Below are 57671 nucleotides of genomic sequence, written 5' to 3'. Positions count from 1 at the left end.
CAGTATTTTGGATAAATGAGACAAGTTGGCCATTTTGTTGGTTATGGTTTTCTAGCGATGCTGAAATTTCCTCGAGTGAAGCTGTCGTTTCTTCGATAATGGCTGCAAATTCACTAACCGAGGTTTCAATTGATTTAGATGAAGTACCGATATTTGATGTAATCTCCTCAAATTGATCAACCGATATGTTTAGACCATTTACAGCCTTATCAATTGTAGAGAATGCATTCATTGTTTGTTTTGTTAAATCAACGCTTTCTTCCATTTTTTTCGCATTTTCTCCCATTTGACTTTGAGAGATTCTCGTACTTTCATTGACTTGAGAAAGATTTTTAGAAATACGATCTGCTGCATTTGATGTGACAGCTGAAAGCTTACGAATTTCGTCAGCTACTACTGCAAAGCCTTTTCCACTTTCTCCTGCACGTGCTGCTTCAATAGAAGCGTTTAGTGCTAGAAGGTTTGTTTGAGCTGCGATTTCCTGAATATTGTCAGTAAATCCAGTTGTTTCATTTATCTTTCCAACAAGATTATTCATTGTTTCAGACATGGTGTCTATCGATGCTTGAAATTCAGTAATTTTTAATAATAATGTTTCAATCGTTTCACTACCTACTTTAGAAGCTTCATTTGCTTCATCTGTTTGCATACTTAAGTTGCTAGCAGCATTAACAAGATGCACCACTGTTTGATTTAGGTTTTCAATTGATTCAGTAATCGTACTTGCTGCTTCATTCTGGGTTTGCATGCCAGATGAAATTTCCCCAACAGCAATACTCATTTCATTAAAGGAATGGAGTTGTTCTTCGCTTTGTGAACGTACCTTTGCAATATTTTCGCTAATCGTTTTTGTACCATTAACCAAATGTTCGCCATGCTCTTTCTGCTGATCAAAAAGCGATTGCGTTTGTTGCTGGAGTGCATCCATATCTCTTTGCATTTTTGAAGAAACTTGATTTAAAAAAATAAGCGTTAAAATGATAAGTGCAAAAAGCAAATAATAAATAACGATTGTTCTAAGATCAAAATTCAGTTCACCAGCAAATCTGTAGAAAAAGGCTGCACTAAGTAAAACACCAAAAAGAAGACTAGCATATAATGTTGATCGCTTATTATAAATCGCGACCGTAGTTAATAAATAAAATGGCAACAGAATCATTGTAATAGACTGACTGCCCACCATTATAAAATAAAGGACAATACTTAGACCTACTATAGCGAGATATGGAGTCTTAGTGATCCATATTTTTTTGTAATTAAGTAAAGATAATACTAATACAAAAATACTTCCACCAATAGCTATTGTTAATATCATAGCGAGCGGTTGCTTTATTGCTACATCTACTATTATTGCTAAGATAACTGAAATTAGTGTAACAATTGTTACGAGCTTATTCTTTCGTCCAATATCTAGTAGTTGTAGTTCTTTCATTCTATCTGCTGTTGTTCCTGACATATCCTTAACCTCCACCAGTCTGACTATTCTTTATTTTACAATATATTGATAGAAAAAGGAATATACTGTCGAAAATAGATACAATTACCACAAGATTCGTCGACACCTTCCACGAAGGTGTCGAATCTTGTCGATCAAAAAACCACCAACAACAATGTTGCCGATGGTATGGGTCGTTAATTTAATTTAGATCGAAGGTAAGCGTCTATAAACGGATCAAGTTCACCGTCCATTACACTTTGTGTGTTACCTACTTCAGTGTTTGTACGGTGGTCTTTCACTAGTGAATAGGGGTGGAATACGTAGGAACGAATTTGACTTCCCCAACCGATATCCTTTTGCTCACCACGAATTTCTGCAAGCTCTGCTTCTTGTTCTTCAATTCTCAATTGATACAGTTTCGCCTGTAACATTTTCATCGCTCTTTCACGGTTTTTAATCTGTGAACGCTCTGTTTGGCAGGTTACAACCGTGTTTGTTGGTAGATGTGTTATTCGTACAGCGGAATCGGTTGTATTGATATGTTGCCCACCCGCTCCACTAGCACGATACGTATCCACCTTCAAATCTTCGGTACGGATGTCAATATCGATTTCATCGTTAAATTCAGGCATGATTTCACATGAAACGAAGGATGTATGACGGCGGCCTGATGCGTCAAATGGAGAAATACGAACAAGACGATGTACGCCTTTTTCTGCTTTAAGGTAACCGTATGCATTATGTCCTTTAATTAACAAGGTAACACTTTTAATCCCTGCTTCATCACCAGGCAAATAATCGAGGGTCTCAACCTTAAATCCTTTTTTCTCTGCCCAACGAGTATACATCCGAAGGAGCATCGAACCCCAGTCCTGTGATTCAGTTCCACCAGCACCTGGATGCAACTCTAAAATAGCGTTATTTTTGTCATGTTCTCCGCTTAGTAGCAGCTGTAATTCAAAATCGTTAAGGTCCTTTGATAGACCTTTAATTTCACCTACTAATTCTGTAATCATATCTTCATCTGGCTCTTCTTTTAAAAGTTCATAGGTTAGCTCTAGGTTTTCATAGGTTTCATTTAATTCATTAAATTGAACGACCGATTCTTTTAAAACGTTAATTTCGTTAATGACAATTTGAGCAGCTTGTTGGCTATCCCAAAAGGTTGGGTTGGCCATTTGTTCTTCTAGTTCTGTAATCCGGGCTTGCTTTGCTTCAAGGTCAAAGAGACCCCCTAAAAGCTTCTAATCGTTTGATCATCTTATCAAGTTCTTGCTTAATTTCTACTAATTCCACTATGATCACCTCATCAAATGATGTTATACAATCTTAAAAGGTGAGAGAACTAAAACTCTCACCCCAGCTATTTATTGACCACAACATTGCTTATACTTTTTGCCACTACCACAGATACAAGGGTCATTCCGTCCTACATTCAGCGCTTTAACAACCGGCTTTTTCTTAGTTGTTTTTTGATCGCCTTCTTTAGGATGAACCGCTTGACCTTTTGCGACTTCTTGACGTTCTAGGTTATTTCGGATTTGAGCCTTCATGACATATTTTGCAACATCTTCTTCAATGGATGCAATCATGTTTTCAAACATAGCAAATCCTTCGAATTGATACTCGCGAAGTGGATCTGTTTGACCATAGGCACGAAGGTGGATCCCTTGTCGTAGTTGATCCATTGCATCAATATGATCCATCCACTTACTATCAACCGCACGAAGTACAACCACTCGTTCAAACTCACGCATTTGCTCAGAAGATAGTTCAGTTTCCTTTTCATCATAACGCTTCTTCACTTTATCTAGAATAAGCTCTGTAATCTCTTCTGGCTCTTTTCCTTTAATGTCTTGCTCTGTAACATCGCCTTCAAATAGAAGATTACCATTTACAAACTCGATAATCGGTTTGAAATCCCATTCTTCTGGATCATCCTCTTTAGCTGTGTGAAGGGCAACATTTTTGTCAATTGTAGACTTGATCATTCGTTCTACAACTTCACGTAAATTTTCAGAGTCGAGCACTTCAAAACGTTGTTTATAGATAACTTCACGTTGTTGACGGAGAACATCGTCATATTGTAACAGTTGCTTACGAGCATCAAAGTTGTTACCTTCAACTCGTTTTTGTGCAGACTCAACAGCTCTAGAGACCATTTTACTTTGGATCGGCTGTGTATCATCCATTCCTAGTCGTTCCATCATACCTCGCATATTATCAGAACCAAAACGACGCATTAATTCATCTTCCATTGAAAGATAGAACTGTGTGATACCTGGGTCACCTTGACGACCAGAACGTCCGCGTAGTTGGTTATCAATACGTCGGCTCTCATGTCGCTCTGTACCAATAACAGCAAGCCCGCCGGCTTCGATTACACCTTCACCAAGCTTGATATCCGTACCACGACCAGCCATATTTGTTGCGATTGTTACCGCACCATATTGACCAGCATTTTCAATAATTTCCGCTTCTCGTTCGTGGTTCTTCGCATTTAAAACATGGTGTTTAATTCCTTTTTTGGTTAGGTATTTTGCGATTAGCTCTGATGTTTCAATCGCTACAGTACCTACTAATACTGGCTGTCCCTTTGCATTTCGCTCGGCAATATCCTCGACGACTGCACGGAATTTACCATCGATTGATTTAAAAATCAAGTCAGCTCGGTCATCACGAGTAATCGGACGGTTTGTCGGAATGCTCACAACATACATATTGTAAATATTTCGGAATTCTTCTTCCTCAGTCTTCGCAGTACCAGTCATACCTGATAGTTTTTCATACATGCGGAAGTAGTTTTGGAATGTAATTGTCGCAAGTGTCATACTTTCGTTTTGGATTTCCAAGCCTTCTTTGGCTTCAATCGCTTGGTGTAGCCCTTCACTATAACGACGACCTTTCATCAGACGACCTGTGAATTGGTCAACAATGACAACTTGAGCATCTTCAACGACATAATCAACATCACGATGCATACTTGAATTTGCTTTTAACGCTTGGTTAATATGATGGATTAAGGCAACATGATTTATATCAAATAGATTCTCAATATTAAATGCTTTTTCAGCTTTATTAATACCATCTTCAGTTAATTGAACACCCTTTGATTTTTCATCATACGTAAAATCTTCTTCTTTAATGAGTGTGCGTACAAACGCATTTGCTTGAATGTACAATGATGCCGACTTTTGAGCAGACCCTGAAATAATCAACGGTGTCCGTGCTTCATCGATTAAAACGGAGTCAACCTCATCAATTACAGCATAATAAAGTGGACGCTGACACATTTGTTCCTTATAAAGCACCATGTTATCACGTAAGTAATCAAACCCAAATTCATTATTTGTACCATACGTAATATCAGCACGGTATGCTTCAATTTTTTCTTCACGCGATAAAGAGTTTAAGTTAAGACCAACTGATAACCCTAAAAATTCATATAGTTCGCCCATCTCTCTCGCATCACGGCTTGCAAGATATTCGTTTACAGTAATAACGTGAACACCTTTTCCAGTAAGTGCGTTTAAATATACAGGCATTGTTGATGTTAAGGTTTTACCTTCCCCTGTTTTCATCTCGGCAATATTACCTTCATGAAGGGCCGCTCCCCCCATGAGCTGTACAGGATATGGATGTAGTCCTAGCACACGTTTTGCAGCTTCACGAACAACGGCAAAAGCTTCAACTAAAAGGTCATCAAGCTGTTCACCTTTTTCATAACGCCCTTTAAATTCAGCTGTTTTTAAAGGGAAATCTTGATCTGACAGCTTTTCCATATCAGGCCGTAACGCTTCAATTTTCGTTGCAAGAGCCTCTAGTTTTTTAAGGCTTCGCTTATTAGGATCGAATACTTTATTTAAAATTCCAAGCATCACGAACGCTCCTCTATTTTCATTTAGATTAGAAAAAATATATGTATGTAGTATACGCTTCTCAAAATTCGAGAGTAACGTAGGATTAAAAAAGAATTCAATTTTAATATTAACATTAATAGGGAATCGTAACAAGATTTTAGAGGAAACGATAAACTTAAAAGAATAGTGGAGGTCTTTGTACAAAGGAGTATTTGGTGAAAGATGTCATTAAACAGATAAAGGTGTAGCCGATATGACTACACCCTGAAATGAATTAGTTTGGCTCAATAATACCGTATTTTCCATCACGGCGTTTATAAACTACGTTTGTATTATTTGTGCTAGCATTTGTAAAGACGAAGAAATTATGTCCTAGCATATTCATTTGCAGAATCGCTTCTTCACTATCCATCGGCTTTAAGTTAAAACGCTTATTACGTACTAATTCAAAATCTTCATCTTCTGCATCTTGAACGGCAACTCTCGCTTCTCCATTTGCCTCAAAGAAAGCACGAGTGCCAGCTGGATCACGGTATTTACGATTTACCTTTGTTTTATGTTTACGAATTTGACGCTCGAGCTTATCAACAACGAGGTCAATCGCTGCATACATATCTTCATGAGATTCCTCGGCACGTAAAACCAATTGTGTCATCGGAATCGTCACTTCTATTTTAGATTGCTTGTCACTATAGACTTTTAAATTAACATGAACATTTGAATCAGGAGTGCCATCAAAGTATCGTTCCAACTTACCTAACTTCTTCTCAACATACTCTCGTAATGCTGGAGTTAACTCAATGTTTTCACCGCGTACGTTGTAATTCATCATAAATGAACTCCTCCTTTTAAATCGAAACACTTCGGTTTACATTGCACTAACTGTTAGTGCATAGCCTGTTCGAGGTCAACTTATGTACTTTGCCGCTGACCTAACTTGTTATTCACAACAAGTTCATCTTAAATGAGGCTATGTTACTATAATTCTACATTACCCTCTCTGAATCCTGCTTAAACCTAAAATACTTTGTGAATATTTCGTGAATTCCAAGACAATGTTGAAGTGAATTAATATATGCCTTGGAATTAGCGGATATGACTGTTTCGGGAATATTAGTAATCCCAATGGGACTTAGTAGAATTATATCTACCTCTTACTTATAGTTTACCCTATTAAAAAGGTGCAAAAACGTGTTTCTTGTGACAGTCCTGTTACATCAAGGTGGATATTTTTCGACACCTTCCGAAAAAAAGATAATTCGACACCTTCCATGAAGGTGTCGAATTATACCAAAATAAAAGGTGCCTAACAAGGTTATCCCTTCACTCGGCACCTTTCAGCCTACAGCTTCCGTACTTCTTCTTCTGATAACTCTGTCAATTTTACGATCATTTCAATTGTAAACCCCGCATTCAACATACTCTTTGCGATTTTGCGTTGTTCTCTTACAAGGCCTTCTTTTCTTCCTTCTTCTCTTCCTTCCTCTCTTCCTTCTTCTCTCACTAACTTTTCTAATTCACCAAAAGTAGGTGGCAAGTTTTTTCTATCTAAGTACCACATCTCCTTTTCCTCCTTTGTTAAAATGATTTCATTTCGTAGCTTTACTGTCAGGTCTTTAGGTATTTGTAGTAAGTAAACAATGAAGTAAATGAGTGTAGTTATAAAGATGCGTTGTTCTTCTCGTGGATGATCATTTTTTTGCCTCAGATAATTCGACACCTTCCATGAAGGTGTCGAATTATACCAATAATAAAAGGTGCCTAACAAGGTTATCCCTTCACTCGGCACCTTTCAGCCTACAGCTTCCGTACTTCTTCTTCTGATAACTCTGTCAATTTTACGATCGTTTCAATTGTAAACCCCGCATTCAACATACTCTTTGCGATTTTGCGTTGTTCTCTTACAAGGCCTTCTTTTCTTCCTTCCTCTCTTCCTTCCTCTCTCACTATCTTTTCTAATTCACCAAAAGTGGGTGGCAAGTTTTTTCTATCTAAGTACCACATCTCTTTTTCCTCCTTTGTTAAAATGATTTCATTTCGTAGCTTTACTGTCAGCTCTTTAGGTATTTGTAGTAAGTAATCAATGAAGTAAATGAGTGTAGTTATAAAGATGCGTTGTTCTTCTCGTGGATGATCATTTTTTTGTAAAATTAACTGGATTAATTTTCGTTTGAAGCGGTAACGCTTTTCATCATCATTTTTTGCCTCGTTGGCATATTTGCCCGCTAGGACTGCGATCGCAAATGGGTTGTTAGAAAGTAAAAGTTGTTCTTCATTCTGATCATTAAATTTGTACACATTATATTCATAGGTTATCTCTGTGCCGAATGAAGATCGACGGTAGTTGCTAGGACGAAAATGCTTTGAGGCATCGGTTAACAATGCAATCGCTACTATGTCTCTATCATACATATCAAATATCCGGTAGTAATAACGAAACATTCTTTTTGAAAACGATGGATCAGGATCTCCCTGTACTTCGATATGAATCAACATCCACTTTTCCTCACCACTCTTTAGAAATACCTTCACAAGTTGATCAGCAACTTGTTTACCTTTCTTTTCTTTGATGATCTCTTGAAAGAGCTCCTGTTGCAAAAACTCGGGTTCTATTAAAAAGTCAATTTCTTCATATAATTCAGCGGCAAAGAATAACACAAACTCTTCAAACAACTCAAATATTAGTTTTTTCCAAAGCCCATCATAATCAATCATACCGTATTCACTAGGTCTTTCTAACACCATGTTTTTTACCATTATTTTACCACATCCTTTAGCTATTTTATACTTTTATTATATCACATAAAAGAAACGTATGTTCTGTTATTTTAAAACAATACAAAAAAAAGCTCCCACAATTGAGTAGGAGCTTTTTTTCATTGATTTGTATATTTTTCTAGTGACTTTTGCATTAAAAGCTTCCATGCTTGGAAAGCTGGAAAAATATTGGTTTTGATCAATTGTTGCTTCAGTGTCTGGTCTTCGAACTGAATTTCTAGTTTTTCTACTTCCTTGATAACAGCCTCGAATTTTAGGATATCAGTAACAAGTGCTTTCTCTTCCCTAAAAAGAGATACTAGATTTTCATTTGTGTTTCTAATTTGTGACAGTGCAGAAAAAATATCTGCCAAAACCTGATCTCCTTGTGTACGCTCGTAGTTTTCAAAGCTTTCCACAACATACTCAAACGCTTCTTCTACAGTGTGCAAAAGTGAGTTATATCTATCGACCATTTCAAATTGAGCTTCACTTAGTTGCATCATGGTTTCACCTATTTTCTTTTGTCAAAAAACACCCCATCTAGAGATACAGACTCATAAGGGTTTGTATACTTATTGGTAGATGTTTTTGTCTTTTTTAGTTGGTTTATATCAAGTTGAATATCTTGTTTCATAAAAGCTAGTTTTTCATCAATAACTTTATTTAGTTTTACTACCTCCGCTCCCAACAGCTTTTCGTCAGAAGTGTATGGAGGCTTGACTTGATTGATTAGCTTTTGTCTAGATTCTAATAGTTCTTCTATCTTTGAGATAATAGTCTCTCTATGATCATTTTTGCTAGATTCTTGTAAAAGATCATAAAGTTCTTTTGAAGCAAGATAAAGAGTTTTCACCGCACTCACTATGCTTGTCCACCTTGTGTATGTTGCTGTTGTCGGTTAATTTGCACAACTTCCTTCCAGGTATCACGGAATTCAGTTAGATAACCCTCAACCTCAGTTAATATCTCTAAATCATTCTTAATATTAACTTCCATAAGCTGACGATTAATATAATCGTACATTACCATTAAATTTTTTGACACTTCTTGGTCCATGTTTAACGTCACCATTAATTCGCGGATGATGTTTTGTGCTTTCAGTAGATTAGTATTTTTGACTTCTATATTTTTATCTTCTATCGCTTTTCGAGCAAGTTTCATAAATTTTAAACATCCGTTATAAAGCATTAATGTTAGCTCACCAGGTGAAGCTGTTGTCACTGAATTTGTTTGATAGGATGCATATGGGTTGGTAGTTGCCATGTTGTTTCACTCCTTTTCTTATACTCCTCCGCCAAACTGCTGCATAATATACGATGCTTGTTGATTAGCTTGTTGTATTGCTTTTTCCATTGCAGTGAATTGGCGATAATAGCGATCTTCTACTTGGATGAGACGACGTTCATAAGATGAAACGCGATTATCAACATCGTCTAACTCGCGGCCAAGAGTAAATTGGTTATTAACTCTAAATTGATTACCTGCCTTTTTCACAACGTCATCAATTGTAGACTTAATTGTATCGCGCATGCGTCGAGCAATACCGCGTCTATCTGTTTCCTTTTCATCTGCTCCACTCATAAACAACTTATAAATAGCATTTGGGTCTGTTTCAATTGCTTTTCGTAACCGTTGCTCACCTGTTAGCCTATCAGTCCCTGTTACATTTGGGTCAAGAACTAATTTCCCCCCGTCACGATAGTTTTTCGAAGTAACAATTCCTATCTCCGATAAATTAGTAAAAATACCGATATCCGGTGCATCGACCCTACTAAAATTTGCCTGACGGAGCTGGTTTATACCCTTTGAAAAAATACTATCATTACGTAAAATCCCACTTTTTGCTTTCTCTTCCCAAAGTTCAATTTCTTTTTCTGAAAGGGCCTCGCGTTCTTCATTTGTTAATGGTTTATAACTACGGTAAACCTCTTCGTTTAACTTGCCATTAACTTTGTCAATGAGTTCATTGTATTTATCCATGAACTTAATGACTGAATCAAATACAGCATCTGTGTCAGTTGATGATGAAATCGTAATCGCTTCATCTATTGCTGTTTTATTGTGTAATGTATAGGTAATATTGTTAATCGTGAAGGTGTTCGAAGCTTTTTGTAATTGAAAGCCATCTATTTTAACGGTTGCATCTTCTCCATTATTCCTATAGGCAAGATCCGTTACAATTTCGCCAGATGTCGCAGCACCCGAGAATCCTAATGATTGCATAAAATCTGTTGTAGTTTCATCATTACTAACAATCGAAGCACCACTTCCCGTTAACTTGTTACTAAAAACAACACGTTCTTCATAAGTAGGAGGATCTACGGTGCCATCCACCAATATTGATTCCTTCATCGCAGAAACACCCAGATTTGAGCTATTAATTTTGCTGATAACAGAATCAATTGTATCTCCTTTTTTTAAGTCTACAGTGACAGAATTTCTCACCTCTCCACCTGGATCAGTAACTTGATAAGATAGCGTCAAATCTGTTCCAATTGTTTTTGATGCAAAATCCCATGTAGTAGTAGTTATATCTGCACCAGTATAGGCATAATTAATTGAACTATCTGACTGCCATGTTGTAGCCGTTGCTAAATTTCCTACTTCAACCCGAGTTGAGATATTGGTTGTACTTCCACTCGAAACAGCAGTTACCTTCGTTGAATCAGAACTAGTAACTATTTTAGCATTGAATGTTTTTGACATTCCAACCCCATCACGTAAAAATGTATCAAAGTTTTGTAACTCTGTATTAAGTTCACGGTATAGATCTCGCTGCCATTCAATAATTTGCTTTTTTTGGGACAGCTTGTCGACTTTCATACGCTCTACCTTCATGAGGTCTTTGACAATCGTATCGATATCCATACCACTTGCAAGTCCACTAATTCTCATTCCCATTTATAACACCGCCTTTAAATCTTCCTATCAACGACAAAACCTAGAAATTCTGTCATCGCTGCATACATATCTAATAACTTTTTTGATGGAATTTCTCTTATAACCTCTTTTGAAGTCTCATCTACAATTGTAACGTAGTACTCTTTTAATTTCTCATGAAGCTCAAACTTTAGCGATGTGTGTGTTGGTTGCAAGAAATCATTTAGTCCCTCTACCATTCCCTTTAGTTTTTCTTCTGAAATCTTTTCGTCATTTTCTCTCAATTTCATTCGAGGTATTTCATTGTTTGTCATTTTAATTTCATCGTTAACCTTATTTGTTTGAGCCCTTACTTTATCATTGTTGTATGTCAGTGTTGTGTTAGAAGGGATATGCTCTATAGACATAGTGTTTCCTCCTCGACTAACTTACCTTTACTAGTTTTATCGGTTGAATAGTGGAATTTGTTTAGAAAAGATAGAGAATAAATGCGAGGTTAATTGTAAAAATATTTCTTTATGAATTGAAAGAAACCCTATGTGTCAACCTTATACCTAACACCCGGACCACATCGTAAACGATGGAACCACACAGCGGCATCATCAGTAGCAGTAAGCTGGTAAAAATTAGGTAAACACGAGATCCGTCCCCGTGTTTCCAATACCTAACACCCGGACCACATCGTAAACGATGGAACCACACAGCGGCATCATCAGTAGCAGTAAGCCGGTAAAAATTAGGGAAACGCGAGATCCGTCCCCGTGTTTCTGGAGAATAAATGCGAGGTTAATTGTAAAAATATTTCTTTATGAATTGAAAGAAACCCTATGTGTCAACCTTATACCTAACACCCGGACCACATCGTAAACGATGGAACCACACAGCGGCATCATCAGTAGCGGTAAGCTGGTAAAAATTAGGGAAACGCGAGATCCGTCCCCGTGTCTCCCCGGCATCATCAGTAGCGGTAAGCTGGTAAAAATTAGGGCAACGCGAGATCCGTCCCCGTGTTTCATTCGAGGTATTTCATTGATTGTCATTTTAATTTCATCGTTAACCTTATTTGTTTGAGCCCTTACTTTATCATTGTTGTATGTCAGTGTTGTGTTAGAAGGTATATGCTCTATAGACATAGTGTTTCCTCCTCGACTAACTTACCTTTACTAGTTTTATCGGTTGAATAGTGGAATTTGTTTAGAAAAGATAGAGAATAAATGCGAGGTTAATTGTAAAAATATCTCTTTACGAATTGAAAGAAACCTTATGTGTCAACCTTATACCTAACACCCGGACCTCTTCGTAAACGATGGAACCACACAGCTGCATCATCAGTAGCAGTAAGCTGGTAAAAATTAGGTAAACACGAGATCCGTCCCCGTGTTTCTCTTTTGTGCAAATTCATATTTTTTGACGTATCATCATTATTGCTTTTCTCCCACCGCAATTGTGGAGTAAATTCCATTTTTCTAAAATTATTATCAAAATGCTTTAGATAACATAAAATTCCTCAATACAATGAAAAAGACCCTAGAAAAAATCTAGAGTCCATTTCATGTCATCTAAAATTAACGAAGAAGTTGTAGAACTCCTTGTGGTTGTTGGTTAGCTTGAGCCAACATTGCTTGTGCTGCTTGAGAAAGAATTGAATTCTTTGTTTGGTTCATCATTTCTTTCGCCATGTCTACGTCACGAATACGAGATTCCGCAGCAGTTAGATTTTCAGAAGATGTGTTTAAGTTATTTACTGTGTATTCTAAGCGGTTTTGGTATGCACCAAGTTTTGAACGCTCCGCTGAAACTGATTCAATAGCATTGTTAATTGAAGTAACCGCAGTGTCCGCAGCAGATTGAGAAGAAATATCAATGCCTGCTTTCGCTACTGCATCTCCAGTTTTTTCGTTACCAGCAAATGTTGCTGCAGTTGCTGCTACAGTTGAACGCTCAATGTCAATAGAGTCTGCACCAGCAGAAAGAGCAGTAGCATTACCTACATCGAATGAAAGACCATTGAAAGCTCCAGATGTAACAGAAACCTTTGTAGCAGTATCTGCTACTGTAACAGTTTGAGTATTTGAACCTCCATCACTAATAGTAATGATTGTTTCAGCTGAATTTGCCGCTGCACCTCCGCCTAAAGTAATGGTTCCAGCGTTCACAAAATCAGCTGCTGTAAAAGAGCCTGATTCACTAAGAGTTACACCCGATAAAGATGCATCTGCTCCTTGAATAAGAGATTCAAGAGCAGTTAAGTCAACAGGAGCACCAGTTCCACCGCCATCCCAGTCACCAGTAATTGTTACTGTATCAGTACCATTAAAAGATGCTGCTGCTGCTAAGTTATTATCTGCACCAAATACAATTTTCAAACCATTAAGTGCTGTACCGGCTGCACCTGCGTTAGCTGTAATTGTATTACCATTTACATCTAAAGTACCTGTAGCATTGGCACCAGTATTATCAACTGCATTAAATGTAATGTTTGCACCATCAACAATCGCTGCTCCTAAAGTATCTCCAAATTTCACATTTGAGATTTCAGAACCATTAGCAGTAGCAGTTATAGTAGTAGCATCTCTTGCAACTCCTAAAGAAGCAGCATCCATAGCTTTAATATTTAAAGTAATATTTTGACCTGAGTTTGCACCAATCTGGAATACAGCAGCTTTTTCACCACTATCACTAACAGCACCATTCAATAAAGATTTAGTATTGAACTCAGTGTTATTTGCAATACGAGTAATTTCTTCAGCTAATTGGTCAACCTCTTTTTGAAGCTCTCCTCGGTCAGCGTCTGTATTTGTATCATTGGCAGATTGAACTGCTAGTTCACGCATACGTTGAAGAATAGATTGAGTTTCATTTAATGCACCTTCAGCCGTTTGAATGAAAGAAATGCCATCTTGTGCATTTTTAGAACCCATTTCTAACCCACGAATTTGCCCACGCATTTTTTCAGAAATGGCTAGACCTGCTGCATCGTCCCCAGCTTTATTAATACGAAGCCCAGAAGATAGTTTCTCCATTGATTTAGATTGATTTGTTGTTGCAGTATTCAACTGACGATAAGTATTAAGCGCTGCAATATTAGAATTAATTCTCATTTTTATTTTCCTCCTTGAATGTTTGCTATGCCCACATCCTTGTGGTAGCAGTTGTTTTAGTGGTAGGTAGCAGGAGTAAAGTCGGCCGCCTTTAGTCGCTACTAGCTTTACATTGTTTATATCGACATGTTTTTACAAGTGTTTAATAGTTTTAGAGAATATTTTTTTATGTTTCTAAAAAATCTGTCGGAACCAGCACTTTATTGATAGATTATGACGTATCCATACGAAAAAACACCCCATCATTTGGAGTGCTTCATCTGTTCGCTTAGTTTTTGCAATAAATCAATCGATCCAATTGATGCTTTATTATTTTCTTCTTGTATTGAAAGGAATACTTCTTTACGATGAATATCAATATTCCTTGGTGCATTTATTCCAAGCTTGATTTGTTCACCATCTATTGACAGTACTGTAATCTCAATATCGTCACCAATTTTAATGGATTCATTTATTTTTCGAGATAGTACTAGCATTGTTTATACCTCCTGCCTTGTGGAGGTTTTCTTTGGAAACAGTTGGTGCTTTGTATGATAGGTTGGTTCTGTTAGTACAACTTGTTTCCCTGTTTGCTTTTTACCATTAATCACAACTGGCGCCTGTAGGTTTGCTGTTGAGTCTTCAAATGGGTCGTTCACCGTTAGAATCGTGTATACAATGACGTCTTTTTCTGATTCTATTGCTATATTTTCAACTACACTGCTAGGCAATTCAAAATCATATTCTTTAAAAAAGTGAAATGGATTAATGATTACAAATGCTAATTGTGGAGTTGTAATCGATTGTAATATAGAAAAAAAGTTATCGTCTGAAAATGGTAGAATCACAAATTGGGTCTCTTCATTAAATCCAGGAATTCCATTTTCAAAACGGATAATATCTTTCATCTCGACCGTTAGTTCATTATGGTATTTAGTAGCTATTTTCATGCCTTCACAACCTTCTACTTCAATTTCATCTACTTATTTTAACCTGATGTCTCCCAAATTACCAAGCCTTGACAAAAAGCCTATCTTTAATTAGATAGGCTATCTTAAAAAGTCCATTAATGATGGCTGTATTAAACGTGAACTAACACCAAGTGCTGCTTTATGGACATTTTCTTGTGTCATTAAATCTGTAATGACGCGTTCCATGTCTGCATCTTCATTATCCGATAGAATTTTGGATGCGATGACAACTTGTTGGTTAAGTCGAGATTCTACTAACTCTAACCGGTTATAACGTGCACCTAATTCGGAACGTTCAGCTGAAAGGTTATCGTTAAGTTTTTCAACCTGTCCTAATAGACTGTCCATATTGGCGGTATTGTCATTGTTAAGGTCATCTTGAATCTGTTGAAACATGTCAAATAGCTCTTGTGGAAACGTGTTTTTCGGATTAATATTTGCACTTAAATGGACACCACTTGAAACTTCAACTTGGAAGGGCTCTGTGTTTTGGTCCACTTCTGCTACCCCATCAGCGAAAGTAACAGGCGCTTCACCAATATTCGTTCCATTAAAAATGTATCTTCCAGCGATTTGCGTATTTGCAACTGAAATCATATCTTCTTTTAATTGTTCGATTTCTCTTGCAATCGCTTGGCGGTTTTCTTTATTGTTTGTATCACTATTCGCTTGAACAACCAGTTCTCTCGTCCGTTGGAGAATAGAGTTTGCTTGATCTAAGCCAGATTCTGAGTTATCCATCCACGTATAGACCTCTGAAAGATTACGCTGGAATTGTTCTACTTCAGTTAAATTTGTGCGGTAGAACATTCCTTTCATCGCAACAACTGGGTCGTCTGAGGGTCTACTAATTTTTTTGCCTGTTGATAATTGTTCTTGATACTGTGCTAACTTCTGATAGCTTTGAGATAAATTTCGTAAAGAACGATCAGAAAGCATACTTTGCGTTACTCGCATTGGTTACACCTACCTTCCACCAGTACCCATACCGTTTATGATTTTATCTAGCATTTCATCGATTATCGTTATATTACGTGCGGATGCATTGTAAGCTTGTTGGAACTTAATCATATTTGTCATTTCTTCATCCAGTGAAACACCACTAACAGACTGGCGGCGTTCTTCTACTGACTGGCGGAGCACTACACTATTAGTAGTAAGTCGGCTAGCTTCCTGTGCTTGTACTGCCATTTCACCAATGACACTTTCATAGAAATTTTGAAAGTTAGTGGAGTTGTTACCGAGTATAAGTGTGTTACTTTTCGAATCTGCTAATGCAAGGGCATTACGGCCATCTCCAAGTGCCCCGCTAAAACTTTTGCCTTTTTCTAATTCGAATGTCCATTTATCGCCTTGTTTTAGTGTATTGGGAAAGTTAGCTGTAACAGTATCTATCCCTCCAAGTGTGGACTGTAGTGTTGCTGCTAACTCAACCTTATCGATAGCTGATCCAACTGTATTCGGCTCGGTATTGATTGTATAGTCAAAGCTCTTTGAGGCTTCATTATAGCTAATTTCGACTTTAATTTTATCGTATGAATTACTAACACCCTCGATTGTTCCATTAAATGTACCTGAAACTACTAGACCATTGTTATCACCCGCTGCAGCGATATTATCTAATGAATTGATAATATCCTGGCTTACTTTAATGGATGAAGCAGCCCCGGCTTTTGCAGTGTTATCAAAGAAATTAATCGGTGAATGACTACCAGCATTTATACTCGTAATATTCCACCCCGAACTGTGAATACGATTAAATTCGTTCGCAAATTCAAATGCCATTTCATCTAGGTCTTGCAGCATTTTGGGATATAACCCTTCACTAACCATATTCCCTTCAGCATCGGCGTACGTGTATCCATATGATTCTATTAATCCTAGTAGTTTTCCAGAGTTTGGTGGGAAGTCAGTTATATCCATGATTGTTTCTGGCTCTCCCGCTAACGTAAGGCTTTCCACTAATCCATTTTCATTATATTTAGCTGTCATTTCAAAAAATGTATTTGTTTCCCCATTTACTAATGTCCCAATCGCTTTCCCGCTATTATCAATAAGTTCTACTGTCATTTTACCCTCTGCAACAGATAGAGAATTTCCCTTACTAGATACAGGAAAAACTTTAATATTGACTAGACCTGAAAGCTGATCTAGGAGTCGGTCACGCTCATCATATAAATCATTAGGCATATAACCATGTGGTTCAACACTACCTATTTGTTCGTTAACCTTGTTTATTTGACTTACAACCGAATTTATTTCTTTTTCAGTTATGCTAATCTCACTTTTTATTGCATTTTGAATGGAAGTTAATGAGTTTGAGAGATAGCTAAATGTTTCGGTTACTGCAATTCCACGTTGGCGGACAACAGACCTTGCACCTGAATTCGATGGGTTTACAGCGAGGTCCTGAAGTGACTGCCAAAATCGGTCCATCGTCTTAGATAATCCAGACTCAGATGGTTCATTCATGATTTCTTCCATCTTGGCTAACGATTCAGATCTAGATTCCCAATACCCTTGTTTATTGTTTTCCCCCCGGAATTGTACATCTAGAAAACCTTCCCGAATCCGTTGAAATGTACCAGCCTCAACACCAGTTCCAATTTGCCCAGGAATTTGAGGGCGATTCATACTCGGTGCTGGATAGGGCTCTGACTGCACAAAGTTTACACGTTGACGAGTATACCCGGGTGTATTTGCATTGGAGATATTATGTCCAATCGTCTGGAGAGCGGCCTGTTGTGCCAGCATCCCGCGGCGTGCAGTCTCTAATCCCATAAATGTAGAGCGCATCTTGTTTCTCCCTCATTTCATTAAGCTTTCGAATTGAATATTGATCTACTTGTTGCTGGCTCATCATATTGAGTCCGCTTATTATAGGTAATTTCTTGTGGTTCAGGTAAAATCATATCAATAGACAGATTCACAAATTGGAGCGATTGCTCAATCAATTGTTGATTTAATTCATTGACTTCTTTTAATTGCTTGATCTGGTTAATTAACTGATTCTGAACAGCTAGTAATTCATCCTGTTCTTCTTTTTGAAAAAATGGTAAACAGTCCGATAATGTAACTGAATAGGCGGTTCTACTTTGTCCAGCCACCAAAGTCGCTACCGCAGCTTTTCTTTCTTCATCTATTTGTTTAATGGCAAGTATATGTTTTTGTTCACTTTTCATCATCTCTTCAAGTCCTTGAAGATCACCTTTTTTGATAATATCTGTTTTGGAAAGTGCAAGTTCATATAAACTGCCGTGAAGTTTTACTAATTTAGTTAAAATGCTAAGTATGTTCTGTGCAGAAATGGTCCTCGCCTCCCCAAATCTTGTGACTGACTAGTTTTTAGAATAGTAATTAAATACACCTTTAGCAATAGCCTTGGCATCTATTTGATACATTCCGCCCTCTATTTGCTGCTTCAGTGCTTCAACTTTTCCTTGACGTTCAATTGTAACAGGCGAAACCTCCTGTAGCTGTTTTGCAGCCGTTGATATCTCTACTTTATCCATTTTTAGAGATTCTTTTTGGATCGAATCTAGCTTATTGATTTGTTTTTTATATGGATTAATACCAGTTAAACCAATATTATTTATTTTCATAAATAACCCTCACTTCCTTAACCGTTACAATATTATCTACTACTAATATCGACAAAGTTACTAAAAATGTTTATAGCTTTTTTTGAAAGTAATCTAATTTCCAATTTACTTACCATGGGTATAATATGTTCCTTTTTCCCGTTCTTTAATTTCACGTTTTCTATCCTCTTCATTTTCATGCTCTTTTATTTGTGATTGTAATTCAACTGAACAATCACTGCACAATCTAGCTTCACGAATAAGTTTCCCACATTTCGCACAAGGGTATCCAAGATTAGGGAATTGAGTTAGTTTTAATCGGCCTGTTTTAATGAACTTAATAATAAGTTCTTCCTCTACTTCGGTTGCGTCCACAACCTGTAGCATCGTTGCAGTTCGGTTTTCTCTTTTACGGATAAATTGATACACTGTCTCAAATGCTTTTTCCTCTTCCTTATAACACGCTTCACATACGTCGCGAAGATTTGTTTTTACAAAGATACTGCCACAATTAGGACAATTTAATAATTCTGCCATTGCTGTTACCCCTCTCAGGTCATCACACTTATATATATTATATCGGCAATTTAAGCGGAAGTTAAAGCGGAAGTTGCTGTGTTTTTCATTCTCCTCTTGCAAGTGTCAAGGATGATACAGACTCCGCACCGGCATGCAGTAAAATTTCTGCGGCATGTCTAAGAGTTGATCCAGTTGTATAGATATCATCTATGATTAAAATTTTACGGGAAGGAATGTCACTGGAACCTGTTATCGAAAACACATTTTCAGTGTTCATTCTTTCCGTTCGCGATTTTTTGGATTGTTTTTCAAGATGAGTTCGAGCGAGGACCTCCATAATCGGAAGTTGTAATAATTCTGCCAGTACCTTTGCTTGGTTAAAACCACGTTCATATAAACGTTCAGCACTAAGTGGGATTGGGATAATGATGTAGGATTTATCGAAGTGCTTTTTAAAGACTCTTTGGAATTCTTGTTTAAAAAGTTGTGAGATTATATGGTCTCCACGAAATTTGTAGAGCGAGATAATATCTTTTAGATACGCATTGTAAATGTAGACGGAGCGATTTTTACAGATCGTATCCTTCCAACGGGGATCTTGCTGCCAACGAACACAATCATAACAAAGGTCATTATGACGGTACTCGGTAGCTATATTGTCAAAAGATCGATCACATATGGCACATCTGTCACCCTCTACTTTTTCAAACTTACTAGAACATTCATCACACATTAGCGATGGTTCAGCTAATGTAAATAGCTTTCCCCATGAGGTTGTAGTGATGAGTGGATTGTTGCAGATAAGGCAATTCGACATAGGTTACCACCTTATTTATTTAATAGATAGTTTTCGCACTGTGGTTGATCGGACACTCGCTTTGTTGCTTCTGCTAATTTCACTAAGATATTTGCTTGCATTTGCTTGTCAAAATATTGCGCTTTTACGTAAGCACTTCCATTCTTCTTCGATACATAACGGGACGGCAACAAATTTAATGTAATCGCGAACACATCATTTCTGCATTGTTCACATTTACATGACATTTTTATAGATTGCCAATTATCATTAATCACTTCAGCAACTAATGGCTCCATTGCATTTTTAACAAACATCTCGATCTCTCCTAATACACAGATGTTTATATTATGCCACAAAGCCTAATAAGTGGAAATACAAATATGCAAAGTATTAATTTAATAAACCTTTGTTATTGGCTTCTATATTCATATCCTCAATTTGGTTTTTAGCAGCGAGCATCGCTTTCGTTTTTCCATAATGATAGAAAAGTATTTCACCATTCGGATACTTTGCGTTTCTACCGACCCTTCCAGAGATTTGCACAAGTGCGCTTTCAGTAAAGATTTGATCCTCCGCACCTAACACCGCTACGTCAATATTTGGAACGGTAACACCTCTTTCTAAAATCGTTGTCGTAACAAGGATAGGTATTTCACCTGTTCTAAAGCGTTCTACTTTTTGTTTCCGATCAGGGTCGCTGGCATGAACCCCTTCAATTCTTGAGTCTAACTTTTTTAAAAGAAAGACAATCTGAGCTAACAATTCTATTTTAGGGACGAAAAGAAACGCTTGTTTTTTACATGCAAGATGTGACTTTGTCCAGCTTATTATACTCTTTGGTAGTCTGGTTTTCGTGAGTAGCTTGCGCCAATTTCCACACCATTTAAAGGTTGGTACTGGCAAGGGATTTCGATGGTACCTGGCTGGGATTGTAATGGTTGTGCGTTTCCCTGTTTTAATTTCATTCTGCCAGCTTTTATTCGGTGTTGCGGTCAGATAAATAGTTGAAGAGATATCCCTTTTCGCTTGGTCGACTGCATGTTGAAGCATTGGTTCTACTGAATAGGGGAATGCGTCAACTTCATCAATAATGATGACATCAAACGCTTTGTAGTAACGGAGAAGCTGATGGGTTGTTGCAAGGGTTAGGTGTGATGTCTTTAATCGATCTTCACTACCTCCATATAAAGCAATTACATCACTATTTGGGAATGATTCCTTTATTCGAGGGGCTAATTCAATCACAACATCGGTTCTAGGTGTTGCAAGACATACCTTTTTTTTAGATATAATCGCTGCCTCAATCCCGTGAAATAATACCTCGGTTTTCCCTGCCCCGCACACTGCCCATACTAGGAGGTCATTATTTCTATTTATCGCCTCGACCACTTTATCAGAAGCAGCTTGTTGAGCTTGTGAAAGAGTTCCATTCCACGAGAGTATTTTATTAGGTGTGGTAACTATGGTTGAAGGTCCGGACCAAGTGAGCAGTGGTGTACATTCACTAACACGTCCCATCGTAATACATTTGCGGCAATAACTACAATGGGAATGGCATCTTGCACAAGAATATGCTGCAAATAAAGATTGGTCAGAGTTGTTGCATCTCGTGCATAGTAGAGATTTGTTTACACGAGTAACGCCTTTTCTGTACGTGATATATCCATGTTGGTAATGTTCATGAATCTGTGCGATTGAAAAGGGAATGTCATCTATGAGAAGTTGTTTACCTTGAAGTAGTGTTTGGATATCCTGAAAGAAGTTGAATGTAGGGTTCATTGGTGGAGTTTTTATTTGAGGGATAATACTTATCGGGAGTAAATTCTGATTGTGTAAAACAAGGGGTTCAGGGGTGATCATACCATCGTCAGCTATAAAGCGCATCATACGCCTCCTTCATATAGTTAAGACGCTATGTCAATTGGGCACAGCGTCCATTTTTTAAAAAGATTTATCTTTTATACCAGCCAAGTCCCATTGCACCTTCACCAAGATGGGTTCCGACAACCGGACCGAAATAGCTAATCATAAATTCCACATTGGGATAATGTTGTTCCAATTCAGTCTTTAATTCACCAGCCTCGTCTGGGCGATTTGCGTGAATAATGACTGCTCGCATTGGTTCATTTAAGCTTGCCACTTCACTAAATAACTCTATCATTCGTTTTACCGCTTTTTTTCGTGTCCGTATTTTTTCAAACGGCACAATAACTTTATTTTCAAAGTGAAGGATTGGTTTTACTTGAAGCAAACCTCCTATAAATGCTTGCGCACCACTCAGCCGTCCACCACGTTGCAGATTCGTTAAATCATCTACCATAAAATAGGCTCTCATCGACGTTTTCATTTCTGCTAATCGTGCTACGATATCCTCAGCTAATCTTTCCTCAAGCGCCATCTCGGCCGCTTCAAGCGCATAAAAGCCCTGTACCATACAGCTTATTTCCGAATCAAACGGATAGACCTTAACGTTTTCTACCATTTCACCTGCAGTTACCGCACCTTGATAGGTCCCGCTGATCCCACTTGAAAGATGAACACTGATGATCGCATCATATTCTTGACCTAATTTTTCATAAAGGTTAACAAAACCCCCAGTAGGTGGTTGTGATGTTGTGGGCAATTGATTTTTAACTCGTACTTCTTCAAAAAATTCCTCAGCCGTGATATCAACCTCTTCTTGATATGTCTCCGTTCCAAAAATAACACTTAAAGGGATCATATGGATATTATATTTTTCACGTATTTCCTTTGGGATGTACGCTGTACTATCAGTGACAATCGCCGTTTTCATATATCGTACCCTTCCTTATAATAGGTTTTTCACTATTATTATTCATACTTTCCATTTTATCTGAAATAAATTGAAAAAGCATTATTTTGTTTGGATAAGAGAAATCGACGTCTTGGCAGGGTTTCCTACGCCTCCGTGCCTCATGTATAAATGTTAATGAGCAGTCCGTGAATTTCGCCAACTAGACTTAATGCGTCTAAGCCCTTTTTTTCTTTATCAAGGACGGCATTTGTTAGTTCAATCAGTTTTGAATCCACTTCTTTAATGATTTTGTAGACTTTGGTGCGCCCTCTACGATTGAAGCCACGTTGTTCTTCAAGCTGCAAGCCATTGCTAACTGCTTCTTCCATAAAATCTTTGACAAGCTTTTTATATTTACGCAAGTTATCGATCGTACGTGATTCTGCTAATTGCTTCCCTTGGCCTTCAATCTCCTTCATCATCCCTGTAAGACGTTCGTAGTTTTGCTGTTTGCGACCTTTGGACATCACTTCAGAAAACGAAACAGACTCTTTCGCTACCTCGTCTCTCGCTTTTATTTTATTCAAATTTGCATTGGTGATTTTTTGAACTTCCATTCTGTCCTCACTCCCAATATCCATTTTATCTTTTTTCACCGTTTAAAAAAAGAGGTAAGGTCTTCTAAGACCAAACCTCACTTTCTCTTATTGGTTTAAAAGTTGTAGTATACCTTGTGGCAATTGGTTAGCTTGAGCCAGCATTGACTGTGCTGCCTGGTTTAAAATGTTATTTTTTGTGAAAGTTGTCATTTCTAGCGCCATATCAACATCACGAATACGAGATTCAGATGCTGTTAAGTTTTCAGCAGTTTGCTTTAAGTTGCTAACGGTATGTTCAAGACGGTTTTGAATCGCTCCAAGGTTTGAACGCTGTGAAGAAATTCGTGATATCGCATAATCAAATACTCCAACCGCTGCTGCTGCTTTTTCATGTGTTGTAACATCTAGAGCAAATTCGTTATTCACTGTGGAATTACCATTATTCACACCAGCGATTTTTGTGTAAAACGCAGTAAGTTCTTCATCAAGACTGTTTTTGAACGTCTTAGAGTCTTCAGCTGTATCACTTGAAATATTCAACATATTCGCTCTGATATCATCAATACCTAAGCTAATGGTTTGATTTTGGTTCGCACCAACTTGGAATTTTAATGACTTATCAACCGTTCCACCAGTAATCCCAAAACTTGCTGTACCATTTGCTAGAGAAGCGATGTTCATTGATAATTCACCATTGTTAAATTGCAAGCTAGAGTTTGCAGAAATGTTTTCAAGCGTCTCTAAAGGCTCGCCATCTTTTTCTAACGTAGCATTTACCTTAATCTCTTCACCGATTGTAAAAGTACGTGTTCCGTTAACTAATGTATCTGTTGTGAAAGAAACACCGTAGGTTCCGCCGAAGTTGTAAGCTCCGTTGTTACCAACAACAATCGTAGGCGAACCATCTACTTGACTTCCATCCGAATCAACAAGTTTCGCTGTGTAAGATGTAGCCGATCCGACTTCAATAGCTACTTCTGAAGTCCCAGTTTCATAGTCACTTAAGTTACTAGAAGTATTTACTAATATTCCTCCGTCTAATGTGATAGTATCACCTGGGGTAAACGTTCTTCTAACACCATCAGTTGAATATGTTAAATCACTGCTAATTCCAAAAGAGGCCGCATTGTTTATATTTAGACTACCAAAACCATTGTGTTCAATTGCATAAGTTAATCCATTTACGCTTTGTGAGATTGTACCAGGTTCATCACTCTCTGTTAAAACCGTTTTGAATACTTCAGATCCATCTTTCATTACAACTACTTCTTTATTAATATCGAATGTGTGCTTTTTAACTGTATCGGCAGGATCTAGATCTACATCAAGAGCAGAATTAATATTAGAAACCGTGTCAAAGGAGACTCCAATAGTTTCTCCATCTTTAAAGAATCTATAATCTTGAGCTCCTTGGTCTAGAACTACTGGATCTGATAATGCATTACCTTCATCATCAAAAAGAGAAACGCTGTAAACACCAGATTCAGTAGGCACCTCTTCGAATCTTAACTCAAATCCAGAACCACTTTTTGTAAATTCTCTAGAATCTATTTGTAAATTTTTTATATAATCATCAGCTAGTGTGCCCTTATCAACTGTAGTTGGAACACTATTAACAGCTACTTCAAAAGAATTCGATGGATCTAATTCAGGGTTTTGACCTGGGAATGTCACACCAACAAGACCAGTCCCAGTATCTGTATAGTTAGCAATTCTATTTAACCTTTCGACCTTTAGGTTTACAGAATCACCCTCATTATAAATAGAATCCGGCATAATAGAAATTCCATCTACCATAGTAGAAGCCGCTGGATTGTTCGAAATCACATCAATCGTTTCTTCCTCAGTTTTCACTCCATAAGTTGAACCTACATCCAAACTAGATTCCGAGCCCACCGCAACACCGCTTACTCCACCTGCAGCATCACCCAAACTACCTAGCTTTTTAGTTGCCGTATCCTCAATTTTAACACTGTAATTACCCGCTCCTAATGAACTTTTCTGCTCTAATAGAATGCTAGCTGCTTCAATAGTCGTTCCACCGTTAGCAAATGCCACTTCTTCATCCACAACCATTGTTCTAGCCTGACTAGAAACGGATTCATTTAATAGCTTCTTTGTGTTGTATTCAGTTGAGTTCCCGATACGATTGACCTCGGATGTTAATTGGTTGATTTCTTTTTGAATCTGTTCACGGTCTTGGTCAGTGTTCGTATCATTTGCACCTTGTACGGCTAATTCGCGCATACGCTGTAGAATGCTATGTACTTCGTCCATTGCCCCTTCCGCTGTTTGGATTAAGGAAATAGCATCTAAAGCATTGCGCTCGGCAGTACCTAATCCACGGATTTGCGATCTCATTTTTTCAGAAATGGCTAATCCAGCAGCATCATCTGCAGCACGATTAATACGCAATCCTGAAGATAGTTTTTCTAAGCTTTTTGAAGTATTTAATTGATTGGTCGCTAGATTACGATAAGCATTAAGGGCTTGTATATTATTATTTATACGCATAGTTTCTCTCTCCTCATTCTGGACTAATCATCACATGTTGTTCATAAGCAGCTGCTTTTTTGCGCAATCCAAGCTTTGCCGCATGCTCTTTTTTCTTAAGGGCTTCATTCCAAGAACTTGTAATAGTTGTTAGTACGCTGATCACTTCGTTTATAGTCTCCACGTTTTTAGTAACATTCGCTTCTATCACTCGATCTGCCATATAATTGTATAAAGCATCTAGTTGATCAGCTACTATTCCAGCTTCATATTTTAATCCCACACCTAATCGCTGCAGGATATCATTTGCATTTTGTAATTTTTTATTAGCTTCCATAAATTGCTTCTGGTTGATATGCGAGATTGCACTTTCAAGATTATCTAAACAGGCTTCATACAATAAAGCTGTTAGTTCTTGAGATGTTTTCTGATAGATCATTTCCTCGCTTAAAAATTGCAATTTGTGCACCTCCAGTAAGTTTTGCTATTTATAGTATCGGCCTATGTTCTACTTTTCTTAATACTTTTTCTCTATTTCTTCTAATAACAGTAATATTTCAGCAATTACACTATATAGCTGTGGAGGAATGTTTTCTCCTAAATCCATATCTAGTAAATTTTGAACGAGCATTGGGTCTTCTTGCATATGGATGTTATTTTGTTTGGCTAACTCTATAATTTTATTTGCGACACTCCCAGAACCATGTGCAACAACTGTTGGAGCTATACCAGATTCTTCGTTATATTTAATAACCGCAGCAGATGGACCATTGACTGTACGTCGATTTTTTTGATTGTAAAACTTATTGACCATCATATTGTAAAATCATACCCCTTCTCAGTAAATGTAGCTGTTTTCTTAGGTTGTGTAGGATTAACTTGTTCATTTTGATTTAAGGTTTGCTTCACTTTGTCTATAGTCATTTTTTTAAAAATAAATCCTCCGACATTGTAGCCAATCTCACTTAAATTATCTTTTGTAACATTCGTTAGGGGTTCCATGTTCTCTTTAAAATTCTCTTTATCATTTTTGAATGTAATAGATAGATTCCTATCATTTGCCGTCAACTGAATTCCTACTTCTCCGAGCTTTTTCGTTTCTAGTAAAAAGAAAATACTACAGTTTTCCCAATCCACTGTTTGGTTAGTGTTTGTAGAGTTTACATGTATTTTTATATTTTCAACCTGATCTTTCAATAGATATGGCAAATTAATCAACATCGTTTGCAAACTCGTGGGATCAGCCTTACTTAATAGCTGTTGACCCGTTAGATTTTGCAAGGCTTGGTCGGCTTGTTGGGTCAATCTGGTTTGTCCTTCACCATCACTCTGGAGTAGCTTAAGTAGGGCAGACTTAAGATTTTGCTGTTCGGCGTTTTCCGAATGACGGGACGCCAAAGTTTGTCCCAATTCACTGTCATGGTTTAAACCAAGACTTCTAATTAGCTCAAATGCCCCTCTTGCTGATGGCTCAGTTAACGGTTGCACCATTTTTTCCACCTGATTGAGAACTTGTTTTGTCGCGGGCTGATTCTCTAGCCTTAAGCTCTCCTCAGACACGAAGTGTTTTACTTTAACATCAGAAGGAGTAAAGTTCACTTTTTCTATCAAATGATTAACCTGTTTGACGATTTTTGAAGCTTCAGAGTAATCTCCTTTACCTAACAGCTTTTTCGCTTCAGCTAGCTGCGAGCTCGCTTGCATTAATTTTTTCTCTGTCGACATATCCGTGAAAAGCATCAGATCACTTTTCAAAATCGCATGATCAAGCTTCTTTATTGTTGACTCCAAAATTTGTTTCGCCTGTGGTTGTGCGTTATTCCTTAACTGCTCAATTAAACGCTGGACATTATCAAGGTTTCTAGAAATATCTCTTTTCATCTCTTTAAAATCGATCGTCATTTGTGACATTTTCTGTGTTACCGTTGTAACGATAATGTTTTTAGCTTGCGCTTGGAATCCCGCAAAAATATCGTCACTTATTGTATAAGTGTCTTCAGTGGGTTGATTAACCTTAGTAGCAAACTCATTCTGCAGGTTAGTTAATGTTGCAATAAGTTCTTGTCGTGCGGCTAACTCTCTGCCTTTGTTCTGAAATCCAACTGCGTTTGTTAGAGCCTTTTCAAGTAGACTATTTCCGAGCAATGCATTTTGAGTACGTACATATTCTAGGACCTTATCTAAACTTGGTTCTTTTTGAACCTGCTTTATTGTTTGGTTGATGATTTCAAGTTGATTTGTTTTAGTGGTGTTCCCCATTTCATTAAGTGTTGATAAAAGCCGTTCTTTGGCAATTTTTTCAAGTTTGACTGGATCTTGTAACACTCCTGCAAAATCGGTACCATTTCCAAGTTGGTTTAGTACATTTTGACGAAGTCCTGCGATGACGTTTTGAATACTAGCATCAGACTTAAGCTGTGTAAGCGATGATTTTAGCATGTCATTAAGGTTTTGCTTTAACGGCAGTGGTTCAACCTTTCCTATTTCCTGTTCAAGTATAGCTATTGCAGCTTCTAACCGTTGCTTACCAACACCAACTAACTGCAGTGATTGATTAGCCATTCGTAAAATCTCTTTTACCAATTTCGAATCAATATCTGGGTTATTTTCGAATAGTTTCGTTATTTTTTCAATTGCCTTGGGGATTGAAGATTCATTTATGATAATTGTGCGTGCTTCTCTTACTAATTTTTCTAAAGCTTGAGACGATTGATTACTAGTGGTTGAAATTATATTCCCAGTGCTCAGACCTTGTTTAGGTTCACTTCTTTTGGGTTCAAACGTAGGGTCAATCTCTTTCGCAATGTTCATTACAACGTCACTAATTGATGTTCCATAAAGAGTAGCATGGACCGCTCTAAGATGTGCCTGCGTCATTTCAAGCCCCTTAGTAGCAACAGCTTGAATCGTAATTAGCTTTTGCTCAATTGTTCCTGTTTCTTTTTCGAGGAAGTTATTGACTGATTGGATACTCTCTTTCGTTAGAGGAAGTCCTTTATCTAGCAATAACTGGGCTGCTTGCTTTAGCGTAGCACTTGGTTCTGGTCCAGCCCCTAGCTTTTGGAGAACACTCTTAATGTCCTGTTGGGCCCGAGTAGCCTTATGCTTTTGATCTTGGGTAATTACCCGTACTTCATGTATATCTCCTCTTTTACCTAGAACCTCTACTGTAATCTCGTCAGTTTTCGGCATTTCCCCATTAAAAACGACTGATGTATTCTTACCCCTTATATTGACTACCGCTTCCTTATTTGCTTTTCGCTCAACAATTGTCGCTTTATACACCGCTTCACTTTTTAAAGAAGTTTGCAAGTCTGTTGCAGTTGCAACCTGATTCGACATATTCTGCTTACTAATTTGCAAGGCACCCACACTCCGCTCTGTTTATCACTTACTATACTTATCGGCAAAAACCATAGGATTTTAATTCATTTTAAGTAGGAAATATTAGGTATGCGCTCAAACGAAGAAAACCATTCGTCGAGATGCCGAGGAATGGAGTGATTCGACATCTTCGAATGATTCGACACCTTCGTGGAAGGTGTCGACACGGGTGTGCCTCGACATCTTCGTGGAAGGTGTCGACACGAGTGTGCCTCGACATCTTCGTGGAAGGTGTCGACACGGGAGGGCCTCGACATCTTCGTGGAAGGTGTCGACACGAGAGTGCCTCGACATCTTCGTGGAAGGTGTCGACACGGGTGTGCCTCGACATCTTCGTGGAAGGTGTCGACACGGGTGTGCCTCGACATCTTCGTGGAAGGTGTCGACACGGGTGTGCCTCGACATCTTCGTGGAAGGTGTCGAAACGGGTGTACCTCGACATCTTCGTGGAAGGTGTCGACACGGGTGTACCTCGACATCTTCGTGGAAGGTGTCGAAACGAGTGTGCCTCGGATTGAAAGGTTCGACACAAAAAAAAGCACCGTCCCAGGTGCGACAGTACTTTTAGCAACGATCATTAAGAATAAACACTTTTAGTGCTTCTTTATCTTCAGCTGAGGACTCTCTTTCTAGAAGACCCAATCCATATCCTATCATATACATTTTCTGTTGGAATGGGGCTAGTTGCTGTCCATAATCTAATTCAAATTGCTGTAATGAAAGCTGTGTTTGTTTATATACGTCTTTTATATTAATGTTTGTAGAAATAATGCCTTCTCTCATCTATTCTCTCCCCTTCTAAACTAATCTCTTACAGAATAACACAATTCACTTCAAAAAAATGTCATTACCACCGGTTTTCACTCGACAAATAGTGACACAAATTGCCATATTCCAGACATATTTATGACGTTTTCCCCATGACTATTGGTTTCGACTCGACACCTTCGATTCGACACCTTCCACGAACGTGTCGAAACAATAGTAATGCTATTCTTCAACGAAAATAGTGTATGCTTTCTTTTTTTCTAACAAACTTCCATCGTAATTCTGCAAAACCTCATTGAGGTTAATATAAATTGGGGGAATTATTGTATGGTTCTTGTAAAACGAGTAACTACTCCAGGGGTAATGCTCGGGTTTTTTAACTATTTTGGCTTTGAGGGGATTTAAGTGAATATATTTACTAACTGTTAATAAACCTTCTCTTGAATAGATGGGGCTAGAAAAATAGCTTTTTTCAAAGACATGTCCACTAAAGCAGTATTTATTATTAAAATAAGTGGCGTATCTTCTATTCAAAAGATACATAAAATTGGAAATGGGTAGAGAGCTTGTCTGAAGAATTAAGTGATAGTGATTGTTCATCAAACAAAATGAAGGTATTTTATAGGGGACTTCCTTGTACAACTGATCAATTATATAGAGAAACGTGGAATAGTCCTCTTGTTTTCGAAAAAGAACCTCTTGCCTTACTCCTTTAGATACTACATGGTAATAGAGTTCTTGTTTTAGTATTCTTGAATTCCTTGACATAATTGGTTCCTAATCCTTTCTTATGCAATTTTATTATTAATGAACAAGAGAATCTGAAGGGGAATGAGCGGAAAGAAAAACTAGGTGTCTAATGTAATAGTAGCGAATTGCCACAACATGTCAAGCATAAATTCGACACCTTCTATGAACATGTCGAATCCTTACCTTTTCGACACCTTCTATGAACATGTCGAATCCTTACCTTTTCGACACCTTCTATGAACATGTCGAATTCGAATTAACATGTCGGATTCGAAGGTGTCGAATTCGCTCATCTGCAAACTAAATAAAAAACGAAATACCCGAGGGCTTTCGTTTTTTATTTGTGCGTTTGTTATTTTACTTCGACCCAGCCATTTTTAATTGCGACAACGACGGCTTGGGTACGGTCGTTTACGTTCATTTTTTGAAGGATGTTACTTACATGGTTTTTAACTGTTTTTTCACTAATGTACAGTGCGTCACCGATTCCTCTGTTGCTCTTTCCGTCTGCGAGGAGTTGCAGCACTTCACATTCACGACGTGTTAGGATATGTAATGGTCGGCGAATTTCGAGTTGTTGGTAGCCACCAGCATTTGCTTGTCCGTCCGCTGATAGTCTACGGAATTCTTTAACTAGGTTGTGCGTAACTTTTGGATGTAAATAAGAACCTCCATCAGCTACAACTTTGACTGCTTCTACTAGTGAATCTGCATCCATTTCTTTTAATAGGTAACCATTTGCACCTGATTTTAGTGCATGAGTTACGTAGCTTTCATCATCATGTATGGATAAGATAATTACTTTTGTCTTTGGATTTGCTTCAATCAACTGTCTTGTTGCTTCAACTCCATTAATATTTGGCATATTAATGTCCATGATAACAACATCTGGATTGTTTGCTTGAACTAGTTCTACCGCTTCATCACCGTCGTCACCTTCAGCAACTACCTCAAAGCTAGATTCAAAATCTAGAATACGTTTTACTCCTTCACGGAATAATTGGTGATCATCAATAATTACAATGCTAGTCTTCATGCTTACGCCTCCCCTTTTCATTCTGACAACTGCCAGAAAACTCGTCAATAAGTCTTTTGTATTGTTTTAATTCCAATTTTTACTGATTTAATGGGACTTGTATCATAACTATAGCTCCTGCACCTTTTTTTGAATCTATAGTGATTTCTCCTTCTAGCAATTCAACCCGTTCTTTCATGCCAATGATTCCAAAGGATTGTTGCGGTTTAACAGAAGGATCAAACCCCTTACCATTGTCCTTAATGACAACAGTAACGTGGCCCCTTCCTATTTCTAATTTAACTTGGATGTGGCTTGCGCCTGAATGCTTAAGTGAATTGCTTACAGCCTCTTGAACTAAGCGAAATAAAGCAACTTCAAATTTAGTTGGGAGCCTTTTTTCGGGTCCTATATTAGCAAATGAAATTTTAGTTTCACCATTATATTCTTCGATTGTTGATAGGTATTTTTTGAGGGTCGGAATTAAACCTAGATCATCTAAAGCCATTGGTCTTAAGTCATAAATGATTCTTCGGACCTCGTATAAGGCAGAATGAACCATTTTCCGAAGGTCTCTAATTTCCTTAAACCCATCTTCATTACCCTTTTCGCGAAATACACGGTCGATCAATTGCGATCTCATCATCACATTTGCAAGCATTTGTGCTGGGCCGTCATGGATTTCACGTGAGAGACGGCGTCGTTCTTCTTCTTGAGCCTCAATAATTCGAAAGCCAAAATCTTGTTTTTGTTTCGCATCCTCAAGCATTTCACCGACCTGGCGCATATCACTTGTAAGGTAATTTAACACAACACTAATTTGCCCGACAAGATGTTCAGCACGTTGAATTGTTTCCTGTAGGCCCAGTAATCTTCGTTCAAGTTCATCTCGTCGTTCACGGAGCTGCTTTTCTTTTTCCCTAATAATTGTTAAATCCATCTGTAATTTATGTGCTTTTTCATAGGCATCACGAATTTCAATTTCAGAAAACTTATTAAAGTCACCACTAACCTCAGATAAACGATTTCTAGCGAATCTTGCATATACTTCGAGCTTGTCCCCTTCATTAATAACATTCAGAACCTTTTCTTTAATATCCTTCAATTCTTCCGTTAAACTGGTATATTGTTTCCGAGTTTCTTCGCCAATTTTAAAAATTTCACCTTTACTATGATCAACGGTTGTTACCATTTTCTCTAATATCTTGTCTAACATCTGGCTATCGATTTTTTTGGTGGACAAGTACCCCACCTCCACTCTGACTTTTTTAGGAAAAAGCGTTCACTTGTCAATTAAGATTATTCTATAAAGTTACTTAATAATTGATGTAAAAAATTTGTCGTTCTATAATAAAACAATACGACAATTTTTGCATTTATAAAAGGGTAGCAAACTCGTACTATATAGGAGGTGTACCCATCATGCTTACTCACTATTATACAGTAAAAGGCTATGGGGAACATGAAATTGTTATACAAAAATCACGATTTATTGCATACGTTAATCGCGCAACAACCGAGGAAGAAGCTCAAGCCTTCATCCAGGAGATCAAGAAACTTAATTCGAATGCTACACATAATTGCTCTGCCTATTTGATTGGTGAAAGTGATCAGATTCAAAAAGCAAATGATGACGGAGAACCGAGTGGGACCGCTGGTGTGCCAATTCTTGAGGTTTTGAAAAAAAAGCAGTTAAAAGACACGGTTGTAGTCATAACTCGCTACTTTGGTGGAATAAAATTAGGTGCAGGTGGATTAATTCGTGCATATGGAAAATCAACTTCAGAAGGACTTAATAAAACAGGTATCGTTGAAAGAAAATTAATGCGAGTAATCCACACAAAAATTGACTATACATGGCTAGGTAAAGTCGAAAATGAACTGCGCTCATCTACCTATCAATTAAAAGACATCAACTATCTTGAAGATGTAGAAGTTGAAACCTATGTGGAGGAAGGTCAAAAACAAAACCTCATCAACTGGATGACAGAATTAACAAACGGGAAAGGTAATATTTCTGAGGGAATTGTCACATATTTAGAAGAAGATGTGGAGTAAAAATTACTAGTATTCCACTCAAGTTGAAAAATTATACATTCCTTTAAAAATTTCCATTTACGAATTTTAATAACGTGGTAAAATGGAGTTTGATGTAGATTTTTGAAGAAACTTGTCTAAAAACTTTTCTTATAAAGGAGAAATTCAATGTCTAACAATAGACGCTATCATAAAGTACAACGAAAAAAGAAAAGTCGGAGAAGAATCATGACTTGGATATTGCTACCCTTTTTAATCATTTTAATAAGTGGGGCAACATATGCAACATTGCTACTGGAAAAAGCAGAGTCAAAAGTTGAGGAATCCTATGAGGAGATTAGGCCTGAAAAAATAAAGCCTAACCCCAAAAATGAGAATATCTCTATTTTATTTATGGGGGTAGACGACAGCAGTTCGCGAAATTATAATGAATCTGCCCGTACAGATGCACTTGTTTTAGCTACATTTAATGAAAAAGATAAATCAATAAAGATGACTAGCATACCTCGTGATTCATATGTTTATCAGCCACTTCGCGATACCTATGACAAAATCACTCATGCTCATGCATATGACGGTGTAAAGGGTACTCTAGAGACAGTAGAAAATCTTTTTGAAATCGATGTTGACTATTATGTAAAAATGAACTTTTACGCTTTTATTGATGTTGTTGATGCTTTAGGTGGGATAGAGTATGATGTACCATTTAATATATCTGAAAAAGATGCCGAAGATAGGAACAATGCCATTTTTATCCCTAAAGGCCAACAAGAGTTAACAGGTGAGCAAGCACTTGCTCTTGCACGCACAAGAAAATATGATAGTGATTTAGAACGAGGCAAGCGTCAACAAGAAATTCTTAAAGCGATTGTAAAAAAAGGCACAACGGTTGGCTCGATTGGAAAATATGGTGATGTTATTGATGCACTAGGTGATAACATGAAGACAAACCTGTCATTTGATGAAATGAAATCATTTTTGGGTTACGTGTCCGGAACTAGCCTTAATATACAATCCATGGATTTAAAAGGTGAAGACGACTATATGAACCGGGTGTACTACTACAAAATCGATGAAGCTTCATTAGAGGAAATAAAACAAACCTTTAAAAATCATTTATCTTTAAATTCTCAAAGTGTAAGCGATGATAGTAATACCTACGCTACGGATAATCCTTAAAAAAGATAACAACTAACTTTAAAAGCAAGTCGTTCATCATTTGATGTGCGACTTGCTTTTTTTTGAGGGACAAAAAAACCAGACAGATAACAGTTCTGTCTGGTTTATATCATTATTTTTTTACATTTACATATCTTCTTGGGCTAAACATTTTTAATATTGGACGATAATTTTTATCAACCAACCCAATCTTCTCTACAATTAATTCTACTGCTAACAATAATATTGTTATAACAAGGAGCGATCCCCACATTGTTGTTAGTGTGAATATGATTGCTGCTAAACCAAATATGGCACTCATTCCATAAATCATTAATACCGTTTGACGGTGACTATAACCTAAATTCAACAAACAGTGATGTAAATGAGATTTGTCTGGTGCAGATAATGGTTGTTTATTTACGATACGGCGTATAATAGCAAAGAACGTATCGGAAATAGGTACTCCAAGAATGATCACAGGAACAATTAATGAGATAACTGTTATATTTTTAAATCCTAAAAGGGAAAGAACAGCTATCATGTATCCTAAAAACAATGCTCCCGTATCACCCATGAATATTTTTGCTGGGTGGAAATTATAGGCTAAAAACCCTACGGTACTGCCTAAAAGGATAAGTCCCATTGTAACAACAAAGACATCACCTTTTAAGATAGCCATACCAGAAATGGTAATAAGCGCTATTGAAGATACTCCAGCTGCCAATCCATCTAATCCATCAATCAGGTTAATGGCATTTGTAATTCCCACAATCCATAAGATCGTTAGAGGTATACTAAAATATCCAAATTCGAGTTGTCCACCAAATGGTAAATTAATGAACTCAACTTGTACTCCACCTAGAACTACTACAAATGCAGCTAAAAGCTGGCCACCTAGTTTTATTTTAGCTGACAGTTCAAACATGTCATCTAAAATACCAGTTATAATTATTATCAAGCTTCCAATAATAATTGGAAGTGCATCAGAATCGTTTGGACGGGTGACTAATAAACCAACTACAAAGCTGATGTATATCGCTAAACCCCCGAGACGTGGCATTACTTTTTGATGTACTTTACGTTGATTTGGTTTATCTGTAGCACCAATTTTAATTGCCAACTTTTTAACGAGAGGAGTCACTAATATCGATGTAATAAAACAAATCAACAAGGTCAAATAAAGCATGTAGACCCTCCTTAATATTATCATAACCATTTGTGATCAATTATCTTCAATAAATTTGAATAAATTTCAGTAAACTTTGGAAAGAATATTAATGAATGATTCCACAGTGCATTATAGCATATCTATATAAACTCAGAAACAATTATTTTTTAAAATACTATAATGTAACTAGTTAAATGGTATATTAGTAATAAACTCAACTAACCTCCCTTCCTAAAAAGCCCTTACTTAAATACCCTTTTATTATAGACGTAATATATATTCTAAAAGTTTCATAGAGACAATCATACTAAATATTGTCATTTCGTTAAAAGTAGCCACATGATATACTAAAGAAGAATTTTAACTAAGGAGCGTATTGACATATGCTATCGATTATTAAAAAGACTTTCGGCGACACAAACCAACGTCGCATAAAAAAATACCAAAAAATTGTGGATCAAATAAATCAACTTGAGGATAGTATTGCAAAATTAACAGATGATGAGCTAAAGGCAAAGACACCATATTTGAAAGAACAACTGGCGAATGGAAAAACTGCTAAAGATATTAGAAGCGAAGCCTTTGCAGTTGTACGTGAGGCTTCTAAAAGAGTTCTTGGTATGCGTCATTTTGATGTACAGTTAATTGGAGGGCTTGTTTTAACCGAAGGTAATATTGCTGAAATGCCTACAGGTGAAGGCAAGACTCTGGTTGCGTCCTTACCAAGTTATCTACGTGCTTTAGAAGGTAAAGGAGTACATGTTATCACAGTAAACGATTATCTTGCAAAACGTGATAAAGACATGATAGGAAAAATCCATGAGTTTCTAGGGCTAACAGTTGGACTCAACATTCCAATGATTTCTCCGGTAGAGAAGCAAGCCGCATACGAAGCCGACATTACATATGGAATTGGTACTGAATTCGGCTTCGATTATTTACGTGATAATATGGTTACAGATACTGCTCAACGTGTGCAACGGCCATACCATTTTGCGATCATAGATGAGGTAGATAGTGTTTTAGTAGATGAAGCAAAAACTCCGCTTATTATAGCAGGAAAAATGCAATCTAACTCAGATCTTCACTACATTGGTGCTCAATTAGCTAAAAAATTTAAACTAGATGTAGATTACACCTTTGATGAAGAGACAAAAGCCACCAGCTTAACTGATGAAGGTATTGAGAAAGTTGAAAAAGCATTTGGTGTCGATAACCTTTATGAATTAGAACATCAAACATTGTATCATTATATGATCCAAGCACTAAGAGCACGCGTTATGTTCGAACGTGATGTCGATTATATTGTAAATGAAGATGCAATCAAGCTTGTAGATATGTTTACCGGGCGTATTATGGAAGGACGGACCCTGAGTGATGGTCTTCACCAGGCAATCGAAGCTAAAGAAGGACTAGCTATAACCGATGAAAATAAAACGCAAGCTTCCATTACTATACAAAACTATTTTAGAATGTATCCTTTTTTATCCGGAATGACTGGTACAGCTAAAACAGAAGAAAAAGAATTTCAACACGTTTATGGGATGGATGTCGTGCAAATACCAACAAACAAACCAGTAATACGTACTGATATGTCTGACAAAATATATACCACAAAACAAGAGAAATACATGGCTGTTGTAAAAGACGTAAAAGAACGACATGCCAAGGGTCAACCTGTCTTGATTGGTACAACATCCATTCTTCAGTCAGAAAAAGTAGCTGAGTATTTGGCTAAAGAAAAACTACCTTATGAGATATTAAATGCAAAAAGTGTAGAGCAGGAGGTTCGCTTAATTTCTTTAGCTGGACAACAAGGACATATCACGATTGCTACAAATATGGCTGGACGTGGTACGGATATTCTACTGGGAGAAGGGGTAGCAGACCTTGGTGGACTACATGTTATTGGAACGGAACGCCATGAAAGCAGACGGGTCGACAATCAGTTAAAAGGGCGTGCAGGACGACAAGGCGACCCTGGATCGAGTCAGTTTATTATTTCCCTTGAAGATGATATGTTCCGACGTTTCGCAAAAGAAGAACTTGAAAAGCTTAAACCAACAGCTAAATCCGATGATTTGGGCCAAATTCAAAATAGAAATATCCATGAGTTTGTTGACAGAGTTCAACGCATTGTAGAAGGCTCTTACTTTTCAATGCGTGAATATAATCTAAAGCTTGATGATGTCATAAATGAGCAGCGTAATGTTATCTATCATATTAGAAATAAAGCTTTAGAAGAAAAAGACCTAATTTCGGTTGTAGTTCCTATGATTAGGACTACTGCATATGATTTAATCGATAGATATTGCGACGAAGATATGTTACCTGAAGAATGGAATCTAAACGAACTTGCAAATGATTTACAAGTCATTACTGGAAAATCTACCCTTTCATTTGGTGAGATAACTGATAGAAAAGATATCGAAAAAGTTGTTGAGGAAGCACTGTATAATTATATTGAGGGCGTTTCTACTTACCAAAACAATGAAAGTTTACACAAGATTTTAAAACAGATTATTCCAATGGCAATTGATATAAATTGGGTCAAGCACCTAGAAAATATGACTCGCCTTAAAGAAGGCATAGGAATGCGTCACTATCAGCAAGAAGACCCTATGCGTTTGTATCAAAAAGAAGGGTTAGAGCTATTTTCAAATACACACAAAAACATAGAAAAAGAAATTAGTATTCAATTTACACGTATCATAAGACAACTTATGCAAGATGAAATTCAATAGTTATTACTTCTAGTAGCTGTGTGTTTATTCGTCCCACTAAAGATTATCGTTTTATATAGTCGATTGATTTTAAATAAAGTCGAATCACAATCAATGTAGACTTGCTAAAAAAGGGGAAATTTTAATGCTTTCATTCTTTAATAAAAATAAAAATGCAAAGATAAATAAAACAGGTGAAGACAGTACAATATCTTCACAAGAATTACTTAATGAACAAGAAGAAAATACAGTTGAAGCTGAAGTAGAGACAACACTATCCCTGCACCCTACTTGGACTATCTCTACTGAACAACAATATGTGTACCGATATTTAAGTAATGAACTTCAACCACTAAAACCTAATCAAATCTCCATAGCTGGAGTTGAAGTAAACAAGGATAACGATAACCTAGTTGTTACAGCATTTATAAGAAATAGCTTAGCAAAACCAATTAAAATGGAGTCTACTACTCTTTTATTAATAGGGACAAATAACGAAAAGCTTGCAAAAAAAGAATTTGACCTGTCAGTTTTAGGTGAAATCCCTGCAAAAAGTAACCGTCCATGGCACTTTGTGTTTGAAAAGACTTCGTTATTCATAAATAATTTTCCAGATAAAGGATGGAAACTAGCGTTTGAACTTAAATCTAAAACAACACATGAATTAGATTTAGAAGAAAGCTGGGAGAAAAGCTTAGCAGAAGAAGAAAAGCTAAAACTAAAAGAAATGGTAGAAAAACTTGAACCACCCAAATCTGGAGAAATAAATTTCTTAGGTCTGCAAATTAAACAAGTCGATAATAACGACCTCCATGTTACAGTTTTAATTAGAAATGGAAATGATAAAGGTATTAAACTTGAACAGATTCCATTACAAATTGAGGATGCAAACGGCGAAATTATTGCTAAAGGCGGATTTAAATTAGATAATTTCCAGGTGAACCCTAACACTAGTAAACCTTGGACATTTATTTTCCCTAGCACACTAGTCACAAAGGAAAATCCCGATTTATCTAAATGGCAAGCCTATCCGGTTCAAAAATAAGTTACAAAAGGTCAATTCCATTACCGGGATTGACCTTTTCTTTTACATATTTGCAAGGTTACAAACCTTAATCTTATATTTTGTTGTCATCCTATCCCTACCTTGCTTGTCATATCTCCTTAATTTGATCTTGGGAATGCTATCTCTTAGCTCCCTATTGGGTTCCAAACAAAGCCTTATCTTTAAAATGCAAAAGACCATTCACTGCAACAGCAATAAATGGTCTTTGTTTGGCTTATTTCGTTAAACTACGATATAAGAATAAACTATATTGTACTCTAGTAACAGCATCTGCGGGTCTGTACGTTTTATCAGGAAAGCCCTCAGTAATTTTTTCAGTATATAATGCTGAGATCGCATCGTACCCGAAGCTTCCTTTTCTAACGTCTGTAAAAATAGCCTCAGATGAGCCTTGTAATTTGAATGCACGCTGTAAGATAACAGCCATCTCTGCCCTTGTTAAAGGTGAATTCGGATCAAAGGTATCCGCACTCTTTCCATTCATTATCTTTGCTGCTGTTACAGCAGCCACCTCTTTGTAAAAACGGTTATCCTGACTTATATCTTTATATTTTACTTTCGGAGCATTTTCAGTATCCAACTTCAATGCTCTTGATAATAAGATTGCCGCATCTAAACGTTTCAATTGAACAGAAGGCTTAAACTCGCCATTCGGATAACCAGAAATGACATTTCTGTCAGACAGATATTTTATTTCATTGTATGAAGGATACGTACTTGGAACATCCTTATAAATTGGCTCTTCATAGCTTGCATTATAAACAGCTTGTAGTTTATCTAAATAAATCGTTCCTTTTCCTTGTTTACTAACAGCCGGTTCTACTAAATAGATTTGATTGAATTTAATCGGTAGCGCTATACCACTTGGAATATTTGCTTTTACATATTTCCAGCCGGTCCAGTTTAACCCACCTTCTTCAGTAAAGTTAATTGTGTGTTCCTTGCCAGCGCCATCAGTAATTTTTCCTCTTAACCAATGTGCATTTCCATCACCAAATACCCATAATCCTAAATAAAGTGGACGTTCTATTAACGTTATTGGTTTTTTAGCATTAACATAGGTTGCCGCTGTACCATTTTGTTCTGGTAAAAACTCATATTGAAGCTTTGCCGATCCATTAGCCTGGATAATAGGTTCTGTAGACTTACTTGGTTCCAAAACACCTGTTGCCCGGACTGAATTAGTTGACCAATTTTCAATACTGTCGAAGCTTTCAAAAATAAGAGTATCTACGCCAACTTGGACAGGGATTTTAACACTAGTATTTCCGTATGTTGCGGTTATCGTTCCTTCCCCTTTTACATCCCTGGCTTGAAATATACCATCGGGTGAAACAGTCCCTAATTGGTTAGAAACTGACCACTTAATGAGCTTAGGATCAAAAACTAATTCATTATTGTCAGAATCGTACGCTTTAACAGTTAGTTTTTGACTTCCAGATTTAATCATACTAACTGAAGTTGGACTCACACTAAAATTAGAGATACTATCAACAACAGTTACCGGGAGATTAATTGATGCGGTACCATAAGTAGCCGTGATGTTGCCTTGTCCCGCTTTTGTTGCTGTGAATGATTTTCCTGATGCTGTTCCAATTGAACTATCTGCTGAAATAGCTAGTTTGCTAGAATCAATGATTAATGAATTATAGTATTGATCTAAAATATAGTTAACTTGCACATCAACAGATGAACCTTTTACAATTTTACCTTGTTTACCTAGTATTGCTGAAATTGTCTTTGGTTCTCCAATCGGAGCAGAACTAATTGCTTGTAATGTTGTAGATACAGCTCTTTCTCTGCCATCTGATGGAGAGTTAGCAAGTGACGCAGTTTGGTCACCATATTTACGAGCTACCATAGTCGTTGAACCACCACCATCAAGGTTCAGTGCTTTATAGGCTCCAATCTTAACAAGATATTCTGCAAATTCTTTTAAGTTCATGCCTTGGCTGTATCCAGACTGCCTACCATCAACCGTAACAAAAAAGACTTTAGTTAAACTTTTGTCAACAGCAACCGCAGTTCTTGGTGCTCTTTCTTTTGCTCTTGAACTGTTTTCATCAATAGAAAGTTCTACTTTTCCGTTATTAACAAGCATTGGACCACTAGCTAACATGAATTTAGAATCTTGCCATTTATCATCGATAGCTATTGAAACTGTGACTGTTTCTCCAACCTTCATGTTTTTTATCGACGCTAGGCTTGCTCCATGGGCGGAAAGTACAAAACCATCTTCTGGTATAGGAGTATTACTAGGATCACCATATGGTTTAACTTGGCTGACAGTTCCTGTAATCACATCTCCAAAAGATAAATTTTGGTTTTTTGAAGACCCAGTTATTACAACTTCCATTCCATATTGATTAGAATTTGTATTTTCACCATATTCAGGTGTGTAAACTATTAAATTATCATTCGTTCTTACTTTATTAATACTAGTAATCTTCGAAGCTACATTATTATATAGTAACGAAAGATTTAAGGTATACTGATCAATTAATGCCTTACCGTCTGAGGTTACCCCAAAGGCAATTGGTTCATTCACATATTGATCCCTACCAGAAGAAACAATCCCTGCATTAATTAACTCATTATTATACGAAATTAAATACATCGGAAGTCTGGTTTGAGTATCGTAAAAGCCAGCATTAATTGCACCCACCACTTGATGGCCTTGGCTACTGTTTTGGATCGCTTGCTTTGAAGTCGTAGCTATCGTATTTAAAGGATTAGGTAAACCTACATCTAGCTGTGTAAATGAATCTTGTAAATCTACTTCCATTATCCTTAAGGATTGATCAAGATTATTGATCTTTTCTTGTTTTACATTATATTTTACACCTGTTGACACTTGGAAATTATCATTTGTCACTTCAGCTAACACGGAATTCCCGGCAAATACATTGATTCCCAATTGTATAAATAGTGTAGCAACTATGACAATCGACAATAGTTTCTTAGTTTGTCTCACTAGATTTCCCCCTATGGTCGGTATTATGTACTTTTATATTTTTAGGTACATAACAGTTTTATCATAGTTTCATAGATTTTGTCGAATGGTATTGTAACTATTTGTAAAAATCTGTAGATAGTACATTAGACCTAAAGGATTGTACTATAGGGCTTTAACTAGTAGTTTCATTAACTTATATAATCAAGTATTAAATTTTGCCCTTCAATTTTTAAAAAAAATAGACCCTATTTAGAGTCTATCTTCGCAAGAAAGGAAAGGAGAATATTCACCAACCTCTATAGCTTATCGCTTTATTATTTTTGCCAAATTACTAAGCATTTAAACCTATAATCCTATCAAGACCTAACCACATTATCTAATCAAACGTTTGTTTAAATTTTTCAACCCCTTGATATGATTGGTCTAAAGGGCATTAATCAAACGTTTGTTTAAAAAAAGATATATTTTATCCAACAAGTACCACTTAGGTGTCGATACCATTTTTCCCTACCATTCTATTCGACAGTTACCTGGTATTTGTCGAATTTATTTATGCAGAAAAGACCATCCATTTTAGCGTTAGCATAAAAGTTGGATGGTCCCTTTTAAGTTATTACTATTTCGTTACAGTGACTGAATATTCATTAATGCTCGCATTTCCGAATACGTCATTAACCTTAATATAATAGTCGCCTTTTTTAAGTGTAGCTACTAGGTATTCCGCATCACCACGTCCATAATTATCCGCTTTAGCAACTAGATTACCCTTTGCATCATATAAAGTAACAACGCCGTCAAGATCACTAGGAATGTCTAACTTGATTGTATGTGTTTGTTCCTTAGTAACTGATAGCTTAAAGTAATCTGCATCACCTTTGTTGCTCGTAATGTTTAGTTTACCTTTACCAATAAGTGCACCTTTCTCTGCCTTTAGTGTAAGTGGCTTAGAAGGTACGTTATTCTTAACAACAGAATCACGGTCCTCGTCAAGTGCAACATTGCTTGATAATTGTAATTCATAAGGAGTAAGTGTTGTTGTACTAAAGTAATCAAACGCTACGATAAAGTAGCCTGCTCCTTCTTTACCAGTAAACGAACCTCTTTCCTCATCATTGTTAAGTCCATTATTAATATAAAGCATATTTCCAGTTTCTTCTTGATCCACCTTACGATTACCGTTTCTATCTTCAATGATAGCAATAACGGGATCGATTGGAGCTAAAAGCTCTTTTCGTAGATTCTGATATTCTTTTGGAGCGGCAAGCGGTTTAAGTGCAACTCCATACGTACCTGATCTACGTGTTTCAACGTAATAGATATCTGTATCACCAGCTGCAGCAAAGTTACCTGTTATAGGCTTATAGAATAGGTCTGTTGCTTCTTCATAGGTATCATTATTTTCATATTCATCCATCACATCTTCTACAAGCAGGGAAGAAGTAAATGTATATGATTTGAATGATGCTTGCCAATCTTTATTTGTTAAGTTAATGTAATATGTTTGATATGCTTTCAATCCAACTTGAAGCTTGTCATTACCAGTTACCCCATTGTAGCCATATACTGCATTCCCTGTAAGGTACATTAAGTCGTTTATTTCAGTATTTACTGTATAGACATTGGCAAGTGGTATTTCATTTGCTTGATCAGAAGCGAATGATAGCTCATAGATTCCATCTACTTCTGGTGTGAATGCATACCAATCCTCGTCTCCCATGGATTGGAAGTATCCTGTTTTCTGCTCCTCTAGCATATAAGGAATCGCAACACCACTAACCATCCCTAAGAAACTGCCATCTGAAGGGTAAAAGTATGGATCTAGAATCGCTTTCTGAGCATTTTCCTTTTTCTCATTAAAATAAATTACTTCAGTTTCAGTTACCATACCGCCTGAGAAATACCCCATATCTGGATAACCATCTTCATCTGCAGGTAATTCTTTTGACTCTACACCTAATGTGTATGGAATATTAGATGAGTAATTTCTTGTTAAATCAAGCTCCATTCCATATCCATAGTACAAAAACATATAAGGATCATAGTAAGAGAATGGCTTGTTCGTAACTTCAACAATATACTCCATACCCTCTTGAGCACTAAATGTTAACTCTTCACCTTGACCAAATCCTTTTCGATTGCTTGAATCGATTGTCCATGGATACTCAAAGTCCTCAAACTTCTCGATCACTTGTAGATTAATTGTTGAATCAATCCCAGGTACATCTGAAACTGATATTTTCACAGTTTCATTTTTTGTAGCTTTAAACTTAAAGATATCGCTATCTCCAGGGATTTCATAAATTTCCTCAAGTCTAGCATTTTCTGGTACATCTACTGTATTAGTAAAGTAAAATGGTCCGGTTTTACCTGAGTCATATGGCAATGAAGTGATTGTAACAGGCGATTCTAAAGTGTTATCATCTTCAAACAACTCTGATTGACGAGTAAGGCTTAACTCATAAGTCGATTTGCCACTCTCACTATAATTACCGTTTCGATCTTTAACCGCAATCACTATTGTCCCATTTTCTGGAGCAATAAAAAGATTACCTTCTGAACTATTTTCTACTGCATCATCTATATTTACCTCTTTAGATGGCTCCGTTTCACCTTCAGGATAGAATAGAAGGTCATACTTGTAGTCATAATTTTCTGTTCCCTTTAAAGTTGATTGAATGTATTCACCTTTGTTGACAGCAACTTGATAATAATCAATTTGATCTAAATACTTAATATTAGCAGTTTTAGAAATACTATTATCAAAGTCTAGCTTCTGTGCCTTTTCTAGTAGTTCACTTTCAGATAAAGTTTCGAATACTGGGACACCCTTTGCCTTAAACATGAGGGCACCCACTGGGTTTACAAGTCCATGGCCATACTTTGTATCATAGCCCGTTTCACCTAAGTCTATAGCGGTTTTATTTAAAATATAATTTACTTGTTGTGCCGTTAAATCAGGATTTTTCGAGAGCATTAACGATACTACACCAGCCACAATCGGTGTGGCCATCGAAGTTCCACTTAATTCTGTAAAAGATGATTGCTTGTCAACATCAAATACAGGAGCATAAATATCCTCACCAGGTGCAACCACATCTACAAAAGAACCAAATGAAGAAAACTCAGCTAATTTGTTTTGAGCATTGGTAGCACCAACACTAATTACACCCTCAAACGCAGCTGGATAGTTCTTCATATCTAATCCTGAATTACCAGCTGCAGCAACAATGATAATACCAGCATCAACGGCCTTTTTCACGGCATCCTCAATAATTGGTGAAGCATATGAAGAACCTAAGCTCATATTAATTACCTGAACTTTTTCGTCAATTGCTTTTAAAATCCCATCAGCTACCGTGAAATCAGAAGATGACCAAGAACGACTAAAAACATCAATTGATACAATATCAACATTTGGATTAATACCATAACCACCAAGGCCATTGTCTTTTTCAGCAGCAATAATTCCAGCTACATGCGTTCCATGAACATCGACTGCACCTTTTTGCATTGGATTTAATATATTATAGTTCTTAACAATTTTATTTTTTAATTCTGGGTGGTCAACATCGATTCCAGTATCTATCACAGCCACTTTAACTTTATGATCCCCAGCAAGATTTGACGCTTGTGCCATGCGAAGTGTCTCTAAGTAATACATATCTTTTGCCTTTACATCCGGAGAACCAAAACGTGTAATGTTTGCACTTGGCGATACTTTTTCAACACCTTTTAGAGTAGCATAGGCTTTAATCACTTCTTCGTATGTCTTTTTACCAGTGATTTGGACTACATCATAACCTAATGTTGAAAATCTTTTTACGAGCTTTGCCCCAGCTTTATTGTGATCTCCAACTGTAAGTGGTGTACTATATTTTACAATTAGTGTATCTTTGCTGAATGCTTCTTCATTTTGCGTTTTTGCTACGCTTGCCTGTACTTTTTCATCCTGGCTAAATCCGAGTCTTTTAAGGAATAATTGTTTATCCTCTGTAGTTTTAAGAGTTGTATCCAATGCAAAAGTTGATGTTGAACCAACAAATAACATGGATGCAGCAAGACCTACGGATAGGAATGATTTCTTTGCTTTTTTCATCAAAATATAACGCCTCCCCCTTATATGTATAATGTTCCATATTATGGTACCCATCTATTAGTATACAAGATTGCTATCGAAAATTCCTCTTAAATACTATAATTTTTAATAAACTTCAATAATCAGTTCTAATCTACTAGAAAAGAATTACATGGTTATAAAATAGTGCTTTATGCCTATTACTTTAAGAATCCTTGGAACGTACCATAAATCTGAAGCAACTGGCACCTAACCCAGATCTTACTCTTATTAATGTGTAGTTACTTTTTCACTTTGCCTTATACTTTTCACTTTAATTTATAATATTTGTCGAAAAAAAAATCATCTACAAAGAGGTATAAAGCACCTGGAACTAGAATTTAATTAAATGTTATAAGAAATTATTTTATTAAGAGGAGTGAAGTATTTGAAGAAACGTGTTATTAGTAGATTAATTGGTTTAGTTGTCTTATTTGTATTTTTGTTTGGTAGCATTTCACCGGCTGCCAGCCAAGCATTCTCAGCAAAGATAAATTATGTTGCACTAGGTGATTCACTAGCAGCCGGTATGGTTCCTGATAGAAAGATTGATAAAGGGTACACCGGGGTTATTGCAGAACAGTTAGAATTGCTAGGACTACTTGAAAGTTACTCAAATGATTTTGCTGTTCCAGGTTATACGACTCAAAATGTTCTAGATGATCTTGTAAACAACAAAGAAGTCGAAGGTAACAAGATTCAAGACGCTATAGAGGCTTCAAATCTTGTTACATTAACTGCCGGTGCAAATGATATTCTTAAAGAATTATCAATCGATAGAGCAACGGGTAAAGTGACGTTTGACCCACAGAAAGCAAAAGCTGTGGTAGCTGCAATCCAATCAAACATAACCTCAATCCTAGATGAAATTGAAGAAGTAAATCCTGAGACAGAGGTTTATGTGTCTGGCTACTATAACGCATTTCCTTACTTGCCTGCAGAGCAACAGGCCTTACTACAACAAGTTCTTACTGGTTTAAATGGAGTTATTCAAAAGGTCGCTATCGAAAATGGTGCTATATTTGTTTCACTAGACTCTGTATTTGGCGATAGCCCAACTACATATTTACCAGATCCAAGTGACATTCATCCAAATCAAGCTGGTTATGAACTAATTGCAGATGCGTTTGTTAAAGCATTTTTGGATAATGAAAAACTTAATTTCGTAGATGTACCTGAAGATTTTTGGGCTTATACAGAAATTAAATTATTAGTAGATAATAAAGTTATGTCTGGTGTGTCTGAAAATGCCTTTGCACCAAATAAACCAATAACTCGTGCTGAAGCTGCACAAACATTATATGGTGTCCTTCCATTTGACAAATCAGTACCACCTAACCCTGAGTTTAAAGATGTATCACAAAACAATGAAGCATATTATGCAATTGCAAAGCTTACACAAGCAGGTGTATTTGCAAAAGCGGAAAAATTTAATCCTAATTCACCATTAACACGTGCTGAAATGTCAAAAATTCTAGTTCTTGCCTTCCAACTAGAAGGATCAGGTAGCTTTAATTTTAAAGATGTTTCAAGCGAGTATTGGGCAGCACCTTTTATAGATGCCCTAGCAGCAAATAAAGTTTCAATTGGGTATCCTGATAATTCATTCCGACCTGTAGCACCTACAACTAAAGCAGAGTTTGCTGTATTTGTTGTAAGAGCGTTGAGTAGTAAATTACAAATAAACTAATGGTTAAAAGGGCCTTCTGAAATAGAAGGCCCTTTTCAGGTTATTCATACTAAGTTATTATATTGGATTTCTAAACGGAAAGAGGGAAAATACCCCTCTATTTACATGTCGCGTGTCGATAAAACACTTTAAACAAACGTTTATTTAAAATTTTCAAACACCTGATATGACTAGCGTAAACGCGATTAATCAAACGTTTGTTTAGAAATGAGAAGTACAAAATCAATAAAATATTTAACCTTTAAAAGTCCGGTTACTCTATGTATAAGACATATTATTACTTCTACATAAACTAGACCTGATAGTATTACCCAAAAAAATGACTACCCATTAAAACTGGATAGTCATCAGTAACTCTTTTTTCTATGGCAACCCATAACATGGCTTAGGTTAGGGTTGTGCTCCCCATCCGATCGGTTGGTTTGCGATGTCTTATTCTATGTCTAAAAGGAACAAAAGCTTCAACCTATTACAACTTAATTTTAAACTAGAAAATTATTCTTGTAAATGGTTTTTATGGCTATTTTCCTAGATTATAAGAAAAAATATATATTCAATTTCTGTTATATAGCCTACTTATTATTCAAAAAAAGATATAAATCATCATACATTTTTCGATATTCTTTATCTGGATATGTTGCAAGTCGATATACCATTTCAGTGCCTTGATACATGATGATGCTTTCACTAGATAAGTTGTATAAATTACCTAGCTTAATATAATTTCTTAGGTTTTCGAAAACTAAATCAATGTCCATAGTAGAGTCTTCTATTTCTATAGTCACACCTGTTCCATTTGTTAAAGCGTTTAGCAGACCTGCATGTAACAGACTGGTTGATAGCGGTAAATCATTGATCTGCTTAAAGGCATTCATCTGCAAATAGGCACTGTCAATCCCGTAGCTCCTCCAGTTATTTAAATTGGTAGATCTAGCATGCGGAGAATAAATAAATTTATGGTTTGATGATTGTACGAGTTTAGATGTTAACGCAACAAGTTTTTCATCTTCAGGACTAATTACAGTTTCATTTAACCAGTAAAAGCCCTCGAAATCTAGACCTTCATAGTTTGCTTCTTCAACTTTTTTAAAAACTTCATTAATATACCAATCTACTAATTTATATCTACTGTATAATGTTGGAGGCGCTTGTTTGCCGTCTAACATTTCTAGTAATCCTGTGTTCTTTGGATATGGAATTGCAATATATACCTTCGCCTTTTCAACATTTGGATTATTTTTTACAGCTTGATTTAAGTTTGCAAGTGCTCCATTATTGCTAAATGTACGATTTATATACCATTTCCAATCCTCATAATTTGCATTATTTGCCGCTGTCTCCGGAAACTCACCATTTGGGTATTTACGCCCTAAAATGATAAATGTATCAAAATATGTACCTATATGCTTTCCATCTTTTCTATATGAAATATAGGGATCAAAAAATTCAGGTGTAAACCGCTCTGCAGTTCCATACTTCCCATCTAATTCATAACCATTATAGATAAGTACTCCACTTTTAATATTACTCTCTTTGGCACCTATAAAAGAATCAGGATATTGGTTTAGTTGATCACTCATTGGATGTACAGTTAATCCTTCATTAACTAAAGCATACTCTATCGCTTTATCTTTTGAATTAAATTGAAGTATGCTTTTGCCATCTTTACGAATCTCATATTTAAGAGGACTATTATAAATTCGAGAAAGAAATGTAGAAAATTGTGCACGATTGACACTTTCTTGAGGTCGAAACGTTCCATCTGAATACCCTGTTGTAATTCTATTAGCAGCTAAGCGATAAACGAAATGATAATAAGGACTACTTTTAGGAACATCGGTAAACTCTTGTCCACTATCACCCACCAGATCATATGCAACGACTAAAATTCTAGCCATTTCTCCTCTAGTCAATGGATCGTTAGGATAAAAATATGTATTCTCTTCAAATAATCCTTCTTCAACAACAGCAGCAATTTCAGAATACCCAATGTCTGATTCTGCAACATCCTGAAATCCAGGATTAGGACTGTCTACGTGCTCTAAACCAAGAGCCCTGCCCATCATAATTGCTGCCTGTTTACGAGTGATTTCTTCATTGGGATGAAAGGTACCATCTGGAAAACCTTCAATAACACCTTTATCCGTTAAAAAAGTAATATCCTTCTTAGCCCAATAATTACCTGGTACGTCAGTAAAATCAAAAGAAGCTTCAGCTTGATAGTTTCCTATAAGTAAAGTAACCATAATTCCTAATATGTAGATTGTTAGTTTTTTCATCTGTCTCCTCCAATGATGTCTAATTACTATTTCTTTTTTTATTTTATCTACTAATTCGACATTTGATTGGAAATTCCTTCAAGAAATCGTTGCTGAGCGGTAGAGTGTATGACTACTAGAATTTTATTTTTTGTCGGATATTTCTTAGAATTGCTATGTTACTTTTCATCATGATTTAGAATTTATACAGAAAAGTAGCCCTAAAGAGATTTCAACATAGCATACTCTACCGTTTCACAAAAAGTTGAAATCAAGATTAGGCTCGTAAAACAATAAATCTACCATTTTTGCAACCCACCTCACTACTTACCGTGGAGCACAAATGTGAAACAAGAATATTCGGGGAGTCACAGGCACTTTTAAATTAATAAATCCCTAGGAGATATCTCCTAGGGATTTATTAATTGTGATTAAAATTTATTACTTAACAGTAACATCAAGCGTAAGTGTTTGACCACCAACAACGATAGTAGCATCGAAAGTGTCACCTTCAGCTAAGCCAGCAATAGCAGCTGTTGAAAGACCATTTGCAGTTACTACAATATCTGATCCACTTTTCTCAACGATGTTAGAGAAAGTAATACGAGTAATTGTATTATCTACATCAGTTTTTCCAGTAGCAATACCGTATGAATCCGTAACTTTAACACTTGGTTGAAGTACGCCAAGATTAACAGTTGTTAAATCAGCATCATCAAATTCGATAGCAGTTACAGCTTTAGTATCAACTAAATATTCAACTTTAGCAACTGATGGTGAAACCTCAGAGATAGCAACGTCTTTACTTACTTCTACACCATTTTTGATTAAAGTGATTGTAAGTTTAGCAGACTTCTCAAAAGTAGTTTTAGGGTCGGCATCTCCAACAGCATCTACTTCACTAGAGTTAAGTGGATTAACTGCTAAGTTATCTGAATTTGAGAATACAGTGTATTCGCTTGCTGGTAAGTATACTTTCTTACCGTCTGCTGTCACACCATAAACTTTTACTGTCTTAGCGTAAACATCTGTATAGTCAGCAGTTGTATCATTAGCATATACAGTAGCGATATCGTCAGCACCGAATGAAGTGAATTCAGAGAATTCAACTGTACGGAATGACATGTCAGTAGCAGCTACATCTTTAGTATTTACTACATCAACTAATGTGAATGTAATAGATTCAGTACCTTTTTTAGCACCTTTTAATGCGATAGCAGTAGTTGCAGTAGAATCAGTAGTAACTTCTACTTTGTCACTAGATGCTACAGCTTTAACAGCATATTTAGCTGCTTCTTCAGTGTACTTCATTTCACGTGAATATTGATCTTGGATTACAAAGTCTTTCCAATCAACTGACACTGATTCACCAGCATAAATTGCTGTTTGAACATCAGATTTAAGTCCAACAATTGCATTTGGAACTGCTGTTGCTTTAACAGCAACGATTTCTGTGTCAACTTTTCCAGTTCCAGAAGTAGTTGAAACGATGATAGTACCAGTTGATGCTACATCTCCAACCTTAACTTCAACAAATAATTTACCATCCTTAGCAACGTAAGAAGCAGTCGATCCATTAACACCTGTTACAGAAGGAGTTAATCCACCAAGAGCTTCAACAGTTGTAACTGATTGACCTTTATTGTCAGTTGCAGTTACAGGAAGTAATACTGTATCTCCACCAGCAACTAAGCTAACTTCAGGAGCATTAACTACGATAGTATCAACTTTAACTTTTTCATTTACTGTTACTTTATAAGTAACTGCTACACCAGTTGATTTTGATACTACAGTCACGATTGCTTCACCGTAAGCATCTTTAACATCTAACTTGATAGTAGTGTGTTTTTTACCTGCAGCATCAGTTACTTCTGCAAATGGTTGTACCCCAGCAGTACCAGCGTTAGTATCAACTAAGTCTACTAATGTTGGGTTAGATACTGTTACTAATAGGTCGTTGTTTAATTTAGCAACGTCTGTTACTGCACGATCATATTGATCTTTAGCAGCTACTGATAAGAAGAAATCTTTTGCATTATCTTCTTGTTTTACTGTTTCAACAATTTTGTTTGTGCTGTCAACAATTCCGTTAAATGCTACGTTGTTTGTTGTAGCTACAGAAGAAACTGTTAATGATGCACTAACGCTCTTAGCTGATGCTGAATCAATTAAAGTAAGAACTAAAGTCTCACCAGATTTGAATGTGCTTCCAGTAGCTAAATCAATTGTTACTTTACCTGAAGTTGCAGTAGCAGTACCTCTTGTAGAAGTTGCAATTGGGTTAGATGCTACAGTCATAGCTTCACCATATTGGTTTTCAATTTGGTATCCAACTTCAACAGTATCATCATCTTTCATGATAGCTTTATCTGAAAGTAATTTAACTGCTGCAACTGCTTCATTTTCAACAGTTACTTCGCTAGTTAAAGCCTCTTCTGTTAAACCAGATACTGAAACAGTATAGTCACCAGCAGTAAGCTTGTTATTTAATTCGATAGTTGCCGACTTGTTATCTTCAGCAAAAACTACTTTAGCAATTCCTTGGTTAGAAGTTCCTTTTTTCACTGTAAATACAGCTGCATCAGCATCAACTTCTCCATTGAATACAACTTCTAATTTTTTAACGCCAACAGCTTTTACTTCTTCTACTTCAGTAGCTTCTACTACTTCCTCAGTCAAAGCTCTGAATAAGAAAATCGCGAACTCACCACGAGTGATTTCTTGAGTGCTTCCGAAAGAAGTTTCTGTTTTACCAGAAGTGATTCCGTTAGTGTAAAGAGCATCTACATATGCAGAGAATGTTGAGTTAACGTCTGTGAATGGTAATGCTTCACCAGCACCTACTAATTCGAATGCGTTAGCAATTACTTTCGCCATTTCTTGACGAGTGATTGGTGCATTTGGAGCGAATGTAGTATCAGTTTTACCATTGATTACGTTTAGTGCGTATAATGCACTTACTGCACCAGCTTGACGAGCATTTACATCAGTAAATGGAGCAGCTTCAAAAAGATCTGTATCAAGTTCTAATGCTTTTGCTACTAAAACAGCTGCGTCACCACGAGTGATTTGAGCAGATGTTCCGAAAGTAGTTTCAGTTAAGCCACTAGTGATTTCGTTTTCTACTAAGAAGTTTACTGCCGCTTCATAGTTTGAGTTAACATCCGTGAAGTTAGATGCAGCAAGACCTGCTACTGGCGCAACAGCGGTAGCTACTAATGAAGCAGTTACAGTTGTTGCTAAAAATTTGCGATAAGACTTAGGTTGATAAGCCATTCTTTTGTTCCTCCTTGTATGTACATTAAGTACTTGTTTTTACACTTATTCGAGTTATCTCAAATAAATGGTGTTTAACAATCAGTTACCCGAGTTGTTGGTAGATAAATCAATGTATTCTTCACAAAGATTATCCTATGAATCTATGAGATTCTTTAGAACAATATATTATGAGGAATTCATATTACTTATATCGACATTTCACTAACATTCTAAAGCAGAATTTTGTAGAAAAAAATGTCTTTTTTAGTAATCTTTTAATTTATTATTATCAACTCTCAAAAACTATTCTACCAAATATCTCATATTTTTCAACTGTTTTTCTATTTTTTGTCTTTAGAATCTTTTTCATATGTTACATATATATGGAAAAGACAGTCTCATAAGGTAAGATTATATAAAACTTTGGTAATTGTCAATCTAATAGGTTTGACGTATCTATAGGTTCAAAGGTTTCACTTTTTTAACATTTTCAAAAAAAAAAAAAAAAAACCCGTTCACTTAAAGTGAACGGTATGTTTTCAATGTTTTCGCAACTAATTGATCAAGAGAATATTCTTTTGATGCTTTTTCGTGAAGATTTAGGCCTATTTGTCTAAGTTTGTCACTATTTTTCTGTTCAATTGCTTCTTCAATTGCCAATACTAGTTCATCGACATTTTTTATCGCAATGATCCAGCCATACTTTCTATCTGATATAAGGTCTTTAACACCACCTACATCAGTCGAGATAACAGGTGTATCAGCTCTAGCTGCTTCTAAGATAACCAAAGGAAAGCTTTCACTATATGAAGCAAGTAGCTTTACATCAGAAAGGGCTAAATAAGAATGAACATCTTCCTGGTAGCCTAAGAACATAACTTGGTCTGTTATCTGTAACTTTTCAACATTAGCTTTCAGTTCTTGTTCAATTGGTCCATTACCAACTAGTAAAAGCTTTACCTTATTACCATGTTGATTAAGTCTATTAATAGCTTCAAAAGCAACAATATGTCCTTTAATCGGATGTAGCCTTGCAACCATGATAATAATAAACTCTTCATCGGAAATTCCTAAATCACTTCTAAATTTTGTAGCTTTAAGCCCAAGATCAAATGATATCCCGTTATAGATTGTCGTAATTTTTGATGCCGAAATCCCAAACCCAACTAACATTTCTTTAAAACGTTCTGAAACAGCAAAAAAGTGATCAATCCGTTTAATTACGGTCATATTTAACCTGGTAAATACTCTTCCTTTTACCCCGCCTTTAATAAAGTCTTTTTCGGGATCACTGTGAATTGTCGTAATCCATATAAACGAAATTAGCCTTTTTAAGAAAAAAGCAAAAAGATTAGCTCTTGGTCCATGTGTATGGACAATATCAATTTCTTTTTCCAATATCATTTTTTTCAATTTCGGAATGATTGAGAAATCATACCGTGAACGCTGTCCAAAAACGAATACTGGAATTCCTTTATGTCTAGCTTCTTCTGAAAGCCTACCTTCTTGAAATACGCCTAAATAAATATCTTCATCTCTACACTTTTCAAGTAACGAAAGCAGGTGGTTTTTGGAACCACCTGTTTCACCACCACTTATTAGATGGAGGATTCTCATATACTATTTGTCCTTTTTAATTGTACGCCCTTCGCAACTGCGGCTAATAATAAAAAGAAATACGTTGTAAACGTTTTGTCTTCCCAAATGTTATATAATACCCCACTGACGAAAATCGCTAGTAAAATAGGTATAAGTGCAATTGCTACTGGGGAGTCATTTCTTTTATTCCAAATAAATAGCAGCATCCCAAGTAAGAATGTCGCAAAAAGCAGTACACCCACTATCCCCGTTTGAACAATGATTTGAATATATTGATTATCTGAATAAATATTATAGCCAATGCCATATTCCTCATAGATAGGAGAAGAAAATCCTTTTGCAGCGGAATCGCCATAGGTTGCAAATCCCGTTCCGATAATCGGATGATCTTTAAATATTTCAAAGCCTTTTAAAACGATAAATAACCGTCCTGTGGTTTTACTTAATTCAATTGTGGACATTTCAAACGTTTCTTTTAGCCTATTTACTTCATCAGACTGTTCTCCAGGTTCACCAGGTACATAGGTACGGTCAACATTTCCAAAGTCTGTTGTTGCAATATAACTAGCTGTACTTGTTACTGGCAAATTAATAAATATAATTGCAGTAATAATACCAAAGGCTATTTTTTTAATAATGTTCCAATTTCTTGTCATCATTATATAAACAATCAGACCAATAACAAATGCAATCCATGTACCACGCGAATATGTTAGCGTGATTACTCCTAACATTAGAACCAAACCGGTATTTAATAACCAGTTCATTTTCCCTTTTACAAAGTTCTTTAAGTAGATTGTACAAATAAAAGCAAGTGATAAATACACCGCTAATACATTGGGATTATCGATTAGTCCGTAAATCCTTACCCTGTTATTATGTGAGAGTGAACGTAGAACCCACTTTTCTGGCATAAGCAATGTACGAATTGACAGTTTTTCAACTAAGCCGTGTAAGCTAAGTGTAATCGCCATAATAAATGTCGTCCATAAAAACGTAAATACATCTTTTTTAGTAATTTCTAAACGTTTAACTACATAAAACACTAAATACGTAATTAGAAATGCTCGAAGCTGAAAGATTATAGCTGTTAATGAAACCCCGGTAATGTAGGCAGAAACAGCACCGACTAAACAAAATAAGAAAAATGCCCATTCAAATATATGAAATTTAAATAAAGATCTTAAATTCCTTCTGTTAGCAAATACAACCCTAGCAAATGCTGCAAGAATAATTAAATCTCCAACAATTTTTAAGCTTGGGTTTAATTCTATTAAAAACGGTCTTGTTGGGAAATATAGTAATAGGAGTAGCAATCCATTTTTTGGTGAAACAATTGTATACAATGCAAATAATGCTGCGACAGCTAATCCAGTTAGTTGAGAAGGGAAAAGCAATGAAATCGCAAGGATAGGTATACTGATAAATAAAAACTGAAAATCTCTCCACTGTAATGTCATCATCTTAATCCTTTCTTGCACTCTTCATTTATTTGGTATAGTTTACTTTGATACAAGTATTTTTAGTAAAAATCTAGGGAGAGCTAGTTGTCGCTTGAATCGCTTTGGTTCTTTAAGTAAACGATAGAGCCATTCAATGCCTAGATTACGATAAAAAGCTGGTGCACGCTTAACATGCCCTGCAAACACATCAAAGCTACCACCCACCCCCTGAAACACCTTAACATTCAATTTATTCATATTTTCACGAATCCATAGCTCCTGTTTTGGACTACCCATTGCTACGAATAAAAGAACGGCTCCAGAGTCGTTTATCGATTGAATAAGGTCCTCTTGATTATTAACATAACCATTTGCATATCCAGAAATCACTAGGCCTGGGTACTTAACTTCAAGGTTGTTCTTGGCCGTTTTAACAACCTCTTCTTTAGCACCATATAAAAACACTTTATGATTATTTAATGATGCAAACTCTACCAATCGTGCCATCATGTCGACCCCAGTAACCCTAGAGGTAATGCGGCCTCCT

General features: G+C 36.5%; 45 protein-coding genes (2 of these 45 running past the window's edge). 5 read left to right on the top strand and 40 right to left on the bottom strand.

The annotated features are described in order from the left end of the window. The 32 genes from PY093_RS05110 to PY093_RS04955 form a co-directional block, all read right to left on the bottom strand. Nucleotides 1-1456, bottom strand: partial view of a methyl-accepting chemotaxis protein gene (locus PY093_RS05110; protein ID WP_275644794.1) — the 5' portion only. The gene continues 41 nt to the left of window position 1, outside the view; only the first 1456 of its 1497 coding nucleotides appear in the window; it begins with the start codon at nucleotides 1454-1456; the stop codon falls past the left edge of the window. 176 nt (nucleotides 1457-1632) lie between these two features. After that, nucleotides 1633-2734, bottom strand: a protein-coding gene (prfB, locus tag PY093_RS05105) for a peptide chain release factor 2 (RefSeq protein ID WP_275644793.1) whose coding sequence is annotated in 2 segments (ribosomal slippage) — nucleotides 1633-2661 and nucleotides 2663-2734 — 1101 coding nt in all. Because the reading frame shifts where the segments join, the coding sequence is not laid out codon by codon here. 71 nt (nucleotides 2735-2805) lie between these two features. Then, nucleotides 2806-5316, bottom strand: coding sequence for a preprotein translocase subunit SecA (gene secA, locus PY093_RS05100; protein WP_275644792.1), 2511 nt, complete (start codon nucleotides 5314-5316; stop codon nucleotides 2806-2808). A 256-nt stretch (nucleotides 5317-5572) separates the two neighbouring features. Then, nucleotides 5573-6127 (bottom strand): ribosome hibernation-promoting factor, HPF/YfiA family, encoded by a 555-nt coding sequence (gene hpf, locus PY093_RS05095; protein ID WP_275644817.1) that lies wholly within the window; start codon nucleotides 6125-6127, stop codon nucleotides 5573-5575. 513 nt (nucleotides 6128-6640) lie between these two features. Further along, nucleotides 6641-6859, bottom strand: coding sequence for a hypothetical protein (locus PY093_RS05090; RefSeq protein ID WP_275644791.1), 219 nt, complete (start codon nucleotides 6857-6859; stop codon nucleotides 6641-6643). 236 nt (nucleotides 6860-7095) lie between these two features. Further along, complete coding sequence (locus tag PY093_RS05085) at nucleotides 7096-8055, bottom strand: RpnC/YadD family protein (protein ID WP_275644790.1); 960 nt, start codon at nucleotides 8053-8055, stop codon at nucleotides 7096-7098. A 119-nt stretch (nucleotides 8056-8174) separates the two neighbouring features. Continuing rightward, on the bottom strand, nucleotides 8175-8561 hold the full coding sequence (locus tag PY093_RS05080; RefSeq protein WP_275644789.1) for a DUF8042 domain-containing protein: 387 nt from the start codon (nucleotides 8559-8561) through the stop codon (nucleotides 8175-8177). Between the two features lie 8 nt (nucleotides 8562-8569). Further along, nucleotides 8570-8920 (bottom strand): flagellar protein FliT, encoded by a 351-nt coding sequence (fliT, locus tag PY093_RS05075; protein ID WP_275644788.1) that lies wholly within the window; start codon nucleotides 8918-8920, stop codon nucleotides 8570-8572. Then, nucleotides 8920-9321: a flagellar export chaperone FliS gene (gene fliS / locus PY093_RS05070; RefSeq protein ID WP_275644787.1), complete on the bottom strand. Its 402-nt coding sequence runs from the start codon at nucleotides 9319-9321 to the stop codon at nucleotides 8920-8922. The genes fliT and fliS (PY093_RS05070) overlap by 1 nt, the downstream gene beginning before the upstream one ends. An 18-nt stretch (nucleotides 9322-9339) precedes the next feature. Beyond that, nucleotides 9340-10959 carry a flagellar hook-associated protein 2 gene (locus tag PY093_RS05065; RefSeq protein ID WP_275644786.1) on the bottom strand — a complete coding sequence of 540 codons (1620 nt, stop codon included), beginning with the start codon at nucleotides 10957-10959 and terminating at the stop codon, nucleotides 9340-9342. A gap of 14 nt (nucleotides 10960-10973) precedes the next feature. Then, nucleotides 10974-11345, bottom strand: a complete 372-nt coding sequence (flaG, locus tag PY093_RS05060; RefSeq protein WP_275644785.1) for a flagellar protein FlaG — start codon at nucleotides 11343-11345, stop codon at nucleotides 10974-10976. Between the two features lie 1158 nt (nucleotides 11346-12503). Next, nucleotides 12504-14039 carry a flagellin N-terminal helical domain-containing protein gene (locus PY093_RS05055; protein WP_275644784.1) on the bottom strand — a complete coding sequence of 512 codons (1536 nt, stop codon included), beginning with the start codon at nucleotides 14037-14039 and terminating at the stop codon, nucleotides 12504-12506. Between the two features lie 242 nt (nucleotides 14040-14281). After that, nucleotides 14282-14515, bottom strand: coding sequence for a carbon storage regulator CsrA (csrA, locus tag PY093_RS05050; protein WP_275644783.1), 234 nt, complete (start codon nucleotides 14513-14515; stop codon nucleotides 14282-14284). 3 nt (nucleotides 14516-14518) lie between these two features. After that, complete coding sequence (fliW, locus tag PY093_RS05045) at nucleotides 14519-14968, bottom strand: flagellar assembly protein FliW (protein ID WP_275644782.1); 450 nt, start codon at nucleotides 14966-14968, stop codon at nucleotides 14519-14521. A 99-nt stretch (nucleotides 14969-15067) separates the two neighbouring features. Then, entirely contained in the window at nucleotides 15068-15946 is an 879-nt protein-coding gene (gene flgL, locus PY093_RS05040; RefSeq protein ID WP_275644781.1) for a flagellar hook-associated protein FlgL, read from the bottom strand. Between the two features lie 9 nt (nucleotides 15947-15955). Further along, nucleotides 15956-17785 (bottom strand): flagellar hook-associated protein FlgK, encoded by a 1830-nt coding sequence (flgK, locus tag PY093_RS05035; RefSeq protein ID WP_275644780.1) that lies wholly within the window; start codon nucleotides 17783-17785, stop codon nucleotides 15956-15958. A 20-nt stretch (nucleotides 17786-17805) separates the two neighbouring features. Continuing rightward, on the bottom strand, nucleotides 17806-18282 hold the full coding sequence (locus PY093_RS05030) for a flagellar protein FlgN (protein WP_275644816.1): 477 nt from the start codon (nucleotides 18280-18282) through the stop codon (nucleotides 17806-17808). Between the two features lie 45 nt (nucleotides 18283-18327). Beyond that, on the bottom strand, nucleotides 18328-18591 hold the full coding sequence (gene flgM / locus PY093_RS05025; RefSeq protein WP_275644779.1) for a flagellar biosynthesis anti-sigma factor FlgM: 264 nt from the start codon (nucleotides 18589-18591) through the stop codon (nucleotides 18328-18330). 105 nt (nucleotides 18592-18696) lie between these two features. Further along, the gene (locus PY093_RS05020) at nucleotides 18697-19107 is read right to left on the bottom strand and encodes a TIGR03826 family flagellar region protein (protein WP_275644778.1); all 411 of its coding nucleotides are present in this window, start codon (nucleotides 19105-19107) and stop codon (nucleotides 18697-18699) included. Between the two features lie 85 nt (nucleotides 19108-19192). Further along, nucleotides 19193-19906 carry a ComF family protein gene (locus tag PY093_RS05015; protein WP_275644777.1) on the bottom strand — a complete coding sequence of 238 codons (714 nt, stop codon included), beginning with the start codon at nucleotides 19904-19906 and terminating at the stop codon, nucleotides 19193-19195. Between the two features lie 11 nt (nucleotides 19907-19917). Then, entirely contained in the window at nucleotides 19918-20202 is a 285-nt protein-coding gene (locus tag PY093_RS05010; protein ID WP_275644776.1) for a late competence development ComFB family protein, read from the bottom strand. Nucleotides 20203-20278: 76 nt separating this feature from the next. Then, entirely contained in the window at nucleotides 20279-21772 is a 1494-nt protein-coding gene (locus PY093_RS05005) for an ATP-dependent helicase ComFA (protein WP_275644775.1), read from the bottom strand. A 67-nt stretch (nucleotides 21773-21839) separates the two neighbouring features. Then, nucleotides 21840-22682 carry a DegV family protein gene (locus PY093_RS05000; protein WP_275644774.1) on the bottom strand — a complete coding sequence of 281 codons (843 nt, stop codon included), beginning with the start codon at nucleotides 22680-22682 and terminating at the stop codon, nucleotides 21840-21842. Between the two features lie 140 nt (nucleotides 22683-22822). Next, the gene (locus tag PY093_RS04995; RefSeq protein ID WP_275644815.1) at nucleotides 22823-23260 is read right to left on the bottom strand and encodes a YaaR family protein; all 438 of its coding nucleotides are present in this window, start codon (nucleotides 23258-23260) and stop codon (nucleotides 22823-22825) included. Nucleotides 23261-23347: 87 nt separating this feature from the next. Then, on the bottom strand, nucleotides 23348-25756 hold the full coding sequence (locus PY093_RS04990) for a flagellin N-terminal helical domain-containing protein (protein ID WP_275644773.1): 2409 nt from the start codon (nucleotides 25754-25756) through the stop codon (nucleotides 23348-23350). Nucleotides 25757-25769: 13 nt separating this feature from the next. After that, nucleotides 25770-26195: a flagellar export chaperone FliS gene (gene fliS, locus PY093_RS04985; RefSeq protein WP_275644772.1), complete on the bottom strand. Its 426-nt coding sequence runs from the start codon at nucleotides 26193-26195 to the stop codon at nucleotides 25770-25772. 57 nt (nucleotides 26196-26252) lie between these two features. Continuing rightward, nucleotides 26253-26552, bottom strand: coding sequence for an EscU/YscU/HrcU family type III secretion system export apparatus switch protein (locus PY093_RS04980; protein ID WP_481769273.1), 300 nt, complete (start codon nucleotides 26550-26552; stop codon nucleotides 26253-26255). After that, on the bottom strand, nucleotides 26549-29098 hold the full coding sequence (locus PY093_RS04975; RefSeq protein ID WP_275644771.1) for a ligand-gated ion channel: 2550 nt from the start codon (nucleotides 29096-29098) through the stop codon (nucleotides 26549-26551). The genes PY093_RS04980 and PY093_RS04975 overlap by 4 nt, the downstream gene beginning before the upstream one ends. A gap of 585 nt (nucleotides 29099-29683) precedes the next feature. Beyond that, nucleotides 29684-29902 carry a hypothetical protein gene (locus PY093_RS04970; RefSeq protein WP_275644770.1) on the bottom strand — a complete coding sequence of 73 codons (219 nt, stop codon included), beginning with the start codon at nucleotides 29900-29902 and terminating at the stop codon, nucleotides 29684-29686. Nucleotides 29903-30109: 207 nt separating this feature from the next. Next, nucleotides 30110-30655 (bottom strand): transposase, encoded by a 546-nt coding sequence (locus tag PY093_RS04965; protein ID WP_275644769.1) that lies wholly within the window; start codon nucleotides 30653-30655, stop codon nucleotides 30110-30112. Between the two features lie 334 nt (nucleotides 30656-30989). After that, entirely contained in the window at nucleotides 30990-31673 is a 684-nt protein-coding gene (locus tag PY093_RS04960) for a response regulator (protein ID WP_275644768.1), read from the bottom strand. Between the two features lie 79 nt (nucleotides 31674-31752). Next, nucleotides 31753-32895 carry a sensor histidine kinase gene (locus PY093_RS04955; protein ID WP_275644767.1) on the bottom strand — a complete coding sequence of 381 codons (1143 nt, stop codon included), beginning with the start codon at nucleotides 32893-32895 and terminating at the stop codon, nucleotides 31753-31755. A 179-nt stretch (nucleotides 32896-33074) separates the two neighbouring features. Between PY093_RS04955 and PY093_RS04950 the strand changes: the two genes are divergently transcribed. Both PY093_RS04950 and PY093_RS04945 read left to right on the top strand, forming a co-directional pair. Continuing rightward, a complete protein-coding gene (locus tag PY093_RS04950; protein WP_275644766.1) occupies nucleotides 33075-33710 on the top strand; it encodes a YigZ family protein in 636 nt (211 codons plus the stop codon). 147 nt (nucleotides 33711-33857) lie between these two features. Beyond that, nucleotides 33858-34868, top strand: a complete 1011-nt coding sequence (locus tag PY093_RS04945; RefSeq protein WP_275644765.1) for an LCP family protein — start codon at nucleotides 33858-33860, stop codon at nucleotides 34866-34868. 112 nt (nucleotides 34869-34980) lie between these two features. On the opposite strand, the gene PY093_RS04940 is transcribed toward PY093_RS04945, so the two are convergent. Next, a complete protein-coding gene (locus PY093_RS04940) occupies nucleotides 34981-36036 on the bottom strand; it encodes a glycosyltransferase family 4 protein (protein ID WP_275644764.1) in 1056 nt (351 codons plus the stop codon). A gap of 365 nt (nucleotides 36037-36401) precedes the next feature. On the opposite strand from PY093_RS04940, the gene secA2 reads away from it, so the two are divergent. Then, nucleotides 36402-38762 (top strand): accessory Sec system translocase SecA2, encoded by a 2361-nt coding sequence (gene secA2, locus PY093_RS04935; protein WP_275644763.1) that lies wholly within the window; start codon nucleotides 36402-36404, stop codon nucleotides 38760-38762. A 124-nt stretch (nucleotides 38763-38886) separates the two neighbouring features. After that, nucleotides 38887-39786, top strand: coding sequence for an accessory Sec system S-layer assembly protein (locus tag PY093_RS04930; RefSeq protein WP_275644762.1), 900 nt, complete (start codon nucleotides 38887-38889; stop codon nucleotides 39784-39786). A gap of 235 nt (nucleotides 39787-40021) precedes the next feature. Here PY093_RS04930 and PY093_RS04925 read toward each other — a convergent pair whose 3' ends face one another. Together PY093_RS04925 and PY093_RS04920 are read right to left on the bottom strand one after the other, a co-directional pair. Then, nucleotides 40022-42781: a phosphodiester glycosidase family protein gene (locus PY093_RS04925; protein WP_275644761.1), complete on the bottom strand. Its 2760-nt coding sequence runs from the start codon at nucleotides 42779-42781 to the stop codon at nucleotides 40022-40024. A 598-nt stretch (nucleotides 42782-43379) separates the two neighbouring features. Continuing rightward, a complete protein-coding gene (locus PY093_RS04920) occupies nucleotides 43380-46859 on the bottom strand; it encodes a S8 family peptidase (protein WP_275644813.1) in 3480 nt (1159 codons plus the stop codon). 406 nt (nucleotides 46860-47265) lie between these two features. Between PY093_RS04920 and PY093_RS04915 the strand changes: the two genes are divergently transcribed. Beyond that, on the top strand, nucleotides 47266-48567 hold the full coding sequence (locus PY093_RS04915) for an S-layer homology domain-containing protein (protein WP_275644760.1): 1302 nt from the start codon (nucleotides 47266-47268) through the stop codon (nucleotides 48565-48567). 572 nt (nucleotides 48568-49139) lie between these two features. On the opposite strand, the gene PY093_RS04910 is transcribed toward PY093_RS04915, so the two are convergent. From PY093_RS04910 to PY093_RS04890, 5 genes are all read right to left on the bottom strand, one after another. Continuing rightward, nucleotides 49140-50846 carry a DUF4855 domain-containing protein gene (locus PY093_RS04910; RefSeq protein WP_275644759.1) on the bottom strand — a complete coding sequence of 569 codons (1707 nt, stop codon included), beginning with the start codon at nucleotides 50844-50846 and terminating at the stop codon, nucleotides 49140-49142. Nucleotides 50847-51266: 420 nt separating this feature from the next. Next, nucleotides 51267-54101, bottom strand: a complete 2835-nt coding sequence (locus tag PY093_RS04905) for an S-layer homology domain-containing protein (protein ID WP_275644758.1) — start codon at nucleotides 54099-54101, stop codon at nucleotides 51267-51269. Nucleotides 54102-54602: 501 nt separating this feature from the next. Beyond that, nucleotides 54603-55700 carry a glycosyltransferase family 4 protein gene (locus PY093_RS04900; RefSeq protein ID WP_275644757.1) on the bottom strand — a complete coding sequence of 366 codons (1098 nt, stop codon included), beginning with the start codon at nucleotides 55698-55700 and terminating at the stop codon, nucleotides 54603-54605. Continuing rightward, entirely contained in the window at nucleotides 55697-57142 is a 1446-nt protein-coding gene (locus PY093_RS04895) for an O-antigen ligase family protein (protein WP_275644756.1), read from the bottom strand. Before PY093_RS04895 ends, PY093_RS04900 begins: the two co-directional genes overlap by 4 nt. 42 nt (nucleotides 57143-57184) lie before the next feature. Then, nucleotides 57185-57671, bottom strand: the 3' portion of a protein-coding gene (locus PY093_RS04890) for a WecB/TagA/CpsF family glycosyltransferase (protein ID WP_275644755.1). 233 nt of this gene lie beyond the right edge of the window; the window shows 487 of its 720 coding nt (coding positions 234-720); its start codon lies beyond the right edge, outside the window; the stop codon is at nucleotides 57185-57187.

The sequence above is a fragment of the Cytobacillus sp. S13-E01 genome (assembly GCF_029193815.1).
Classification (GTDB): Bacteria; Bacillota; Bacilli; order Bacillales; family Bacillaceae_L; genus Bacillus_BV.
This window is presented reverse-complemented; position numbering and strand designations above follow the sequence as displayed.

Excerpts from the sequence above, each read along its gene's own strand:
- secA (WP_275644792.1), bottom strand. The coding sequence starts at position 5,316 with ATGCTTGGAATTTTAAATAAAGTATTCGATCCTAATAAGCGAAGCCTT.
- hpf (WP_275644817.1), bottom strand. The coding sequence starts at position 6,127 with ATGAATTACAACGTACGCGGTGAAAACATTGAGTTAACTCCAGCATTA.
- PY093_RS05090 (WP_275644791.1), bottom strand. The coding sequence starts at position 6,859 with ATGTGGTACTTAGATAGAAAAAACTTGCCACCTACTTTTGGTGAATTA.
- PY093_RS05085 (WP_275644790.1), bottom strand. The coding sequence starts at position 8,055 with ATGGTAAAAAACATGGTGTTAGAAAGACCTAGTGAATACGGTATGATT.
- PY093_RS05080 (WP_275644789.1), bottom strand. The coding sequence starts at position 8,561 with ATGATGCAACTAAGTGAAGCTCAATTTGAAATGGTCGATAGATATAAC.
- fliS (WP_275644787.1), bottom strand. The coding sequence starts at position 9,321 with ATGGCAACTACCAACCCATATGCATCCTATCAAACAAATTCAGTGACA.
- PY093_RS05065 (WP_275644786.1), bottom strand. The coding sequence starts at position 10,959 with ATGGGAATGAGAATTAGTGGACTTGCAAGTGGTATGGATATCGATACG.
- flaG (WP_275644785.1), bottom strand. The coding sequence starts at position 11,345 with ATGTCTATAGAGCATATCCCTTCTAACACAACACTGACATACAACAAT.
- PY093_RS05055 (WP_275644784.1), bottom strand. The coding sequence starts at position 14,039 with ATGAGAATTAATTCTAATATTGCAGCGCTTAATACTTATCGTCAGTTG.
- csrA (WP_275644783.1), bottom strand. The coding sequence starts at position 14,515 with ATGCTAGTACTATCTCGAAAAATAAATGAATCCATTAAAATTGGTGAC.
- fliW (WP_275644782.1), bottom strand. The coding sequence starts at position 14,968 with ATGAAAATAGCTACTAAATACCATAATGAACTAACGGTCGAGATGAAA.
- flgL (WP_275644781.1), bottom strand. The coding sequence starts at position 15,946 with ATGCGAGTAACGCAAAGTATGCTTTCTGATCGTTCTTTACGAAATTTA.
- flgK (WP_275644780.1), bottom strand. The coding sequence starts at position 17,785 with ATGCGCTCTACATTTATGGGATTAGAGACTGCACGCCGCGGGATGCTG.
- flgM (WP_275644779.1), bottom strand. The coding sequence starts at position 18,591 with ATGAAAATAAATAATATTGGTTTAACTGGTATTAATCCATATAAAAAA.
- PY093_RS05020 (WP_275644778.1), bottom strand. The coding sequence starts at position 19,107 with ATGGCAGAATTATTAAATTGTCCTAATTGTGGCAGTATCTTTGTAAAA.
- PY093_RS05015 (WP_275644777.1), bottom strand. The coding sequence starts at position 19,906 with ATGTCGAATTGCCTTATCTGCAACAATCCACTCATCACTACAACCTCA.
- PY093_RS05010 (WP_275644776.1), bottom strand. The coding sequence starts at position 20,202 with ATGTTTGTTAAAAATGCAATGGAGCCATTAGTTGCTGAAGTGATTAAT.
- PY093_RS05005 (WP_275644775.1), bottom strand. The coding sequence starts at position 21,772 with ATGCGCTTTATAGCTGACGATGGTATGATCACCCCTGAACCCCTTGTT.
- PY093_RS05000 (WP_275644774.1), bottom strand. The coding sequence starts at position 22,682 with ATGAAAACGGCGATTGTCACTGATAGTACAGCGTACATCCCAAAGGAA.
- PY093_RS04995 (WP_275644815.1), bottom strand. The coding sequence starts at position 23,260 with ATGGAAGTTCAAAAAATCACCAATGCAAATTTGAATAAAATAAAAGCG.
- PY093_RS04990 (WP_275644773.1), bottom strand. The coding sequence starts at position 25,756 with ATGCGTATAAATAATAATATACAAGCCCTTAATGCTTATCGTAATCTA.
- PY093_RS04980 (WP_481769273.1), bottom strand. The coding sequence starts at position 26,552 with ATGATGGTCAATAAGTTTTACAATCAAAAAAATCGACGTACAGTCAAT.
- PY093_RS04970 (WP_275644770.1), bottom strand. The coding sequence starts at position 29,902 with ATGAGAGAAGGCATTATTTCTACAAACATTAATATAAAAGACGTATAT.
- PY093_RS04965 (WP_275644769.1), bottom strand. The coding sequence starts at position 30,655 with ATGTCAAGGAATTCAAGAATACTAAAACAAGAACTCTATTACCATGTA.
- PY093_RS04960 (WP_275644768.1), bottom strand. The coding sequence starts at position 31,673 with ATGAAGACTAGCATTGTAATTATTGATGATCACCAATTATTCCGTGAA.
- PY093_RS04950 (WP_275644766.1), top strand. The coding sequence starts at position 33,075 with ATGCTTACTCACTATTATACAGTAAAAGGCTATGGGGAACATGAAATT.
- PY093_RS04945 (WP_275644765.1), top strand. The coding sequence starts at position 33,858 with ATGTCTAACAATAGACGCTATCATAAAGTACAACGAAAAAAGAAAAGT.
- PY093_RS04940 (WP_275644764.1), bottom strand. The coding sequence starts at position 36,036 with ATGCTTTATTTGACCTTGTTGATTTGTTTTATTACATCGATATTAGTG.
- secA2 (WP_275644763.1), top strand. The coding sequence starts at position 36,402 with ATGCTATCGATTATTAAAAAGACTTTCGGCGACACAAACCAACGTCGC.
- PY093_RS04930 (WP_275644762.1), top strand. The coding sequence starts at position 38,887 with ATGCTTTCATTCTTTAATAAAAATAAAAATGCAAAGATAAATAAAACA.
- PY093_RS04920 (WP_275644813.1), bottom strand. The coding sequence starts at position 46,859 with ATGAAAAAAGCAAAGAAATCATTCCTATCCGTAGGTCTTGCTGCATCC.
- PY093_RS04910 (WP_275644759.1), bottom strand. The coding sequence starts at position 50,846 with ATGAAAAAACTAACAATCTACATATTAGGAATTATGGTTACTTTACTT.
- PY093_RS04905 (WP_275644758.1), bottom strand. The coding sequence starts at position 54,101 with ATGGCTTATCAACCTAAGTCTTATCGCAAATTTTTAGCAACAACTGTA.
- PY093_RS04900 (WP_275644757.1), bottom strand. The coding sequence starts at position 55,700 with ATGAGAATCCTCCATCTAATAAGTGGTGGTGAAACAGGTGGTTCCAAA.
- PY093_RS04895 (WP_275644756.1), bottom strand. The coding sequence starts at position 57,142 with ATGACATTACAGTGGAGAGATTTTCAGTTTTTATTTATCAGTATACCT.